This is a genomic window from Myroides indicus (genome assembly GCF_004364575.1).
Taxonomy (GTDB): Bacteria; Bacteroidota; Bacteroidia; order Flavobacteriales; family Flavobacteriaceae; genus Flavobacterium; species Flavobacterium indicum_A.
The window spans coordinates 1-57,671 of record NZ_SOAG01000018.1 but is presented as its reverse complement, the minus strand read 5'-3'; the positions used below and the strand labels follow the sequence as shown (position 1 = coordinate 57,671).

The window sequence follows — 57,671 nt, the reverse complement described above, 5'->3', positions numbered from 1 at the left end:
ATGTGAAGCGCTTCATATCCGGTCGATTTTGGGGAAGAAATCCAATCTCTTAATCTGCTTGGACTCGGGCGGAAGTGATCTGTAACGATAGAGTATATTTTCCAGGCTAAAAACTTTTCTTCATGCCGGGTTGACTTATAAATAATACGCAGTGCAAATTTGTCGTAAACTTCATCAAAAGTTACATTTTGCGCTTTCATTTTTCGGCGAATAGAATAAATAGATTTTGGTCTGCCTTTCATAGAATACTCTATGTGCTCTTCATCTAAAGATTTGGCAAGTATGTCAGAAATGGTTTTTATATAAGCTTCCTGTTCCTCCTTTGTTTCTTTCATCCGATTAAGGATATCTTGATAAACCTGAGGTTCGGTATATTTTAAACCTAAATCTTCAAGTTTGGTTTTAATGTTAAATAAACCTAACCGATGGGCTAACGGTGCATAAATATACAGCGTTTCAGAAGCTATTTTTGCCTGTTTATAGTCAACCATGCTATCCATGGTTTGCATATTGTGTAAGCGATCTGCAATTTTGATTAAAATAACGCGAACATCGTCATTAAGGGTGAGCAGCATTTTGCGGTAATTTTCTGCCTGCATAGAAATGTTAGGATCAGGCTCAAACATTGCCATTTTGGTTAATCCGTCTACAATTTGTGCTATTTTTGGATTAAACCATTCTTCTATCTGCTCTACGGTTATATCGGTGTCTTCAACTACATCATGCATTAGAGCAGCAGCAATAGAAGTGGCTCCCAATCCAATTTCAGAAGCTACAATTTTAGCTACTGCTATAGGGTGAAAAATGTACGCTTCTCCGGATTTTCGACGTTGATCTTTATGTGCATCGACAGCTACGTCAAAAGCTTTTCTAATCAGTTTTTTATCGCTGTCAGAAAGTGTTTGATAACTGATTTTAAGCAATTCTTTATATTCCTTGGCAATAGCTTTGTTTTCTAATTCAATCTCTTCTTGCGTCATATTAACTATAAGGTAAAAGTCATTCTTAAATTTATACTTTATTCTGTGAAAAAGCAAGGATTAAATTACTTGATAAATGTTAAAAATAAAAAAACAGGTTGATTAATTCAACCTGTTGATAATGTGTTTGATAAGCTTTCTTTGTTAGAATACGAAGAATACGCCTCCTGAGATCTGCAAATTGCTTCCCGGACCATCGCTTAAATTTTTCTGTCCTAAAACTTCAAAATTAAGTCCAAATCTATTAATAAGCATATCTTTTGTATATTGTCCTCTTCTAAAAAGCCCTGTATCAAGTAACCAAATATTGATTCCTACTCCTAAATTATACATTGCTTTAGAGTCTTTATTGAATTGTGTATATCCAAAACCGGTTTCGATATACGGATCAACAATTGGTATGTTAAACAAACCACCCAAACTGTAAAGAGCTACTAAATCAGTAGAAAAAACATTGAATTTTTCATTGACTACCTGATTGTTTACTACCTGACCGACTTTTATTTCGTTTAATAATCCTGAAAGTTTCAGACTCAGGTTGTGCCCTATATAATATTCAAAGGATAGCTTAGGAATAGTTACCATGTTTAATTCATTAAAAGTACCTGGCTCTTTTAATGAATAATCTGTGTCAAGCATGGTCATTTGAAGATTTACTTTTAATGGGTAATCTCCTCTAAATCTGTTTTCGTGGTTATATATTTTTGCGTTTTGTGCATATGCAAAGCTGGTTATAGTAAAAATTGCTGTAAGAAATAAAATCTTTTGTAGCATGTTTTGTTTTTTCATAGTCCAAAATTTGTTGGTTTTATTTTGTTAAATAAAAATTAATTTAATTCAAATATAAATCAAAAAAATAATCTTGCAAATATAATTTTTATTTTCTCTTGTGTTATTTCGAAAATTGCTTTGACATTTTATACAACTTAGAGAATACGTAAATGTTGTATTTATTTTAGTTTATAAAAAATTCCTTTGTCTTTTAGCCTCAAAAACTAAAATAGAAGCTGCAACAGATACATTCATGGAATCAATAGAACCGCTCATAGGAATGATAATGTTTTTTGTACTGGCATCTCTCCAGGCTTGCGTTAATCCTGTGTCTTCAGTACCTACTACAAAAGCGCAAGGTTTATTATAATCCAATGTGTGGTAGGATGTAGGGTCTTGTAAAGTAGCACAATATATATTGATGTTTTTGTTTTTTAGATAATCAATGGTTTCTTCTGTTGATGCTACGGCTATTTGGTTGGTAAACAAACAGCCTATACTTGACCGGATAACATTTGGATTATAAATATCACTCTTAGGATTTGCTATGATAACAGCGTCTATTTTAGCAGCATCTGCCGTGCGAAGAATAGCTCCTATATTTCCGGGTTTTTCAGTAGCTTCGGCAACTAAAATCAATGGGTTTTCAGAGAGATGTAATGAAGGCAAAGTGTGTGGTTTTATTTTGGCAATAGCAATCACGCCTTCGGTAGTTTCCCGATAAGCTAATTTATGATATACTTCTTTTGAAATCTCAATGAGTTCTATATTTCGGTTTTGGGCCAGGGATATCGGTATATTTGTTTGCTGAATAATATCAGGATAAAATAAAACGGTACTTATTGTATAATCTCCTCGAATTGCCAGTTCAATTTCTCGCAATCCTTCGATGACAAATAGACCGGATTGTTTTCTGTTTCTGGATTTTTCCTGTAATTGTACAATAGTTTTAACAAGTGGATTTTGGACACTTGTAATTTTTTTTGAGGTCATATTTAAAAGTTGCCTTTAGCTTTTATTTGTAAATATTTATTGATGGTGTTTATTGATAGATCTTTTGGCGTTGTCAATACTGATTGGATACCGTATTTGGTAAGCTCATTGACGATTAATCGTTTTTCAAAGCTAAACTTTTCTGCAATTACTTTATCGAAAATATCATCTGTGTTCTGAGCTTTTTTTTCAGCCATCTTTGTCAATTCGGTATTTTCAAAAAAGACAACTACCAAAAGGTGGAGTTTTGCCAAAGCGCGTAAATAAGGCAACTGCCTGTTAAGTCCATTGAGCGATTCAAAATTGGTATACAAAATTAACAGACTGCGATGGGTGACTTTGTGTTTTATTTGAGCATATAATTTGCTGTAATCACTTTCAGAAAAATCAGTTTTAATACGATACAGCTGTTCCATAATTTTGTGAAGCTGCGTTTTTTTGTTTTCGCAAGGCAATATGCTATCCACGTTTTTTGAAAAAGTAAGCAGCCCTGATCGGTCGTATTTTTTTAAAATGACATTGGACAGTGCCAAAGAAGAATTAATCGCATAATCCAGTAGGGACAGTCCGGCAAAAGGCATTTGCATAACCCGCCCTTTGTCAATTATACAATAAACAGACTGCGTATTTTCGTCTAAGTATTGATTGACCATAAGATCTTTCCGTTTTGCAGTTGCTTTCCAGTTGATGGTTCTTATGTCATCACCCAATGTGTATTCTTTAATCTGTTCAAATTCTGTAGTGTTTCCCAGTCGTCTGATTTTTTTTAAGCCAAAGGAGAATTTATTTTTGGAAAAAGCGATTAAATCATACTTTTTCATTTGAATAAATGAAGGATAACACGGTAAGGTAGCATTATCACAAAAGATATATCGTTTGGAAATCAACTGAAGGGGAGAGGATACAAAAATATTTAGTTTCCCAAAACTATATTCACCTCTTTCCAAAGGGGTCAGGTCGTAAACAAAATTAATTTTTTCTTTAGGTTTTAAAACCTTAAAAATACCAAAATCTCTTTTCTGAAATTGAAATGGTATTTCATCAATGATGTGACAGCAAGCAGTAAAAGTATACTGATTATCTATAGTTACAAAAATGTTGTTTTTATCGCTGTTGGATAGTTTTTCGGGTAAAATCCGGTTGGCGGTTAGTTTGGTTTTTCCTGTAAACAAAATAGTGGTATCAACTAAAACAAATGCCAAAAAAAAGATGAGAATTCCCCAAACAAAACTGTATAAAGCCGGAAAAATAAAAGAGAGTATAAATAGAAATACAATTATTCCCATTGAGATATAAAATCGCTTTTGCAGATAAAGTTGTTTGAAAAATTGTATCATAATTACAAAAATATATTATCTGGGAATATCAAGAGCTTCTATAATTTGATAAATGACATTCGGAGCTGTAATACCTTCCATTTCTCGTTCGGGAGATACAATTACACGATGTTGTAAAACCGGAACAGCAGCTTCTTTGATGTCTTCTGGAGTAACAAAATCTCGGTTATTAATAGCAGCAAAGCCTTTTGCTGCATTGAGTATGGCAATAGATGCCCGTGGTGATGCTCCTAAATATAACAGCGGATTTGTGCGGGTATCTGCTATGATTTTGGCTATGTATTCCATCAGATTTTCTTCTATAATGACTGATTTTATTAACTGTTGAAAGCTTATAATATCAGCAGGAGAAATAACAGGAACAATCTGTTCTGTTTTTTTGTTGTTGAGCAGTTCGTGCTCTTTTTTAATAATATTTATTTCTTCTTCTAAAGAAGGATATCCTATGTTGATTTTAAATAAAAAGCGATCAAGCTGAGCTTCGGGCAATCGGTAGGTTCCTTCCTGCTCAATAGGATTCTGAGTAGCAATTACCAAAAAGGGCTCTTGCATGAGATAAGTATTTCCATCCAGCGTTATTTGTTTTTCTTCCATGACTTCAAACAATGCAGACTGAGTTTTGGCTGGGGCCCGATTAATTTCGTCAATAAGAATCAGGTTGGAAAATATAGGTCCCTGTTTAAATTCAAAATCTGATTTTTGCATGTTAAATACCGATGTTCCTAAAATATCCGAAGGCATTAAATCGGGGGTAAACTGAATACGGCTAAAATTGGTTTCAATGGCTTGAGCCAATAATTTAGCTGTGAGTGTTTTTGCTACACCGGGCACGCCTTCTAGCAGGACGTGTCCGTTTGCTAATAGGGCAACAATTAGCTGATCTATGATCTTGTCTTGTCCAATAATTACCTTGTGTATTTCTGCCCGTATAGCTGTAACTTTTTCTTGTAACTTGCCAAAATCTATACGAGACTCAAAGTGAAGATTATCGGTTACTGATGTATTTTCCATAGTATTTTAGGGTGTTATTTTTTCTATTAATTTGTTTAAAGCGATTAAGTCACTTTCTGTAACGATGTGATTACTATTGCGTATTTTTTGTGTATATGCTATAAAATCTTCTATGTCCTGAATAGGCTGACCTGTTTTAAGATGGACTTTGTCGATAAAATGCTTATCCATAGTTGAGGTTTCTATTCCGTATAGCCTTCTTATTTTTTCAAGTGTATATATAATGCTTTTTTGCGCAATATCTTTATAGTTTTTGTTTTGAATATATAAGTTGGATACTGTTTTGGTAAAATCAACCGTTGTATTTTTTAAGGGTGTAATGATTGGAATAACGCGTTGTTTTCGTTTTGCTGTAAAAAGAGTAAACGTTAACAAGGTAATTATAAACATATACCATGCCCAGCGCAAAGCTTTGTTTTGAAGTACAAAACGTAAAATAGATTGTGATTCTACAGATTGCCCATCAAGTACATCTACCGGAAAATAGGTTTTTTGATTGGGTAGGTAAGATAAAATACCTTCTGCATAAAGGTGATTATTACTGTGTAAAAGGTTGTAGTTGGTAAAAGCTACAGGCTCAGTCCCCAAATAAAGATGTCCTTTTCCAAGGGGGATTTTTATGAGAATAGGAAGTTTTTCTTCATCCTCTGTTTTTTTAAAACTTAAAACTTCAATACTGTTCCGCATTGAATCCGGAATAATAAAATAGTTGTTATTATAACCTTTTAGTGAAAAATTTTGAGCGGAAAGCTTAGGGTTAGTCAATTCAACGGTTTGATTAGAATCATCAGAATCATACAAATATCCCTGTTGAATTCCCAATGTATCCAACAAAGCAAAGTAAAAGTACTGCTGAATAATAATTGCTGTATTTCCCTTTTTTAAAAAACGGGTCAATTCTGAACTGGAGCTATAATCAAAATAATAACTTCCGCGGATAGATAACAAATTAACATTGCCGGTGGTATCGTACATTTTATTGTTTAGCCACTCGTAAATATTTTCTGTAAAACGGATGATACTGTCGCTCTTCACTAAAGAGTCGATTTCCTGATTCAACAAATAGGTGCCAAACGGATTGGTGTCTGTCGTATTATAAGTTTGGCTACGCCAGTTAAACGGTGGAGTTCTGTTAGATTCTATGAAATAAATACATCCAACAATCAATAAGAGAAAGAATATATATTTTTTCATGATTGCTGATTGTTTACAGGTTTTAGAATAGATTCAAAAGATTGTTTTGCCGATATAAATTCGTTTTCCTCTATCTGGTGTTCACCATACCATATATTATTGTATATATATGACAGATAACGAAAGTTGGTTTTTATAGCTGTGTCTTTAATTTCATTCACATAATCAGAGTTGGTTTTTTCGGCATGCCAAACAATATGATTCTGCTGTTGCAGTTGTTGCAATAACCATAAATAGTAATACCGGATTGTAAGGCGATATTGCTTTTCAGCAATCGTTTGGTTTATGAGAGCAGGAAAATTTATATTTTCCAAATTTTGTTCAATATCGCTGATGTCAATTTTAACTTGTTTTCCTTTCTTTTTAGTAAGCCAGTACAAATCTTTCTCTAAATAAGCTCTTATAATGTAATATAGTAATCCGAGTATAGCAACAATACCTGATATACGATAGAAAATTTCAATGCGGTTGGCAGTGTGATAATCGATAGAAAATTGACGAAAAAAACGTTCGACTAATGAGTTAACCCACCTTTTAAACCTTTGCCAAAATCCATCGGGTTGAATGTTTTTGTCATAGTCAAACTTTTCAGAAGACAGGTATTGTTTTTTAAAATCTTTCTTGAATTTCTTGGGCTTAACTTCAGGATTATTGTCAAGTGTATAAGGTAGAACGTTTTGGTCTTCCTCAACAGGTTCGATTTCTACGAGCTCGGGTACCGTCTGGTTAAGTGAGTCTATAGTATTGCTTTGAGCATGGATAAAGCCGATGCACAAAAATAATCCCGAGAAATAAAAATACCTTTTAATCATTGTGCATGCCTATACTTTCAATATCAAAATGCGATTGATTGTTTTCTTTGTGTTCTCTGGCGCTATAGTAAATTAATCCTTGATTGATTAGAAGAACAACATTGATTATTACAGAAACAATAATAGAAATTACCATAATGGCAATGACAAATAGTTTAAAAGCCAAAGTTTGTTCCAGATCTGCTGTACTTGAGGTTGAAGTAAGTAATCCACCATAAAAAAACATTTGTGGAAACAGCGTAAATACTGAAGTAATAATCTGGATAATAAGCTGAAAAACAAAAGTATTGCCTATGATAACCCAAAAATTTTGTTTGATTATATTAAAAGAAACAGAATAAGCTGCGAAAAATCCGGTGTTATTGGTAGTGTATTCAAAAAAGGCAACAGATATCCACGAGGCTGTAGCAGGAAAAAGAATAATAAGCAAAGGAATGCCGACCAGTAAAAAGATGAGTACAGCCGAAATACTAAATGCTATTAAAATCAAGGGGGTAATTAAAAAGAGGGTTCCCAAACCAAATACAAAGAGCCTTCCAAAGCTTTTTTTGATAAGTAGTTTTAATGGAGGTAATGTTTGATAATCTTCTTTTTTTTCACTCATTCTCTTTAAATAAAATACGGGATAAGCATATGAGATAACGCTGATAATAATGAATAAAACAAATGTAATCAGACCTAAAAGAACTCCTAAAAGAACATTGCTGGTAATAAAATCGTCAATAGCATCATTATTACTACTTTGAATAGCATGAAAAAATATATCTGTCAAAAAATACACGCATACGACTAAACCTAAAAGCAGAGGGCCGCATAAGGATAAAAAGTTTTTGAAAAAAGGTTTTCTTTCCAGTTTTAAAAACGTGAAAGTATCACTTATATAATCGCTAAAAGTTCTTTTTTTAAATAAAGTAAACATGTTTTTTTATGATTTGTTCAGTTTAATGTATACTTTTTTAGGATAAATAAAAAAGTAGTAAACAATGATAAACAGCGTCCCGAATATAATAATGTAATTTAAAATATCGGGCATTATTTTAGTATATCGGGTAATAAAACCTTCAATGAATCCTGCAAAAATAGTAAAAGGAATAGTGGCTATGTATATTTTCAAACCATTTTTGAAACCTGTTTTAAAGGAATTTAGTCTTGAAAACGTTTTGGGAAATAAAATACTGCCTCCCAGTATAAAACCGGCAAAAGCTTCCACTACCATTCCGGTGATTTCCATTGCTCCGTGCAGCCATATTCCTCTAAAACTATCCATGAATACATTTTCCTGAATAAATAAATATTGAAAGGATCCAAGCATAATACCGTTGTAAAGCAAAAAAACAAGAGTACCTAATCCTGCAAAGATACCGTATAGAAAAAAGCGAAGTCCTACATATAAATTGTTAAAAGTAATTCCTATAAAACTCCCCCAGTTGCTTCCTGATTGGTAAATTGCCATAGGATCGTCTTGCTTAATATTTTCTAAGGTTTGATTTACATAAAAATCGCCTAATATCAAACGGATGAAATTTAAATCGTAATGAGAAGAAACAACACCAATACCAACAATCAGCAAAAAGAGCAAAACAGTAAATTTTAAATAACTTCTGTATTCATATACCGTTAGGGGAATATCAGTTTTAAAAAAATGAATAATTCTGTTTTGTTCAATGCGTTTGGTTTTGTAAATTTTTTGATATGTTTGTTCTGCCAAATTATTAAGATATTGTGTAACTTTACTTTTTGGATAAAAAGTTTGAGCGTAAGACAAATCATTCATAATTTGAAGATACATATCCGCTAAATAATCAGGTTGCTGAAAAGCATTCGAATAAATAGTTTTTTCGTATTCCAACCATTGATTTTTATTTTGTTTTATAAAAGCTATTTCTCTCATTGATGGAGTAAAAATATATTTTATGGCTAAATTAACAATAAATACAACACAAAACATTAAAATTGATTTTAAAAACACATCTTTAGGAGAGCGCATACTTGCCAGTTTGCTCGATTTTATTTTCAAGGCATTGTATGCAATTATTGTTTGGTATGTTGTAGTTGCACTACAGCTTCACACGGGATTTGAGGATAACTGGTCTCAGGTAGCTTTTATATTGATTTGTATGTCGCCAGTTATTTTTTATTCTTTTATTTTTGAATCTATCTTGCAAGGCTGTACTCCGGGTAAAAAAATTTTGGGCATAAAAGTGATTAAAATTGACGGATACCAGGCTTCTGTAGTAGATTATTTTACACGATGGATTATGAGAATTATCGATTTGGGAATAAGTGGTGCACTGATAGGAGTGATTGCAATGATTTTTTCTGAAAAAAATCAGCGTTTAGGGGATATGCTGGCAGGTACGGCAGTGATTTCCACCAAAGGGAAAGTAGCTTTATCTGCTACTATATTTCAGGAGGTGGAACAAGAGTACAAGCCTGTTTATCCACAGGTTTTAACATTAAGCGATAATGATGTCCGCATTATTAAAGAGGTTCTGCAAAACTTCAGACACAGCAGAGATTATGTTTTACTAAATAAATTATCAGACAAAATTCAGAAAGTTATGGGGGTGCAAAAGCAGGGCTCCTCGGAATTAGAATTTATAGAAGTTGTGTTAAAAGATTACAATTATTTGACAGATAGGATTTAAGGTATTATAATGTGTTGTAAGTCTCTGCTTTATAAAATATCAAATGTTATAGAAGATTTGATTGTTTTACAAAAACATAAGCATTAAATTTGCAGAAATAACAACGCTACTTATGAATTTGAATAACCGATATGCACAGCGAGGAGTTTCTGCAGAAAAAGAAGATGTGCACAATGCAATCAAAAATATAGATAAAGGATTGTATCCAAAAGCTTTTTGTAAAATTATTCCGGATTATTTAACAGGCGATGAAAAGTATTGTTTGATAATGCATGCCGATGGCGCAGGTACAAAATCATCATTAGCCTATATGTATTGGAAAGAAACAGGAGACTTATCGGTTTGGAAAGGAATTGCTCAGGATGCGTTGATTATGAATATTGACGATTTGTTATGCGTGGGAGCTACGGATAATATTATGTTGTCAAGTACGATCGGAAGAAATAAAAACTTGGTTCCGGGCGAAGTTATTTCGGCTATTATCAACGGAACAGAAGAACTGATAGATGAATTGAAGGAATTCGGCGTTACTATTCATTCCACAGGAGGAGAAACAGCTGATGTAGGTGATTTAGTACGAACTATTATTGTAGATTCTACGGTAACAGCACGCATGAAACGTAGCGATGTAATTGATAATGCCAATATTAAAGCCGGAGATGTAATTGTAGGGTTAGAATCATTTGGACAGGCAATCTATGAAAAAAACTATAACGGTGGGATGGGAAGCAATGGTTTAACATCTGCTCGTCACGATGTTTTTAATCATTCTTTAGCTGCGAAATATCCGGAAAGTTACGACTTATCTGTGCCTGAAGAATTGGTGTATTCAGGAAAAATGAATTTGACTGATGAGGTTGAAAATTCGCCTGTAGATGCCGGAAAACTGGTTCTATCGCCAACCAGAACTTATGCTCCGATTATAAAAGCTATCCTCAATAAATATAATTCAGATAATATCCATGGTATGGTGCATTGCAGCGGAGGAGCGCAAACTAAAATTTTACATTTTATAGATGATCTGCATGTCGTAAAAGACAATTTATTTCCTATTCCGCCTTTGTTCAAATTAATTCAGGAGCAATCTAAAACAGATTGGAAAGAAATGTATCAGGTTTTTAACTGCGGACATCGCATGGAATTATATGTTAGTCCGGAAATTGCGGACGACCTTGTTGCTATTTCAAAATCGTTTAACGTAAACGCACAAATAATAGGAAGAGTAGAAGCAGCAGACAAAAAACAATTGACGATAATTTCCGAATACGGAACATTTGTCTACTAACCGAATCAGAATATGGCAAGGCTGCTTTCTATAGACTTTGGGAAAAAACGAACAGGAATTGCTGTCACCGATGAATTTCAGATTATAGCTTCCGGTTTAACAACTGTTGAAACACATAACCTGATGCCTTTTTTAAAAGATTATTTTGCGAAGGAAAAAGTTGAAACGGTAATCGTAGGAGACCCCAAAAGGCTGAATAATGAGCCATCGGAAGTAGTGCCGTTAATTGAACAGTTTTTAGAGAAATTTCGCAAAGAATTTCCTGATATTATTGTTAAAAAAGTAGATGAGCGGTTTACTTCAAAAATAGCTTTTCAGAGTATGATAGACAGCGGTCTAAAAAAGAAACAGCGACAAAATAAAGCCTTAATTGATGAAATAGCAGCTACTATTATTCTGCAGGACTATTTGAATCAAAAGTAAAGCAGTTAGGTCATAAAATTTTAGATAATAAACCTATATTAACTCAAAGATAAATTAATTTTGCAATAAAATAAACACGATATAATGTCAAATATACAAAGATCAGAGACTGATGTTGTTTTAGTAGGAGCAGGAATTATGAGTGCAACGCTCGGTGTGTTACTAAAAGAGCTAAAACCGCATTTAAGAATTGAGATTGTTGAGCGTCTTGACAGTGTGGCTGCTGAAAGTTCTGAAGCAATGAACAATGCCGGAACAGGACACTCTGCGTTTTGTGAATTAAATTATACGCCTGAAAAAAGTGATGGTACAATTGATGCAAGTAAGGCAATTAATATTGTAGAACAATTTGAGGTCTCGAGGCAGTTTTGGTCTTATCTGGTAAATAAAAGTATATTAAAGAATCCCAATGACTTTATTAATAGCGTTCCTCATATGAGTTTTGTGTGGGGAAAAGAAAATGTTGATTTTTTAAAGAAACGCTACCAAGAACTGTTAAAGTATTCTTTGTTTCAGGGAATGGAATTTTCTGACGATGTGGAAAAAATAAAAGAATGGGCGCCGCTGTTAATGAATAACAGGAAAATTGACAATAAGTTTGCAGCTACCTATATGCCTTTAGGAACAGATGTGAATTTTGGAGATTTAACCCGACAGATGTTTGCTTATTTAAAATCAGAGAGCGAAATTAACATGACTTTAGAAACTGAAGTTTATGATTTAAAACAAATGAAAGACGGAAGATGGCAAATTTTTACCAAAGACCTGAAAACAGGAGGCAAACGCATCATAACTTCTAACTTTGTTTTTATTGGTGCTGGTGGTGCGTCTATCATTTTGTTAGAAAAATCCGGAATTCCGGAAGGGAAAACTTACGGAGGTTTTCCGGTTTCAGGACAATGGCTCGTTTGTGAAGACGAAAAATTGGCAGAGCAGCATTTTGCAAAAGTGTATGGGAAGGCATCAGTAGGAGCACCGCCGATGTCGGTTCCGCATTTAGATACACGTTATATTAACGGAAAAAAATCATTGCTCTTTGGGCCTTATGCAGGGTTTTCTACTAAATTTTTAAAAACAGGATCTTATTGGGATTTGTTTAGTTCTATTTCTTTCGGAAACATAGGAACAATGATAGGAGCAGGTTTAGATAATATTGATTTAACCAAATATTTAATATCCGAAGTCTTGGCCTCACAAGATAAAAAAATAGCCGCTTTAAAAGAATATTTTCCAGATGCTAAAAAAGAAGATTGGCGTTTAGAAATTGCTGGTCAGCGCGTTCAAATTATGAAGCGCAACAAAGCTGGCAAAGCTGAATTGGCTTTTGGAACTGAGGTAGTAAATGCAGCAGACGGAAGTCTGGCAGTTCTCTTAGGAGCTTCACCGGGAGCTTCAACTACCGTGAGCATTATGCTAAAGTTAATCAGACAGTGTTTCCCGAAGGAGTACAACAGTGAAGAATGGCAAACAAAGTTAAAAGAAATGATACCTTCATTTGGGTTAAAGTTAAACGAACATCCCGAATTGGTTTCAGAAATAAGAGATCATTGTTCTAAAATATTGAAGATATATCCGCACAATGCATAAAAAAAGCTTCCCTTGAAATTTAAATTTCAAGGGAAGCTTTTTTTATATGTATAAAAATATTACTCTTCGGGTTTATATTCGCCAAAGGCAATATTCGTTTTTTTAAACGTTAATTGTTCATATTGTTGTTTAGTAAAAACTACATTTTTAAGGTTAACTGTATGTACTAATTTGGGTTCAAGACCTTCTCCGGGATTGGTCCATCTGCTGGCTATTTCTACTTCTCCTTCGGTAGAAGTCCATAATTCTTCCAAATGATTGATATTTCCTTCAGAAGTTCCCGGAATATCTCCTTCGTTTTCACAAACATTAATAAGGTTAATGCCTGTTCTTTTGTATTGTCTGAATATTAGTTTTCGTTCTTCATTTAAAGGGATAATTTTTGGTGTATCCGTTGCATCATTGGGTAAATCTCCCTCCAAAACAGATAAAAGCATAGCTTCTTTATCAGCTAATGAAATAAGTGTATTATTGCATAAATTTACTTCTTTTAAAGTGGCGTCGCTGTTGATGAATTTAAAGGCTAATGAACGGCTTGCATAATTATTTGTGCCAAAAAGCATACGATCGTACTTTATGTTAGTCTCACCTTCCTGAAAGTTGATGTTTTCCAGTAAAAAAGTATACTGATAGGTAAGTGACACAGAATTATTGCCTAAAGGATCTTCGCTTTCGTTGTTTACCATTGCGATATCTCTTCTTATAGTTAAAGATGCTCCTGGCGATGCGGGAATTTGCTGTACGGCATTCGGAAAAGCGGGTGCAGGAACATTACAGATAGAAGTATTGCTTACTTTATCGTCGTATTTTCTGTATTCAAGCGAAGTATTGGTTCCGTCAATTTCAACATTAACGGCTTGTTTGCTTTCGTCCCGCATAAGGTTATCGGCATCAACAATCAAAATGAGCGCTTCGTCTTGTTTTAATTTGTAAAAAACTTTTTCTGCTCCAGTATTACTGCATCGGCTAACAGAAGTTACTCCGCTAAAATCGATGTCTTTATAAACCATTTCACCGTCATTGCAAGAACTCAGTAATATAGAAAACCCGATACAGGCAAAAGCTACAATCTTTTTCATAATCCGTAAGAATTGTTTTACGCACAAAAATAGTTTTTTCTTCTCACAAAAACATGTCCCACACTATTTAAATACATATTTAAGTATCTTTGAAAAGTTAAAGAAAGTTTAATATCGTACTAAAAGCATGAATCAAACAGCCGTAAAAAATAATTATCCCGCATTATATACTTTGGTAGTTGTGTATTTCTTTTGGGGATTTTTTGCCGCAGGAAACAGTATTTTTATTCCTTTTTGCAAAGCCTTTTTTCATTTAGATCAGTTTCAGTCGCAGCTGATTGATTTCTCATTTTATAGCGCATATTATTTTGGAGCTCTTATCCTTTTTATTTGGAGCAGCTTAAAAAGGAGAGATTTGGTTACAAAATGGGGTTTTAAAAATTCGATTGTTTACGGATTATTATTTTCGGCTTTAGGAGCAGGGGCTATGATTTTAGCAGTAAAAACAAGTGGCTATACAGCCCTCTTAATAGGGCTTTTTATTGTAGCGTTAGGATTCTCATTACAGCAGATTGCTGCAAATCCGCTGGCAATCGCATTGGGAAACCCCAAAACGGGAACCAGTCGGGTAAGTTTGGTTGGAGGAGTCAACTCTTTAGGTGCAACGATTGGTCCGCTACTGATGGCTTTTGCTTTGTTTGGAACCACACAATCACTCACAGATGATCAGATCCAGCATCTGAATTTAGATAAAATGATAGGCTTGTATGCGATAATCGGGGGTTTATTTATTATGGCTGCCAGTCTGTTTTTCTTTTCAAAAAAAATACCCTCCGGAAAAAATACGGAAATTATAGAACCTGCCCAAAAAGCAATTCGCCTGTTATTATCGATGACTATTCTTTTGATAGTAATTTTTATTCCGGTTTTTGGCACATACAACAGCGTAGAAAACCATAAAATAGAAATTCTGACTCAGCAGAAGCAAGAATTGTCGAAAAACAAAGTATCGGATTTGCAATTTGAGATGCAAAATTTGGAAAACCAGATAAACGAATTAAAAAAACCGCTCGAAAACAAGCGAATTCTGTTGCTGTCTGTAGCATTAATTATCATTGCAGGCAGTATAGGATATGCTTATATCAAAAGCAGAAAAAATAAAGCAGGTTGGGGAGCTATGCAATATCCTCAGTTACTTTTGGGTATGTTTGCTATTTTTGCTTATGTCGGCGTTGAAGTCGGAATCGGAAGTAATTTAGGAGAGTTGCTGAGATTGGAAGAGTTTGACTCGTTACAATCAGCAGAGATAGCTCCCTATATTTCGATGTACTGGGGCAGCTTAATGATAGGCAGATGGGCAGGTGCGGTCAGTGTTTTTAAAATGTCTCAAAAGCAGCGTATAACAGCATTAATTACAGTTCCGTTTTTGGCATATGGTTTTGTAATCGGAGCCAATATTTTGGCTGGCAATGATGTAAAACCTTTATACTATTATTCTATTTGTGTGGTTTTGCAAATTATAATGTCCTTCTGGAGCCAAGATAAATCGGCTAAAACGATGATTGTATTTAGTTTATTCGGTGTATTGGCAATGTTGTTTGGTTTATTTTCAACCGGAATAGTAGCCATTTATGCATTTTTAGCAGGCGGATTGGCGTGTAGCGTTTTATGGCCGGCTATTTTTAATATCGCTATTATGGGACTTGGCAAGTATACAGCACAAGGTTCTTCTTTTTTAATTATGATGATTTTAGGGGGTGGAATAATTCCACCGATTCAAGGGAAAATAGCAGACATTTTAGGTGTGCATCAATCGTATATTGTCGGCGTATTTTGTTTTGCCTATCTCTTGCTTTTTGGAATTATTGCTAAAAAAGTGCTGAAAGAGCAAAATATTGCCGTTGACCAATTGACATAAAAAAACAGATTGGGTTTTATAGTTATAAGTTGAGTTTTATTACATTTGCATTCGGTACTCAAAAGTATTTTAATTTTAGTGTTTTACGCTTAGTAGAATGCTGTTTTTTAGAAGAATAAATATAGAAAAATGAAACAAGTATATTTGGATAATGCCGCGACTACTTCAGTGCGTCCGGAGGTTATCGACGAGATGGTAAAAGTGTTAAAAGAACATTACGGAAATCCCTCATCTACTTATGCAATCGGAAGGCATGCCAAAGCTTTGATTGAAAATGCGAGAAAAGTAATTGCCAAACAATTTAATGCTGCTTCGTCAGAAATTATATTTACTTCTTGTGGGACAGAGGCAAATAACTGGATTCTGCGTTCTGCTGTTCGCGATTTGGGAGTAAAACGCATTATTACATCTAAATTAGAGCACCATGCCGTTTTGAACACTATAAAACAGCTAAAAGATGAGTTTGGTATTGAAGTGATATATCTTTCTATTTTGCCGTCGAGTGAAATTGACTACGAACAACTGGAAAATTTAGTAAAAGATGAGGAAAAAACTACTTTAGTAAGCTTAATGCATGTGAATAATGAAGTAGGAACGGAGTTGGATTTAAAAAGAGTTGCTAGTCTTTGCAAGGAGCATAATGTACTTTTTCATTGCGATACCGTTCAGTCGGTTGGAAAAACAAGAATAGATTTGTCGGAGCTTCCTATAGATTTTATTGTGGCGAGTGCCCATAAATTTCATGGCCCAAAAGGCATAGGATTTGCTTTTATAAGAAAAAAGAATGTATTGAAGCCAGTTATTTTTGGAGGGGAACAAGAAAAAGGCTTGAGAGCAGGAACCGAGGGCGTTCATCAGGTTGTTGGTATGGCAAAAGCTTTGGAAATGGCATATGAATTACTGGAAACAGAACAAAAATACATTGCGGGTATAAAAGATTATTGTAAAAAGAGGCTGGCAGAAGTTTATCCGGATATTCATTTTAACGGGAATGGGTGTGGTTTTTACAATATTTTAAATATATTATTGCCGGTGTCTGAAGAAAAAGCAGCAATGATGCTTTTTCAGCTAGATATGAAAGGCATAGCTGTATCAAGAGGCAGTGCTTGTCAATCCGGAAGTCAGAAACCATCTCATGTTCTTTCACAATTTTTAAGCGAAGAAGATCTGAAAAAGCCAAGCTTAAGGTTATCGTTTAGTCATGAAAATACGGAACAGGATATTGATGTATTAATAGAGGTGCTTCAAACACTATAGTTTTTAAAAGACTGTCTGAGAAGACAGTCTTTTTTGTTTTATGGGGGAGGAATTATTTGTAAAAGCAGTCAAATCTGACTACCTTTATAGCTATGACAAATCCGTTGCGCATATCTTCATTCGCTCCTATTGTAAACAATGACTCAAAAATATTAATCTTAGGAACGATGCCCAGTGTAAAGTCTTTGGAATATCAAGAGTATTACGGCAATAAACAAAACGTTTTTTGGCAGATTATGTTTGCAATTTTTGAAGAACAATTTTCTACAAATTACAAAGTGCGTAAAGCACTGCTTTATAAATATCAGATAGCTGTATGGGATGTATTGAGTTCTTGTGAAAGAGAAGGGAGTTTAGATAGTAGTATTAAATTGGAAACGCCTAATGATATAAGGGGCTTGCTGGTAGGTTTTCCAAATATAAAATGTATCGTTTTTTCAAGTCAGAAAGCAGAGCAATACTTCAAAAAATATCACGGAGATATTTCGGGAATTACTTATATGACGATGCCTTCGCCCAGTGGAGTCAATGCGAGAATGAGTGTAAAGGAAAAAATAGAAAATTGGACAAGAATAAAAGAGTTGTTATGAAAAAGTTACAAAAAGAACATTTAGATTTTTTAATACAATTAGGTCAAAATAATAACAAACCGTGGTTTACCGAAAATAAACCTTATTTTGACGGAATTTTTGCAGACGTAAAAAGCTTTTTTAAAGAAATATACGATGCAATGCAGCAATATGATAATTTAGAGTTATTTCACGTTCATCGCATATACAGAGATGTACGTTTTTCAAAAGACAAGACGCCTTATAAAACGTATTTTGGACTGCATTTAGGAAGAACCAAACCCTTACTCAGAGGCGGTTATTATATCAATATTGAATCGGGAAGCTGTTTTGTAGGCGGTGGCTTTTGGGAGCCTAATAAAGAAGATCTGCTCCGTATCCGGAAAGAAATAGCAATGGACGACAGCGAACTGAGAGCAATAATCCAAGATGAAAAGTTTATACAATATTTTGGTGCGTTAAATGGAGAAGAGTTAAAAACAGCTCCCAAAGGATTTGACAAAGAACATCCTGCAATTGATTTGCTTCGAAAAAAGCAATTTTTAGTGATGCGTTCCTTTACGGATGAAGAAGTGTTGAAACCTCTTTTTTTAGAAGAAGCAATAAAAACTTTTATCGCTATGCGTCCTTTTTTTGATTATATGTCCGACGTATTAACAACAGATGTAAACGGCGTAAGCTTGTATGAGTAATTAATAAGAAGTTCCTGATTATTAACAATCAGGAGCTTCTCGTTATATGTTTTGAAATAATTATTTTATTCTTCAACAATTTCGACCTCAAACATTTTATCCCAGTTTTTTCCGGTAACAAAAAATGTTTTTGTAGCAGGATTATAGGCTATTCCATTAAAAACATCACGATCTTCGTGGTAAGTGGTTTTGTGGAGCAGATCCGAAAAATCAATGGCGGCTTCTACAGCACCTGTTTTCGGATCGATAATAGCCATGGCGTTTTCACCATATACATTAGCATATATTTTTCCGTTTACCCATTCCAATTCATTTACATTGCCAATAGGACCGTTATTGGTGTAAACGTTGATATAATCGAGTTCTTTAAAATTTTTAGGATCAACCTTGTAAATTTTTTCGCTGCCGTCAGTCATATAAAGAGATTCCCCGTCGTTGCACAATCCCCAGCCCTGCATATTTTTAAAATATTTAAACGTTTTTTCTTTTTCCAGTGTTTCCGGATTATAAATATATCCTTCATTATTGAGATAGGTGAGCTGGTACAGTTTATCGTTGAGGATAGTACATCCTTCACCAAAAATTTCCATAGGTAGTTTGTGTATTTTCAGGATTTCTCCTGTTTTGTAATTGATTTGTCTAACGCTCGAAATACCTTTTTTACCTGTTCCTCTTCCGGTTGTTGTTGTGAAACCTCCCTCTCCATTACCTGTACTCTCATACAAAATTCCGTTATAAAACTCTAATCCTTGAGTATATGCCTCCTGATCGTGTGGGAAAGTATTGAGAAGTTTATATTTTAAAAATTTGGGAACCATGGGCGAAACTATTTCAATATTGCTGATTACTTCCTTGTTGTTGCCACTGGCGTAAGCTATTCCCTTAATTTGAACTTTGCCGTATTTTTCTTTGCTCAAATTGTATTCTAATATTTTATTGCTGGTTACTGTGCCTATTTTTTTATCGTTTAAATAGTAAGATACAGAATCTATTGTGGTATTTTGGGCAAGCTCCAGGTTTAATTTTAAAGACTCATTGCCTTTATAAAGTTGCTTAAGCTGACTTGTGTTTATAGAAAGTACATTTTTTTCTAAGTTTTTTTGATTGTCACAACTTGTAAAAGCTATTCCTAATGATAAGGCAATTAGTAAGTTATATTTTTTCATTTTAAAGTAAATTTTGATTACAATATACAAATCTAATCGAAATAGATAAAATACTTGTAAAAATATAAAATGGTTGTATATTTGCACTGGCAAGTCCTACACGACCAGCTCCTGCAGAATCCTCCAGGGTGGGAACGCAGCAAAGGTATGTGGTTGTAGCGGTGCGATGTAGGTAGCTTGCCATTTTTTCTGAGTTAAAAAGATTGTACATCTCCTTACCGCTAAGGGGATTTTTTTTGTTTTTATAATACAAATTACTTTTCTAAATGGTGTGCTTTTTGCTACTTTTGAATAAAATTGTACACATTGAAAAGAATAATTTTTAAAACACTTAAAGTATTAGGCTGGATGCTTTTATCTGTCATCGTTTTGTTGATTTGTATTATTGTAGCTATTCAGATTCCGTATATACAAAATAAAATCAAAGATGTGGCACTGTCGTATGTTCGAGAAAAAATTGATACGCCCGTTAGTTTAGACCGCATAGAAATAGCTTTTCCAAAAAAAATTGTTGTAAAAGGATTATACGTGGAATCACAAGAAAGGGATACGTTGCTTTATACACAATATCTCGGAGTTAATATAAGTTTGCTGAAGCTTTTAAATAATACTGTTTCGGTAGATGAGATTGAGCTGGACGGACTCAAAGCTACTGTAAAACGCGATTCATTGCAGCGATTTAATTTTGATTTTATTACAGAAGCTTTTGCATCCGAAGAAGAACAGGAAAAGGAAAGCAGTCCTATGATTATTCAGGTAGGGCAAATCAGTTTAAAAAATATCGATTTAAATTTAGCTGACGAATATCAGGGCAATTTTGTACAATTAAAACTCAATCGGTTTATCACGCGCTTTAAAGACTTTGATTTGGAACAGATGAAGTTTTCTATCCCAAAAATAAATTTAGAAGGAGTGGATTTAGACTATCTCAAAAAGCCTTCTTTCGTTATTGAAGATGTTGAAAAAAAACAGGATGGTGTAGAAGAAGAACAGGTAAAACCCCAGATCAGTCTTGGAAATATTGAATTTAAAAGTATAAATCTTTATTATCAGGATGAAGTGGAGAAGTTGATTGCAGCTCTGAATTTAGGGAGCTTTACAACAGATTTTGACCGTATTGATTTACAAAATCAGGAAATTGAAATCGACGAAATTAAGTTGGATAAATTTCAAACGATTGTTCGCTTGTTAAAAAATCAAGAAGTTAAAAATCAAGAGGAAGCAGAAACAGTTGAAATCGAACCTGTAATAAACGAACCAAAAAAAACGTGGAAATTGGCTGTTAAGAATTTGGATTTAGCCAAAATTGATTTGCAGTATGACAATGATAACGAAATACCTGTAATAAAAGGGATAGACCCTAATCATGTTGCTTTGAGTAATTTAGAGTTTAAACTAAAAGATTTTCAATTTTCAGAATCTGGTATTACAGGAAACCTTAAAAAACTGTCTTTTGCAGAAAAAAGCGGATTGGAAATAAAAGAATTTAAAACTTATTTTTTATACGGACAGCAAACTTCATTTGTAAAAGATTTTTATTTAGAAACAGCAAACACTAAATTAAAATCCAACATCGTCTTAAACTATGCAGATGCTGGAAAAATAACTAAAAATCTCAAAGATTTATCACTGGATGTTTCAGTATCGGATTCTTATATAGGACTAAAAGATGTTGATATTTTATTACCAGACCAGTTGGGGCAGGCGGGATTAAAATCGATGGAAAGTGAACAATTGAATTTAGAAATTCAGGCAAAAGGATTGCTAAGTGATTTAAACATCGATAAATTTTTTGTAAAAGGATTGCAGTCTACTTTTGTCAATGTCAGCGGAAAAATTAAAGGATTGCCTGAAGTAGAAAAAGCCTATTACAATATGCAGGTCAAAGATTTTCAGACCACAGCAAAGGATATTTTAACCATTGTACCCGCAAATACAGTTCCCAATACTCTAGAAATCCCTGCGCTTTTGTCGTTACAAGGATATTTTAAAGGCACTACAAAAGCCTTTGAAACGGATTTGAATCTAAAAACAAGTTTAGGAAATACTAAATTAAATGCAGATTTGGATTTGCGGAATAAAGGGCATGAAAAATACAAATTGGATGCTGAAATTAAAAATCTGAATGTAGGTAGGCTTATTAAAAATGATTCTATCGGTAAGATTTCTTTGTCTGCACATGTTTCCGGAAATAGTTTTGAGCCGGAAAAAGCAACTGCCTCTGCTAATTTAGCAATCGAACAGGCAGAATTTAACGGATATTTTTACCATGATCTCAATATTGACGGCGTAATAGAAAAGGGTGTTTATCAGGTAAAAACCCAAAATAAAGATTCGAACCTTGAGTTTGATATTCAGGCAAACGGCATCTGGACAACTCAAAATCTGAGTTTGAAGATGCTGGCAGATTTGTCAAATATAGATTTATACAACCTTCATCTGACAGACCAACACCTGCGTATGGCAGGAAAAATAGAGGCAGATATGAATAATATCCTCCCTGATAGTTTGGCGGGAAAAACGTTTGTAAATGACTTTTTTATAGATTTTGGAGATAAACAATACACTTTAAAGCCAATTGTTTTTGAAGCAGAGGCTTCTCAAAATTTTAGAAAAATGACAATTGATTCGCAGGTCGTTAGTTTTGAAATGGAAGGAGATTATCAGCTTACAAAATTAGGAGAATCACTAACGCATACGATTAAAAACTATTTTGACTTTGGTGCAGAACAAAGTGAAAAAGACATAACAAAGGAGGAGGAGCAAACGGAAGGCATAAACCGCGATCAATTTTTTTCATATCAATTAAATATTAATGACGAAGAAATTCTTCACGAGGTATTGCCTGATCTCAAAGAAATTCAGCCTGTAAATCTTTCTGGGAGCTATAAACTATCAACAAATTGGATTAGCCTTGAAGGAAAAGTTCCTTTATTAAAATATGGAGAAAATGAGATTAATAATATAAAACTAAGTCTCAAACCCAATCAAAATGCGTTATATTATGACGTAGGAATAGATAAAATAGCCAATGCATCCATAGCGTTAGACAGAGCAAATTTAAACGGAGACATCAAAGGAAACACAATTACGTATGATTTAAATTTGAAAGATAAGCAAGAAGCTCTGTGGTATGTTGTAGCAGGAAAGATACGCGCAGTAAATAATAGTTTTGAAATCAGTTTAAATCAAAATGGGTTTATGCTGGATTACAATCTGTGGAATATAAATCCTGAAAATGCTATTGTACTGACAGAGGGAGGTTTTTATGCCAAAAACTTTGATCTGACTTATAAAAATAGTTTTTTAAAAATAAACTCTGAACAAGAGTTGGCAAACAGTCCGCTTAAAATTGAATTTCAGAATTTCGATATTGAATTGCTCACTCAAATTGTTCAGAAAGATAAAGTTTTAGCAGGAGGTTTTATAGATGGAGATATTTTTTTAAAGGATTTGACAACCGACTTCCGATTTGTATCTGATTTAGATATCAGTAAGCTTCATGTTATGGAAATTCCGCTGGGCAATTTACATGTCGGAGTTAAAAATAAAACGCAAAGTCAGTTTTTAGCAGATGTCATTCTTGAAGGAGGCGAAAATAAGATGGAGTTAAAAGGATTTGTTGATGCAGATGAACAAAAAATGTACCTTAAACTTGATTTGGAAAAACTGCAGATGAAAGCTCTTGAAAGTTTTACTAAAGGCAATATTTCCGATGCTCAGGGGTATTTTTCAGGAACAATAAATATTGGCGGAAAGTTTACAGAACCCAAAATTTTAGGAAGTTTTGATTTTAATGATATTGGAGTTCATGTTAATCCGGTCAATGCGGACTTTAAAAATATAAATGAAAAAATATCATTTACAGAAAGAGGAATAGAACTGGATAAATTCAGCATTACAGATAGTGATGGGAATTTATTGGTTATTGACGGACAGGTACTTACAAAAACATATCGTGATTATGCTTTCAATCTAAGCATCAAAGCTTTAGATTTTAAAGCTATAAATTCTACAGAAAAAGATAATGATATGTATTATGGCACACTTATATTTGACACTAATTTAAATATAAAAGGAGATCTCAATAAGCCTGTTGTTACCGGAGGAATAGGAATAGGAGAAAAAACGAACTTTACTATTGTTCTGCCTCAGGAAGATCCTTCTATAGCAGATCGGGAAGGAATTGTGGAATTTATTGACGAAGAAAGCCTGCGTGAAGCAGAAAGGAGAAAGTACGAAGACGATTTCAATAAGTCAGCACTGCAAGGATTAGATGTTTCTTTGGCTATAAACGTAGATAAAGAGGCAACTTTTAATATGATTATGGATAAATCCAGCGGAGATAAAATAACGATTAAAGGTGATGCAGATTTAGTTGGAGGTATTGATCCGTCAGGAAAAGTTACGCTAACGGGACGATATGAGTTTACAGATGGTTCCTATGATTTATCTTTTAATTTTATAAAGCGAAAATTTGTGGTGCAACCAGGTAGCTCTATCATCTGGACAGGAGAACCAACTTCTGCCAATCTGGATCTGACGGCGGTTTACGAAATAAAAACTGCTCCAATTGACTTGTTGGAAGGGCAATTGGGCGATTTATCTCAGGCACAGCAAAACATGTACAAGCAAAAAATACCTTTTCAGGCTTTGCTGAAAATGAAAGGAGAACTGCTTAAGCCGGAAATCTCATTTGATGTTTTGCTAAAAGATGGTATCAGCAATGTGTCAGGAGATGTAATTTCCAATACTAAAACCAAATTAGAGCAATTAAGAACAAACGAATCAGAATTAAACAAACAAGTTTTTGCTTTGCTTTTGCTGAATCGGTTTATTGGGGAAAATCCGTTTGAAAGCAGTGCAGGCGGAATGAGTGCCGGAGCAATGGCAAGACAAAGTGTAAGCCGATTGTTATCTGATCAGTTAAATAATTTGGCAAGCAATCTGATTTCGGGTGTAGAACTTAATTTTAATTTAGAATCCTCTGAAGATTTTTCAACCGGAACAAGAGAAAATCGTACAGATTTGAATGTGGCGGTATCTAAAAGACTGTTTTCAGACAGACTAAAAGTAACCGTAGGTAGTAGTTTTGAAGTAGAAGGAGCACAGCGCGAAAATGAACAGGTAGCTAATATTGCGGGAGACATAGAATTAGAATATGCCTTGTCAAAAGACGGTAGATATGTAATGCGGGTTTATCGCAAAAATCAATACGAAGTTGCTTTGCAAGGACAGATAATCGAAACAGGAGTGGGATTTGTCATTACAATGAGCTATGAAAAATTTAAGGAATTATTTGAGCGTTCGAAAGACAGGAAGCAACTGAAAAAACAATTAAAAGATGAAAGTAACCAGGACAAATAAACTTTTAAATATTGCCACCGTTGGATGGATTTTTTTGTTGTTTTCATGCAGCAGTACTCGCCATTTAGAGAAAGATGAAATTCTTTACACCAGAGGAGAAGTAACTATAGAGAGCGAACAACTGAGCAAAAAAACAAAGTCATCCTTGGAAGAAGAGCTTCAACCGCTTTTACGTCCTATCCCCAACAGTAAATTTTTGGGTATGCGTCCTAAATTGTTTTTTTACAATCTGGCAGGAGATAAAGAAAAGGATAGCGGTATCCGAAGATGGATGCGCAATAAACTCGGACAGCCTCCTGTACTTTTTAGTCAGGTAGATATGGAGTACAACAGTTCTATACTGGCAAACCGAATGGAAAATAATGGTTATTTTCAGGTCAAAGTTTCTTCCGATTCCATAGATGACGGAAAACAAAAAAGAGGCGTAAAATATGCAGTAACTCCGGGAAAACAATATTTGATTAATCAAGTTACTTTTTTAAACGATTCTACGCCTGTACAGCAGTTAATAGCACGCGGTGGCAGATGGACAAGATTAAAACAGGGTACACCATATAGTTTGGACGCAATTAAAAATGAACGGGTTCGCTACGATAATTATTTAAAAAATCAAGGTTATTATTTTTTTAGTGATAATGATTTATTAATACAGGTAGATAGTACTGTAGGTAATCATCAGGTAGATTTATTTGTAAAAGTAAAAGAAAAGACGCCGGAACTGGCTTTAAGCCCATATACCATTGATAAAATTTATATTTATTCTGATTATCAATTGTCAGATACTGATTTAGAGGGACAAAAAGATTCTGCTTATTCTTACAAAGATTTCTCAGTCATAGATTTAAAAAAGAAATTCAAACCATCTATTTACGATAGAACCATTTATTTGGAACATGGCGAGCTTTATAACAGAAATGATCATAATTTATCGCTAAACAGGTTAGTGAGTTTAGGCGTTTTTAAATTTGTGAAAAATCAATTTGTTATTTCCGATTCCGTGAATCATAAATTAGATGCATATTATTATCTTACACCAGATAAACCTAAGGCAATCCGGCTGGAACTTTTAGGCAAAACCAATTCTGCCAGTTATAACGGAGCAGAGTTAAATATTAACTGGCTTCATAAAAATGCCTTTAAAGGTGCGGAATTGTTTTCGGCATCACTTTATGGAGGTGCTGATTTCCAAATGTCATCCCGTAATAAAGGATATAACGTATTTAAAATAGGAACAGAAATGAGTTTGACGTGGCCTAAAGTAATAACACCTTGGGAATTCCAATCTTCCAGTGCCTATGTACCAAAAACCAAAGCAACCGTAGGTATGGAATATCTGGAGCGTACCAAGCTCTACTCGCTAACCTCATTTAAGGCATCTTGGGGCTATTTATGGAAAGAGAACGCTAGGAAAGAACATCAACTCAATTTGTTTGAAGTTAATTATGTAAGCCCTGATAATGTTACTGATTTATACAGAGAATATGCAGAGGGAAATCCGTCGTTAGAACGAGTTTTAGATAAACAATTAATATTTGGACCAACCTATATTTATACTTTTACCAATACCATGCAGCAATATAAAAAACATACCTTTTATTATCGTGGAATGCTTGATTTTTCAGGAAATATTACTGGTTTGCTGATGGGAGCTAATTTGGATAAAGGAAAGGAAAAAAATGTTTTAGGAGTTCCTTTCAGTCAATATATTAAAACAGAACACGATTTTCGTTATTATTTAAAGCTCAATAGAACATCTCAATTAGTTACTCGTTTTCACGGAGGGGTTGGATTTGCCTATGGCAATTCTAGAAACTTACCCTATACAAAGCAATTTTATATTGGCGGAAGCAATAGTATAAGAGCTTTTAGGGCTAGAACATTAGGACCGGGAGTGTTTGACCCTAATAGTTATAATTCAAAATTTATTCCGGATCAGTCTGCAGATATGTTATTGGAAATGAATCTGGAATACCGGAAAAAGCTGTTTAGTATTGTTCACGGAGCGTTGTTTGTCGATGCAGGAAATATTTGGAACCTGAACGAGGTAGGAGACCGTCCTGGTGGTAAAATCAGTGCGAATTTCTATAAAGAAATAGCGATTGGAGCAGGTGCCGGTTTAAGATTTGACATAACCTTTCTTGTCTTGCGTTTAGATTTTGCTTTTCCGTTACGCGTACCATATAATGATAGTGGCGAACGCTGGGTGGTGAAAGATATAAAATTCGGGGACAGAGAATGGCGAAAAGATAATCTTATGTTTAATTTCGCTATTGGGTATCCTTTCTAATAAATGGGGATATTTTGCACATATTGAGATTGTGGAATTTGTAGAGACAATTAAAAAAATATTTTTTCTTTTTTTAATGAATAAATTATAATGTTGATTATTAAGTGTTTGTGTTTTGTGATGTAAGGTTTGTGTTTTTTGGCATGGTTTTTCCTATATACTAAGCGTAAGGTGTTATAAAAATTAGGTTAAGCACTTTGACCTAAGCTTGAAAAAGAAAATTAAGTGTTTGTAAAAAAGTTTTTGTTATCGTCAAGATAACAGGTTAGATCGTTAGTAAGGTGAAGAAGAGAAATCTTCCGGCAATTAGGGGGCTCAAAGCTCCCTTTTGCTGTTTATATAACTGATTAATTTTTATGCGGATTGGTTTCTAAGTAATAAAATACTAAATTTGCTTAGCATAAAAATAAGATTGTATGAGTTACAAGGTACTGGTTATAGATGACGATGTTCCATTTTGCGAAATGTTGAAAACTTTTTTAACAAAAAAAGGATATAATGTTACCAATGTTTTTAAAGCATCAGAAGCCCAGCAATCTATTAATAAGGAGTGTTTTGATATTGTTTTAACAGATGTTCGCTTACCCGATAGTGATGGTATAGAACTTTTGAAATACATTAAAAAACAATGCCCCTCGGCTCAGGTTATATTGATGACCGGCTATACAGAAATAAAAACAGCTGTAAATGCGATGAAGTTAGGAGCATTTGATTATGTGGCAAAACCAATTAATCCGGATGAAATTCTAATGACCATCAAGCAGGCATTGGAAAAAAAATCATCTGTTGTTATTGAACCTTCTACAGAAAAAAGAGGCTCTAAAAAGGCATCATTAAATGATAACAACGGATATGTAAAAGGAAACAGCAAAGCATCTAAACAGCTTAACGAATATATAGATTTGGTGGCGCCTACTAATATGTCCGTACTGATTATTGGAGACAGTGGAACAGGAAAAGAAAATATAGCCCATTCTATTCATTTAAAAAGTAAAAGGAAAGACAGACCCTATATTGCCGTTGACTGCGGAGCTATTCCCAAAGATTTGGCATCAAGTGAGTTTTTTGGTCATGTTAAAGGTTCTTTTACCGGAGCAGTAACAGATAAAGTAGGTCATTTTGAGGCAGCTAACGGAGGAACTATATTTTTGGATGAAGTAGGAAACTTATCTTATGAAGTTCAAGTTCAGCTGCTAAGAGCTCTGCAAGAACGCAAGGTAAAGCCGGTGGGAAGCAGCAACGAAATAGAGGTGAATATAAGAGTTATTGCCGCTACCAACGAAGATTTGCCAAAAGCTGTAAGAGAAGGTGAATTTAGGGAAGATTTATATCACAGATTAAATGAATTCGGTATAGTTGCCCCAAGACTGGCGGATAGGGGAGAAGATATTTTGATGTTTGCAAAGTATTTTTTGAAAGTTTCTAATGAAGAACTTGAAAAAGAAATAGAGTTTTTTTCGGATGAGGTTGAACGTATCTTTTTGATGTATGACTGGCCGGGGAATTTGCGTGAAATGAAAAATATAATTAAACGTTCTGTATTGCTGGCAAAAGGTAATGTTATTCAAAAGGATGTTTTGCCTTCAGAAATGTTTGCTCCAAAAGCAGATAAAGCTACAACTACATCGGTTTCTATAAAAGATGAAGAAGATCTCAAATTATTTTCGTCTCGGAATGAGGAGCAAGCTATTCGGACTGCATTGGAAAAAGTAAAATTTAATAAAACAAAAGCTGCTCAAGTATTAGGTATAGACAGAAAAACATTATATAATAAGATGAAGCTTTACAATATAGAATTATAATCACAAATAAAGTGAGCTAAACTAAAAAAAAATTCACTCTACTTTTTATTTGCAATAAATTGAACTTTAATTATGGATATACAATCACTGATTCACCACAATTTGGACGAATTGATGTATTTAGCAGATAAAAAACAAATTTTAAATACAAAACTAGTGGTAGAAATAGGTGCATACGTAGGAGCAGCTGTTTTAAGGGGTAGGTATGCCGGTAAAAAGGAAGTATCACAGGAAGAAATAAATGGAGTTTTTGGCATTATAGGTGATTTTTGCAAGATGAGTTTTGGAAGAAGTTATACTAAGGTTCACTTTAAAAAAATGTGCAATTTAGCTTTGGAATTGCTGCAAAAGCCAACATTTGACAGTGATGTGGAAGAATTTATCAATAGTATAAGAAATTAAGGTTTTTTTGGAATGTTTATGTTCAAAAACTATATTTCTTCAGCTTCTGTATTTTTCTCTTGCTGTATCTCTTTTTCGATACATGGAATATGGTCAATAAAAAAATATGCAGGAAGTGTTTCTTTATCGGTGGTATCAGAATCAGATTCTTTTTGAGTTATTTGTTCTTGTTCTGTTGTGTTGGTAAATCTGATTTGCACAGTAGTTACAGGAGATTCTTGTAAATAGGATAAATCTTCTTTTTGAATGATAAAGTTTGCAGCTAAAATATAAATATTACTTTGAGTTTCGCTATCAGCTGTATGTTTGCTGCATTTTTCCTCTCCTATATAGTAGGTGTTTATGATCCTTCCATTTTGAAGTTTTAAGGCTATTATACTTTTGTGATTAATACAGTTAATAGGTAGAATATTTTGACTTTTTTGAAAAAACTGAAAATGTAAAAAAGGATTTTCATCTTTGCTGATAAGGGAGAAAAATACAGAAGATGAAATACTGTTTGAGTCTTTTTTATAAATTAGCTGATCTTTGGTTTTGACAAAACAAATAGAGTCGTTTTTGATTTCATAATCAATATTACATTTTTTTTCCTGTGCTGATAAATTCATTGTAAAAATACCTCCAAACAATAATAAGGATAAAAAAATCTTCATAGCTATTTTGTTTTGCTACAAATTAATATAATTTTTTCATTTAACAAATTTGTAGTAAAGAAAAAATATTGCTCGCCGCCTTCTTTTATTTTCCATCTTTTTCTAATTTCATCTACTTTTATCGGAAAATTGCGTACTGTAATGTTACCCTTCTGCCCTTGAAGGTGTGTTTTTGTATTTGATTTATTAAATGGAATAACCTTTTCAATTTTAAATGAACGTCCTGGAAAAGAAATCAAATTATCCGAAGTGTAAAGTTGTGTATGCTGATGTAGTTTGTTTAATTGAAACCGATGGGCAACCGAATCAAATTTCCCCGTCTTCATGATGGCATTATTGGGTTCGTATAGATATTTTTGAGGTATACTGTACTGATTATTAACTTGTTCTGACTGTTGAACTGAAAAAATATCTTTTGAATCCGAACCGATATTCACCGCAACCAATTCTATTTCTCCAACATAATCTTTTTGTAAAATCCAAATAAGTTCCTTAACATCATTTTGAAGTGCAACAATGTGAATTTGCTTTACAAACCTTAATTCACTAATACCGGATTTTATATCTAAAAGAGGAGAGGTTTTAATCATGATTTGATTAGAATATTGAAAGTAAATATCCAGGTTTTCAACAACATTAGGAGTGCAATCACTTAAAAAAAATACTTTTTCTTTTGCTTGATTTCGCCTTGCAGGATCGAGGTATAAACAGTCAAAACACTGTATTTTTCTTTTTAAAAAAGACATACTTTCCTCATTGATATAAGTTACATTGGAAATGAGAAGCTGTTGTAGGTTGTGTTGTGCAATTTGACTGAGGTCAGTCTGAATTTCACAGTGAAAGACATAATCCATGCGTTGTGCAAAATAGAAAGTGTCTACACCTAATCCTCCGGTCATATCTACTAAAGATTTTCCGTTGATCAAATTGGCTTTATAATGTGCGCATTCTTCGGATGAAGTTTGCTCGATGGAAAGTTTAGGCGGATATAAAATGTTTTTGGTATTGTACCAAGTGGGTAGTTTGTCCTTTGCTTTTTGTTTTGCTTGGATTTGGGCAATTAATTCAGCCATTGAAACATCCTCAAAGGGGCTTTTTTTAAAAGAAAGGTCTTGGATGTTGCTATTAATAGATTGATTTATAAAATCCTGTACTTTAGGCTGTAAAATTTTTGTTTTCAATTATAAGTTTTTTGTGAGTATTTGAATGAATCGAACATTAGGCAAAAACTCTTTTCCTATTACTTTTAAGCAAGTATAAATGGGGATAGCAGCAATCATTCCAAAAATCCCTGTAAACATTCCGCTTGCGAGAATAACTATAAAAATTTCCAACGGATGCGACTTTACGCTGTTGGAAAAAATAAGCGGTTGATTGATACTGTTATCTATAATTTGAATAATTAAAAAGCCAACCATTACCGAAAAGGCTTTAGGAAGCACTACATCCGTAAAACTTTCGCTGATATAGCTAAGCATGGTCAGCAAGACACCTAAAGCATTAGCAATTAAGGGACCTATGTACGGAATAATGTTAAGTAAAGCACATATAAAGGCAATCATAACGGCTCCGTTGACTCTAAAAATCAGCAGTACAATTAACGTTAAGACAAAAACAATACTCAATTGTAAAATTAAACCTACAAAGTACCTCGAAAGCAGCTTATTAATTTTGTTGATGGAGTTCATAACTTTATTCTCGTGCTTTGGAGAAAATATTTTTTTGAATTGATATTCAAGCAGAATTTTATCCTTAAGAAAGAAAAAGGTAATAAATAAAATCGAAAATAAGCCCATCCCAAAATCGCTTAGCATACTTAAGATGGAATTTAAAAGATTGGGAATAAAATCGAGATTCATCTGTGATTTTAAATTGGAATCTTCTATGATCTTATCGAGGCTGAAACCTTTTGAGTCTAAAAAATGATCTAATTGCATTATTAATCCGTTAAAGTCTTCTTGCAAATGTGAAGTATTTAAAACGGACAAATTTTGGGCTTGTGTAGTGAACAACGGGATAAACATAAAGATAAAACCGATACAAAAAGACACAAATATTAACATTGTTAAACAAACGGCTAGTATCTTTTTTAGTCGAAGCTTATGCTGGAAAAACTTGACCAAAGGATCTCCTACTAAAGCTAAAACAAAAGCAAAAGCCGTGTAAATAAATATAGCTTTAATTTGAAATAGTAGGTAGGCAATTACGTACAAGCCTGCCAAAATCAGTGCAGCTCTTACAATTCCGTTGGATATTATTTTAGCATTCATAGTCAAAAAGTTATTCGTTGATAAAAACAAAACTATGTGTAGCCACAATAGCTGCTGTTTCTGTACGTAATCTGGTGCTTCCTAATGAAACGGGAGAAAAGCCTTTTTCCAGTGCCAGTTGAATTTCTGCATTAGAAAAATCGCCTTCCGGACCAATTAAAAGTAAATAATTTTTATGAGGAGTGATGCAGTTTTTCAATAATTTTTTTTCAGCTTCTTCACAGTGGGCAATATATTTGTCTTCTTTGTGGTTTTGACTCAAAAAATCTTTTAACAGAACAGGCGGATTTAATTTGGGTAAATAAAGCTGCAACGACTGTTTCATGGCAGATAAAATCACTTTTTCAAATCGCTCAGATTTTATGATTTTGCGTTCGGAGTGATCGCAGATTATAGGTGTGATTTCTCCAATGCCTATTTCAGTTGCTTTTTCTAAGAACCATTCGTATCGCTCGTTCATCTTTGTAGGAGCTACTGCAAGATGTATGTGAAAATTCAAAGGAGATTCATCTTTAAAGGCTGTAATTTCAGTTGTACAGCTTTTGTCTGAATCCAATATGATTTTAGTTGTAAATAAAGTGCCTTTTCCATTAGTAACAAATAGGGTATCTCCTGTTTTTTTGCGAAGAACCCGAATAATATGCTTGCTTTCGTCTTTATCAAAAACAAATGAGTTTTGATTTTTTTGTATTGCTGGCGAATAGAATAATTGCATAACAAATAAGTTAAAGTTCAATTCTTGCTTTTGAAACTACAGAAGAGTCAGAGAAAAAAGACTCCATAAATTTGTAGTAACCTACGATTCCTATCATCGCTGCGTTGTCTGTTGTATATTCAAATTTTGGAATAAAGGTCTTCCATCCGTATTTTTTTTCAGTTTCTTTTAGAGCTTTTCGGATTCCGGAATTGGCAGAAACTCCGCCACCAATTGCTATTTGTTTAATTCCAGTCTGCAAAACAGCAACCTGCAATTTATCCATTAAAATCCGAATAATAGTATATTGTATAGAAGCACAAATATCTGCTTTGTTTTCTTCTATAAAATTAGGATTTTCTTGTGTTTTCTTTTGTATAAAATACAAGATCTGCGTTTTTAATCCACTGAAACTAAAGTCCAAACCTTCTACTTTTGGTTTGGTAAAAGTATAAGCTTTTGGGTTGCCTTTTTGTGCGTATTTGTCAATAAAAGGACCGCCAGGATAAGAAAAACCTAATATTTTGGCAGTTTTATCAAAAGCTTCGCCTACAGCATCATCTGTTGTTTCGCCCAATATCTTAAACTCAAAAAAGCTATTAACCTGAACAATTTGTGTGTGACCTCCCGAAATAGTTAGTGCTAAAAAAGGAAAATCCGGTTTATCATATTCTGCTTCGTCTATAAAGTGTGCTAAGATGTGCGCTTGCATATGATTAACAGCAATTAACGGTATATTTAAAGCTAATGCCAGAGATTTAGCAAAAGACCCTCCTACCAATAAAGATCCCATTAAGCCGGGACCCTGCGTAAAAGCAATTGCACTTAGCATGTCTTTTGTTATATTGGCTTTTTTTAAAGCAATATCAACCACAGGTACAATGTTTTGCTGATGTGCTCTGGATGCCAATTCAGGAACTACTCCGCCATATTCTTCATGGATTTCCTGTCGAGCAACTATATTGGACAAAACTTTAGTATTTTCCAGGATTGCAGCGGAAGTATCATCACAAGAACTTTCTATCGCTAAAATGTATTTGGAGTCTGGAGACATTTTTATAGATTTAAAATTATTGTATACCGCAAATTACAATTGGGAGCTATTTAAAAATGATTAATTTTGTAAATTATAAATCCTCACTATAATTAGTGTATTTTTGAGCAAATTTAAAACATAAAACGGTATCAGAAAATTTAAAAAAATAGTTTTTCGCCTTATTTTGGTGATTTTTACTTTGCTGATTATTTCGGTTAGTGCTTTATTTTTACCTTTTGTTCAAACCTTTATAGCTAAGCAAGCTATGAATAGTGTTAATGAAAAGTTTGGAACACAGTTACGTGTAAAAGCTATTGCACTGGATGCCTTCGGAAATATTATTTTGTATGAAGTTGCCGCCAGGGACAATCACGACAACGATTTTATTTACATGAGTAAATTTCAGACCAGCCTTTTGAATCTGAAAGAATTACTGCAGGGAAAGCTTTATTTCTCAAAAACCCAAATTAAAGATTTATATATAAACATTCACAAGTACAAAGGAGAAACAAGTACGAACTTAGATGCCTTGATAGATGCTTTTGATAATGGAAAAGAAGGAGACGGAAAATTCCGTTTAAAATCTAATACAATAATGTTAGATAACGGACATTTAATAATTTCTGACGATAACAACGAACATCCTATTGTTGTAGATTTTAAAAATATCAACGCTTCTATTAAGAACTTCTTTATCAAAGGTCCCGAAATTTATGCTACTATTTTGAATTCTGATTTTGACGATCATTGGGGAATGGAAGTCAAAAAACTAACGGGAGATTTTTCACATACCCAAACTAGTATGGGAATTCAAAATCTTGAGCTTGCAACACAGCGTTCTGCAATTAAGGGAAACTTGTACTTTACTTTTGAAGTAGGAGATATGAAATATTTTACCGATAAAGTAAATTGGGATTTTGATATTGAAAAAGCCATCTTAAATACAACAGATCTCAATCATTTCGCCAACGAATTTGCCAGTGAAAGAAAAGTTTACATCAAGGGAAAAGTAGAGGGAGTGATGAACGACCTTTCTATGAAAAACGTACATCTAGTTGATGGCGGCTATACCTATGTACTGGGGCAATTTAAGTTTAAAAATGTTTTTGATCAGGAAAAGCCATTTTGGATGAGAGCCAATTTAACGCGTTTACAAACTACTCGGAACAGCTTAGTTAGTCTTATGCCCGAAATGCTGTCTGAAAAACTGCCTGTTGAATTGGGAAATTTGGGAGTGGTAGATGTTCATGGAGAAATTGAAATGACGAAGCGAACTCTAAATACAGATGTTCAGGTGATTAGTTCAGTAGGAATGGCTGTGGCTGAAATAGATATAGACAATTTAAACGATGCTGATAAAGCCCGGTATAAGGGAAATATAGTTTTAGATAAATTTAATCTGGGGGAGTTTATTAAAGATAATAAATTTGGTCTTGCCTCTGTGGATATAGATGTTGACGGGGAGGGGTTTAATCAAAAATCTTTGAACACAAGTGTAAAAGGAGAGATATTTTCTTTGGCTTTTGGACAATACAATTATCAGAATATCTCTGTTGACGGTTTGATGAAAATGCCCTATTACAGAGGGTTAATCCATGCTGAGGATCCTAATTTGCAACTTGATTTTAACGGCGTTATTGACTTGAGTTCAAAAGTGAAAAACTATGATTTTAGAGCGGATGTTGCTCATGCAGATTTGCACGCGTTAAAATTAGTGAATGATTCTATTGCAGAGTTTTGCGGAAGTTTTGAGTTTGCTGCTTCGGGAAATACAATAGACGATTTAGCGGGCGAGTTTAAAATGTATTCTTCAACCTACGACAACAGTAAAGATCACTATGATTTTGAAGAATTTTCGCTAGTTTCCAGTTTTAAAGGAGAGGAGCGCACTATTACGGTAAATTCAAAAGAAGCCATTCAAGGATATATTACAGGAGAGTTTTCGTTTAAAGAGGCTAAAGCTTTATTTACAAATGCTTTGGGAAGTTTATATACTAATTATTCACCTTATGAAGTAAAGCCCGGGCAATATCTGGACTTTGATATAACGGTTCATAATCGGTTGATAGAGATATTTTTACCTTATTTAACGGTAAGTGAACAGACGAGAGTTTCCGGAATAATTAACAATGACGAAAAAGAGTTTAAGTTAGATTTTAATTCGCCGGGAATTGAACTCAGCGGAGTTTCGTTTTTTAATGTATTGCTAAATGTTAATAATGCTAATCCGCTATACAATGCATATGTAACCATTGATAGCGTAAAAACGAAAGGATACTCTATTCAGGATTTTAATCTTCTGAATTTAACCCATAACGATACATTATTCATCCGATCTGAATTTACTGGGGGAAATAAAAAATTGGATAAATTTAATTTAAATCTCTACCATACTATAAATGATGAAAACCTTTCTGTGGTAGGATTTAAGAAATCAGAGCTTTTTTTTAAAGGTTATGAGTGGAATATAAATGAGCATGAAGAAGATGACAACAAGATTGTTTTTAATAAAAAATTGACTGATTTTGTTATTGATTCTTTATCCATTTCACATAATCATCAGGAAGTAAGTTTGAGTGGGATAGTTCGAGATTCTACATATAAGCATTTTGACTTATCTTTTTTGAATGTAGATTTATCTAAAATTACGCCTGATATAAATAATTTAAAATTTGCCGGAAATATTGATGGAGAAATACACTTTTCACAAGAAAAAGATGTCTTTCATCCTAATGCCAATCTTGTTATTGACTCATTAAAGGTTAATGATGCATTGTTGGGAGATCTCAATTTTAAAGTAGAAGGGGATGAACGTCTTGAAAAATTCCAAGTTCGGTCTCAAATAGTAAAAGATGACGAAGAAAAATTCTATTTGAACGGAGATGTTAAAGTAATAGATAAAAAGAGCTATTTAAATCTGGAATCCGGATTTAATAAATTTAGTATGAAATCCATCGGTCCATTACTGAGTTCTATTGTTTCGGATGTCAGAGGAAATGCTACCGGAAAAATAAGCATCTTAGGAAAACCTCAAAGCCCTGATATCAATGGTCGTTTATATCTGAATGAAGCTGGAATGAAATCAAAATTTACAGGGGTAGATTATAATTTTGAAGAACAAACTCCATTGGATATAACAGAAAAACAATTTATATTCAGGGAAGTAAAATTAATTGACACTAAATATAAAACAGAGGGGATTGTCAATGGAGAAGTAGCTCATAAAGTATTTAACGATTGGGTTTTGGATCTAAATATGACAAGTTCTAATTTACTGGCACTGGATACAGAATATACGGAAGGAAGTATTTATTACGGGCGGGCATTTATTAACGGTCAGGCAAAAATAGTAGGTCCCGTGCAGTTGTTGTCTATAGATATTAATGCAACTTCGAACAAAGGAACATCTATAAAGATACCTTTAAAGGAAGCACAAGGTACAGGAGATAAGAACTTTATTCACTTTTTGTCACCCAAAGAAAAGGAGTTGCGTTTAAAAGGAGAAGATACGGATATTTATCGTTACGAAAATAGTGGAATTGAATTAGATTTTGAGTTTGTGCTTACGCCTGATGCTGAAATAGAAATTATTTTGGACAGAGAATCCGGACACGCAATGAGAGGTAAGGGAGCAGGTTTTATAACTATGGAAATTAATACGCTGGGGAAATTTAATATGTGGGGCGATTTTCAGGCTTATGAAGGAGAATACAATTTTAAATACGGAGGATTGATTGATAAAAAGTTTGTGGTAAAAAAATACGGAACTATACGTTGGGACGGAGATCCGATGAATGCTATTTTAGATCTTCAGGCAATATATCACACCGATGCCAATCCAAGTGTAATTGTTGATAACTCTATTGTAAGCAGAAAAGTACCGACAGATGTGGCTATTGTTTTAAACGGTAGTTTGAGCAATCCAGAAGTTGATTTTGAAATCAGCTTTCCAACCGTTAGTTCAGTGGTAAAATCAGAAATAGATTATAAACTCAGTGATCGTGATACGCGTGAACGTCAGGCAATGGCTTTATTGGCAACCGGAACCTTCTTTTCATCAAATAATTCATCGTCTACGTTGACAGGGAGTTTATTTGAAAGAGCGAGCAGTATTTTTGATGATTTGTTTTCTGATGAAGATGAAAAGTTCAAAGTTGGTTTAAATTATGCACAAGGAGAACGAAATCCATATGCTCAAACAGAAGGGCGTTTAGGCGTGACCTTTTCAACTAAAGTAAACGATCGGATTTCGGTAAACGGAAAATTAGGAGTACCGGTTGGGGGAGTAGAACAATCTGTGATTGTTGGAGATGTTGAGGTATTATTGAGGATAAATGAGGAGGGAACTTTAAATGCTCGCTTTTTTAACAGAGAAAATGACATTAACTATATTGGAGAAGGTATTGGTTATACGCAAGGAGTAGGAGTTACTTATGAGGTTGATTTTGATACTTTTAAGGAGCTTATATCCCGGGTGCTCAACAGAGCTCTTAAACGGGAAAAAGAAAAAAATACCAAATCAGAAAATAACAGGGCAGACGAATTACCGGATTCAGATTTTAATCGAGACTTTATAAAGTTTTATGAAACCAGACGAAAAAATAATTCCTCCCAACAGTCAGAATAATTTACAAAATAATAACTTTTAAAAAAGATTTGTTTCATTGTTAAAGAAATGAATATTTTATAACTTTACTCAAAATGACGTAAATGAAGAGTAGAATTATAAAAAAAATAGGTGTGCTCACATCTGGCGGTGATGCTCCGGGTATGAATGCTGCCATAAGAGCAATTGTTCGAACGTGTACTTATCACCATGTTGAATGTATTGGCATTTTTAGGGGGTTTCAAGGATTGGTAGAGGGGGATTTTGAACCTTTTGGTCCGAGAGATGTTAATTATATAATTAACAAAGGAGGGACTATTTTAAAAACAGCCAGATCTGAAACTTTCAAAACTGCTGAAGGCAGGAAAAAAGCTTATGAAAATCTAAAAAAAGAAGCTGTAGATGCTTTGATCGTTATTGGTGGAGACGGAAGTTTTACAGGAGCAATGATATTGAGCAAAGAATTTGATATTCCTGTTATGGGAATTCCCGGCACGATAGACAACGATATTCGGGGTACAAGTCACACTATTGGTTTTGATACCGCTTTAAATACGGTGATAGATGCAGTTGACAAAATAAGGGATACAGCAAGCTCACACAAGCGTTTGTTTTTTGTAGAAGTAATGGGGCGCGATGCGGGACACATCGCTTTGAATGCCGGAATTGGAGCAGGAGCGGAGGAAATATTGATTCCTGAAGAAAATTTAGGAATGGACAGATTGCTGGAATCTCTAAAAAAGAGTAAAAAATCCGGAAAATCGTCGAGTATTGTTTTAGTGGCAGAAGGAGAAAAACTTGGAAAAAATGTTTTCGAATTAGGAGAATATGTAGAACAGAATCTTCCTGAATATGAAGTAAGAGTATCTGTATTAGGACATATGCAGAGAGGAGGAGCTCCTTCTTGTTTTGACCGTGTTCTGGCAAGCCGTTTAAGTGTAAAAGCTGTCGAAACATTACTGGAAGGGAAAAAAAATTATATGGTAGGGCTGATTAACGATAAGGTTGAGCTGACTCCGCTGGAACAAGCTGTCAAAGGACACTCTCCTATAGATATGGAATTGCTGAGAGTTTCAGATATTATATCAATTTAATAAATTAAGACGTAACAAAATATGAAAACAAGAATAGGAATCAATGGCTTTGGAAGAATAGGAAGATTAATGCTGCGAGAAGCCGTTAAAAGAAACAATGTCGAAATAGTAGGTGTCAATGACCTAATGGAAGTAGATCAGTTGGCATACTTATTAAAGTACGATTCTGTTCACGGTCGTTTTAGGGGTGAGGTTGAAGTACAAAACGGGAATTTAATTGTCAATGGTAAAACGATTCGCGTTACAGCTGAAAAAGATCCGGTTTTATTGAAGTGGGATGAAGTTCAGGCAGATATTATTGCAGATTGTACCGGAATTTTTAAGGATTTATCTGGTGCACAAAAACACATAGATGCAGGAGCCAAAAAAGTGCTTATTTCATCTCCTTCTCCTGATGCTCCAATGTTTGTTTTGGGAGTAAATGACAAACAGTTACAGGTAACTGATACTATTGTGTCAAATGCTTCCTGTACAACAAATTGTTTAGCGCCTTTAGCCAAAGTACTGGACGATGAATTTGGTATTGTGGAAGGATTGATGACCACTATACACGCTGTTACTGCTTCTCAGCTAACCGTAGACGGAGCTTCTAAAAAAGATTACAGAGGAGGAAGATCCGCAATGAATAATATTATTCCGGCATCTACAGGAGCTGCCAAAGCAGTAGGAAAAGTAATTCCAAGTTTGAAGGGAAAACTTACGGGAATGTCCATGCGCGTACCTACAGCAGATGTATCTGCGGTTGATTTAACAGTTAAGTTGAGCAAACAAACGTCATATGAAGAAGTAATGAAAGTACTGAAGAAAGCTAGTGAAAACGAATTAAAAGGGATCATGGCATACACAGAAGATGATGTAGTTTCACAAGATTTTATTTCGGATCCACATACTTGTATTATCGATGCTAAAGCGGGGATGGGATTGAACAGTACTTTTTTTAAAATTGTAGCTTGGTATGATAATGAGTACGGATATTCGTGTAAAATGGTGGATCTGGGAATACTAATGAACAGCCTAAAATAATGAAGATAATCGTAGATAGCGGTTCTACTAAAGCAGATTGGATTTTTTTTAATGAAGACAATACCGTTCTAACATCGGTAACGAGTTTGGGATTAAATCCGGAAGTCATTACACCTGAAGAAATTTTTGTAAGGGTAAATACAGTTCTGGATATTTTAAAATATCGGCATAAAGTAAAACAACTTTATTTTTATGGTTCCGGATGCGGGTCAGACAGAACAAAAAATATCATCCTCAAATTTTTGAAAAACTACTTTGTTAATTGTAGTGATATTCACGTACACGAAGATACTTATGCAGCAATATATGCCACGATTAAAAAAGGCAGTCGAGGCATTGTGTGCATCAATGGGACAGGTTCCAATGTTTCTTATTTTGATGGAGAAAGAATCTATCAGCGAATAGAATCTTTGGGGTATATGGCTATGGATGATTGCAGCGGAAGTGCATTTGGTCGCTTAATGGTTAAAGAGTACTTCTTAAAAATAATGCCTGCTAATTTGGCTGAATTGTTCAAAAAAAAGTACGATGTCGATGCTGACGTTATTAAATATAACTTTTACAAAAAGGAAAACCCAAATGCTTATTTGGCTTCTTTTTTACCCTTTTTAATTGAACACAGAAAGCATTCGTATTTTGAAAAGATGATAGAAAAGCAAATACAGTATTTTGTTGATTATTATATAAAGAGTAATCCTGAATACAAGGATACAGAAGTGCATTTTGTAGGGTCTGTAGCCTATTTTTTACAGGAAAATTTTATAAAGATATTAAGTGATAATAATATAAGAGTGGGGAAAATTATTCAAAAACCTTTAGATGGTTTAATTGAATATCACAAATAAAATAGATTATGGAAATAGCAATTATTGCGCATGATGCTAAAAAGAGAGAAATGCTCGATTTTATAAAAAAAAACAGAGCTATATTATCTTCTGAAAAAATACATTTGATTGCAACCGGAACAACTGGGAGTATGGCTCAGGAGGAGGGGTTTAATGTACAGCGAATGCTATCGGGACCATTGGGCGGGGACGCTCAGATAGCGGCAAGAGTAGCTGAGGAAAAAACCCAAATGGTACTTTTTTTTAAGGATCCTCTAGGAAAACATCCTCATGAGCCTGATATCAATATGCTTTTAAGAGTTTGTGATGTACATAATGTGCCTTTAGCAACAAACGAAGCCTCCGCTCAGTTATTGCTAAATAATTTAAAGTAGTTCTCTATTTTAAAATCATATATTAAAAAAATCAATGTGATTTTTATTAGAGAAAAGAAATATAGAAGTTAAAAAATGAAAATCAGTTCTAAATAATTTCTTCATATTTTATGTCTTTTGACTCTTAAAAAAATATAGTTATTTCCAAAAAAATATGCTTTGACTGTAATTATATTCTAATATGTTGCTGAATAAATACAAGAATAATACAAATTGGGGAAAGAGTTATTTTTAATTTTTTTATTTTTTCAGATATTTTAAAAGTTAAAATCATTGTTTAGCGTTTTTATCTGTAATATCTTTTGTAAATATGCGTTCTTATTGAAACAAAACCATAAACTTATTTATGAAAGCATATTCATTGAACGAAATTAATGAGGTATTAAACGGTATAATTGTCGGAAGTACTCTAAAAAAAATTAAAGCTGCAGAACAGCTTGAAAAAGCTGAAGAATGGCAAATATCTTTTATTGGCAATAAAAAATATGAGCGTCTATGGGAGAACTCAAAAGCTTGTGTAGCTATTGTCAATCAAAATATTTCTATTTTACCGGGGAAAGACAGAGCTTTTATCAAAGTAGATAATGTAGATTTGGCAATGTCTCAGCTTTTAACATTTTTTGCTCCCAAAATGCCTGTGTTTGATTTAGCCATACATCCTATGGCAAGTGTAGATGATACTGCAACAATAGGAAAAGGAACCAAAATAGGAGCAGGTTGTTACATTGGCAAAAATGTAATTATAGGCGAAAATGTACTGCTGTATTCAAATGTGACAATACTTGATGATGCGGTAATAGGCAATAATTCTGTATTGTGGTCAGGTGCTGTCGTGAGAGAGCGTTGTCAGATTGGCGAGGATTGTATTTTACATCCCAATGCAGTAATAGGGGCCGATGGCTTTGGATTTTGCCCTTCTCCTGAAAAGGGTTTAGTAAAGATTCCGCAAATTGGTAATGTGATTATAGGAAATCAGGTTGAAATAGGTGCCAACTCTTGTGTTGACAGAGGGAAATTTAGTGCTACAATTATAGGGGATGGCTGTAAAATTGATAACCTCGTACAAATTGGTCATAATTGTGTTTTGGGTAAATATTGTATTATGGCAGGAAATAGCGGATTGGCAGGGTCAGTTACTTTGGGTAATTTTGTTGTAATTGGTGGAAGTGCATCTATAAAAGATCATGTTACAATAGGTGATGGTGCAGTAGTAGGAGCAGGGTCGGGCGTTACAGGAGATGTTGAAGCCGGTAAAACGGTATTGGGATACCCGGCAGCAGAAGCAAAAAGTACATTAAGACAATGGGCTGCTTTAAAACAATTGGTTAAAAACTATAATACCAAACTGCAATAGCAGTTAATAATCTTCTCTTTTTACAGAGATTTAGATTTCTGTAAAAAGAGTTTAAAAGTAAGTTTTATCTTATATTTTTTCTTTTATTAGATATGGGTGTATATTATAAAAGGATATAAATGCAATAAACAAAAAGTGTGTATATAGTGGGGTGAAAATTTTGGTAATCTTATTTCAATTGTTAAATTTATTAATTTGAATGCTACGGTGGTGAGTTAGAAAATCTATATAATGTTAATAAAAGAATGTATTTACGAAAAATTAGTACTGCATAGTTTTTTTATAAAAGTATCCAAATCAATGTCTTTTGTAAGTCCTAACTTTTGTTTTAGACGGTATTTTGTTACGCTAACGGTTTTGGGGTCAACGTTGGAGATAATTGCTATTTGCGAATTATCCATATTCATATAAATGTAAGCAGCATATTTTATATCAAGATTAGTTAATTTAGTTGTTGCAATATCATTCAGTTTTTTAAAGAAATTAGGATGAACTTCTTTTATAATATCTTGAATATTATTCAGATCTTTATCAATAAGCTGTTCGTTTTTAAAGTATATATTTAAGTTTAAATCTTTATTGTTTTTTATATTTTCTTTTAGCTCATCTAAGAATTTATTCTTTTGATCTAATCGAATTGATTGAGCTAATAATTGTTCCTTATAGTGTTCTTGTTTCAAGTCTGAAATTTCTTTTTCCATTTGTAAACGTGCTTTTTCAGACTTAAGAAGTTGCGTTCGTTGTTGATTTAGTTTTCGCCTGTTATAAATTGTATAGGCTAAAAGTAGGCAACTGATGCTTGTAAGAGAAATGATTAAGATATAAACTTTTCTTTTTTGTTCGTGTTTTTTTGTAATGCTAATTTCTCATCATTATAAATAAGATATGTAGCGCTATATATGTTTTGGTCACTTAGCCTACTGTTTAATTTATTATGAATGTTTTTTTCTAAATAAAATAAAGCGCTATCTGTTTTATGCTGTTTTGCATAAGCCATACCAAGCAACTCTTCGGTAGTGTAAAAAGTAGTTTTACTAGCACTAGGATTGTTTTTTAATTCATTGACTGCTTTTCTATAATCTTCTTTTTTAATGTAATATAAACCTTTCACCCCTCTTAAACCTTCATTAACAGCCGATCGAAACTTTTTTTCTGGAATTAAATAGGTGTTGTTTTGTGCTATTTCTATGTATTTTCGTGCAGAATCCATTTTATTGGTCAACAAAAAAATTTCAGCCATATTAATACCGCTTGCTAATCTATTTACAATATCTGATGAAGTATAAGATTTGTAATAGTTGGTTAATGCCAAGTCGTATTTTTTAAGTTCAAGATAAATATTTCCAATATTAATGTAAGCTCTGTCGATAAGCATTATGGCTGTTTTTTGATCTTTAATTTGATTCGCATATTCTATTACTAATTTGAATTTTTTTTCAGCTTCGTCATATGAATGAGCATTTACTAAAATAAAGCCTTTTATCATATTAATTCGAGCTAATATTTCAGGGTTGTTTTGGGCGTGTTTTTCTGCAAGGATTAGATACTTTATTCCTTCGTTTGAATTGGATAATTCATAATAGCAATTCGCAACTCCTATATAGGCATTTGATAAACCTTGATCATAATTTATTTGTTGCGCTTTTTGAGCAACATTTTTATACCCCTCAAGGGCTTCATTTACTTTTCTATCACTAAATAAATTACGTGCCTCATTTTGCATACGATCTATTTGTGTAGGTGATAATGTATCGGAATTATTTTTCTTGCCACAACTAACCAGTAAAGAAAGGAGAATAACAAATAAGGCAATATGTTTTGTTTTTTTCTTCAAAGTGTTTTTAATTAAATTATGGATATATATTTCTTACAAAAGTATCGAAATTAATGTCTTTTGTAAGTCCTGATTTTTATTTTAGACAGTATTTTTTACGCTAACTGTTTTGGGGTCAATGTTGGAGATACTTGCTATTTGCGAATTATCCATATTCATATAAATGTAAGCAGCGTATTTTATATCGAGATTAGTTAATTTAGTCACTGCAATATCATTCAGTTTTTTAAAGAAATTAGTATGAAATTCTTTTATAATATTTTGAATGGTATTTAGATCTTTATCCATAAGCTGTTCGTTTTTAAAGTGTGTAATTAAGTTGAAATCTTTATTGTTTTTGATGTGTATATCCACAAAAACTTTGTCTAATTCATTATGGGTTTATTCTGCAATTTTTTTTGATTTTTCGATAGCTTTTTACTGGTCGTATTCGCATATTCATAATATTTAGAAATGTATATAACCTATAATTTGACTTGATTTTTCATCTGATGATTGCAGAAAAATTAGTTTCAATATAATTTTTAGCATCATCTAATTTGTAACTAAAAAAAGCGCATAAACTTCTTGTTGTTGTTTATCCTGATTGCTTTGACAAAACATAAAAATTGGAGTTACAAATAAAATGAAGAATAATAAATGTTTTAACATATTGATTAAGGCTTGCTATTAAAAAACTTTTCATGATTTATAAAGATAGAGTTATTTCTTTTTAGAAAAAAAATGAAAGAACCGAATAAAACGGAAGAAATATATGTTTAGTAAACTGATTTATAGGTGTTTATTTTTCTTGTATATATTTTGTATAGACGTTTTTTCTTTATGTAATTGTTTTGTAAATGCATGAAAAGAACTATTTAAAATTTATTAACAGACTTTTGCTTTGTACAAATATTACAAAAACGAGTATCTAAAAACCCCATTTAAATAGACATTATTAAAGTTGTTTTTGAAGAGATACAAACTACTAATAGAGGTTTTTAACAACAAAAAAATATTTAATAAAGCAGACGCATGAGATACATTAACAAATCTCAGAAATATTCTTAATACAAATTATAAAGTGTATGAAAATAAAAGTTCCTTGAAAAATACAAACTGTTTTTTAAAGCTGAAAAATTACCACCAATATAATTAGGTATGTATGTAAAAATAAAAATTGAAAAAAGATTAAACTATGAAAAAAATTATTTTAGTAGGTTTAAGCATTTTGTCGCTTAATGCATTTGCTCAAATAGGTGTGAATACACCTAATCCACAAGGAGTTTTTCATTTAGATGGTAAATCGTCTCCAGTAACCACCAATCCAAATACAGGAACGCCTACAGCAACACAACTTGAAGATGATGTTGTGATTAAGAGTACTGGAGCAGTGGGTATTGGTACCACTCCAAATGATTATGCAATGTTGGATGTAGCTGCATCGGATAAAGGTATCCTTATTCCAAGAGTTAGTCTTACAAGTAGCACTATGGATATACAAGGAGGTGATGGATCTAGTCAACCTACTGGTTTAATGGTTTACAACAATGGTACAACACTACCTAAAGGTTATTACTTTTGGAATGGTTCTACATGGATGTCAATCGACAGTACCAATTCTATCGCTCCACAAGTTAATTCAATTACATGTAGCTCAGCTGTTTTATCTCCCTCTGCTTGGAAAGCAGGAGTACCTTATGAAGGAAACTTAAAAATTAGTTATTCTGGTGGTAACGGAGGTGCCTATTCAGAAGGTAATCCTATTACTATTAATGGGTTAACATTTGTACTAAGACCTGGTAAATTAGAATATGGTGCAGGTGAATTAGTGTTCTCGGTAACAGGTACACCAGTTAATACATCAGATATGATATTGCCTATTAATTCTACTATCGTGCCTTTTCTTACAGCAGCTCAGCAATGTGATGCAAGAATTATGAATCAAACAACGGCAGATATTAAAGTACTAGCTTCCATGGGTTCTGCTGTTTATGATGATATTTCTGATAGTTATGTTTTTCCATTGTCAACACCAGATGGTAGATATCGTGTAAGAGTACGTATTGCAACACCTGATCCTACTAAACGAGGAAGATCAGATGTACAACTTTTTAATAATACAGGTTCTGCTCAAACATTAATTTGGAATTATTCAACTGATTATGGTGGACTTATAGTTCTTACATCAAGTGATTTGGCTGTTCCAGCAAATGTTTGGGGTGGAACTAATTCAAGTGGTGCTAATAGTTGGAAGGATTCAGGAACAGGTAATAACACTGATGGATTTTGGGGTGATCCAGATATTAATAACGCAGTAGGTAGTGGACCTGAGTATAGAAGATATACTTGGACTGATTATAATAGTAATGTTATGTATACTGCTTATGTGATGTTGGCATCTAAGAGTGGTGGATCGGTATATCCAACAAATGATACTAAAATATATATAAAAATAGAACAAGTAACCGCGCTTTAGTAAAAAATAGAAGAATTGATGCTATAGATAGATTGCTTGGCTCTCTTTATCTAGTGTTATAGTTATTAATATAAAATAGAAAATTTAAAATTGAATTAAAAATAGATTTATTAATTACTCCGATAGAGAAATCTTAAGGTATCTAAAAACAGAAAAATGAGAAAAATTACATTAATTGCTGCCTTATTAGGTTCAGCATATTTCGCACAGGCTCAGGTGGGTATTAATACCGATGCACCAAAAACATCTGCCTATTTAGATGTAGAAGCTACCGATAAAGGTATTTTAATACCACGTGTTGCCTTAAGATCAACAGATGTTTTTGCACCAATTACAGGCGATAAAGAGCAAAGTTTATTAATTTTTAATACAGAAACTGCTGGTACAGGAGCCACTGCCGTAAAACCAGGATTTTATTACTGGAGAATACCTGCTACAGGACCGTCTTTTTGGGAACGCGTTGCTTCGGGTACGGATTTAAAAGACTTAATTGGTTCAGCTAGTGCGGATATGACAAAAATTTTAGAGCTGTTAAAAGAAGCTTACCCTTCGAATAATTTAGTAGATCCTGCAAACGATGGACCTACTCATGGAGGAGGAATGGTTTATGAACCGGGTGATGGTACACCGACAAATCCTGCAAAAATTACGTATGTGTATTATGACAATACGACAAATACCTATGTAAAACAGGATATTACGAATGATTTTTCGCAAATAATTGCCGCTGCTGAAAGCAAAACTTTATTGGTGAAAAATGCTAAATATCAATATTACGTTTCTGAAACGTATTTGGTAGCAAACAATGGTACGGTACCAGATCAAACAGTAGTAGATACTTGGACAGATACTACATTTCCTGCAGGTGTATATTATATCGATGTTATTGGTGGTGTTGTAAATAACTTCAGCGAATTAGTTTCCAATAACCAAGTTACAGTTGGTGGAAACACATATAATTCAATTCAAGAGTACATTGAAAATATTTCTCAGGATGCAATGCAAGATGGTGTTACTAGAATTATTATTGACCAAACAACAGGTGAAGCTACTTTTCAAACTTGGGATAGTACATCTAATCAATGGATCAATGTTAATAATAGTTCATTCAGTGAAATTGTAAGAGACAACGAAACCGTAACTACTTTAACAAAAGAAGGAACAGTTGGTGCTGTAGGTGATGAAATTAAATATACTTATGTAAGCGAAGATAACACAGCTACCGTAATTACATTAACAGCCGACGTTTTAAATTCTATCACGAATAATGAAAATGTAAAAAACGAAATCAGCAAAATTATAAACGCTGGAGGTAATGTTTATTATGGAGATCATGATGGTGATGTAAACACTCCGGATGTTTTTTATACCATTGATGCAAGCGGTAATAAAGTAGCAATTAATATTTCATCGACTGTTGTAAATACGATCATTAATGCTTCGCAAGAGCAAATCAATCAAATCAAAAATGTCTTAGGTGATGTAATCACTAACAGTTCAAACACTTCTGTTTTCACTGGCGATACCTATGTGGACAACGGGGTAACTTATTATGTGTACAAAGGGGAGTTTGAAACTACTGTTACTGCGAATACTGCAAGAACTACTGGCATCACTTTAGACCAAGATGCTCATAAAATCTTATTTATCAATTTAGATTATGGCACAGGCATGGTAGCTCCTGTAACAGATGTGGTAGTTACCGGAACAAGTGTAACTTTAAAAATTGGTGTTGGAAAAAACTATAATGTAATCGCTACTACAGATACAGCTGCAACAGTAATAGTAGAATTTGCTTCAACTGTTAAGCCAGCAGGTATATAAATAAAATTTTCTGTGATACAAAGAGGTAATCTTTGTATCATAGAAATAAGTAAAACACTTCAATAATACAATCATGAAAAAAATAATATTTATTGCAGCTTTATTAGGGACTGTGTATTTCGCACAGGCACAAATAGCTGTTGGAACGCCGCAACCAAAAACATCTGCCTATTTAGATGTAGAAGCTACCGATAAAGGTATTTTAATACCACGTGTTGCCTTAAGATCAACAGATGCTTTTGCACCAATTACGGGTGATCAAGAGCAAAGTTTATTAGTATTCAATACCGAAAAATCTGCCGCGGGAGCAACTGCAGTAACTCCTGGTTTTTACTATTGGAGAACTCCAGATATGGGTGCAGCCTATTGGGAACGGGTAGCTTCGGCAACCGATTTAAAAGAATTAATAGGTACAGTTGATACCGATATAGTTTCTGTTTTAGAATTGTTAAAAACGGCTTACCCATCAAATAATTTAGATGGAACATCAACAGGTGGCGACGCTTTAGGCGGAGGAATGGTTTATGAACCAGGTGATGCAACAACTCCTGCAAAAATTACGTATGTGTATTATGACAGTACGACAAATAAATATGTAAAGAAAGACATTACTTCAGATTTTGAACAAATAATCGCCGATGCCGAAAGCAAAACTTTGTTAGTTAAAAATGCAAAGTATCAATATTACGTTTCTGAAACGTATTTGGTAGCAGACAATGGTATGGTACCAGATCAAACAGTAGTAGATACTTGGACAGATACTACATTTCCTGCAGGTGTATATTATATTGATGTTATTGGTGGTGTTGTAAATAACTTTAGCGAATTAGTTACCAATAATCAAGTTACAGTTGGTGGAAACACATATAATTCAATTCAAGAGTATATTGAAAATATTTCTCAGGATGCAATGCAAGATGGTGTTACTAGAATTATTATTGACCAAACAACAGGTGAAGCTACTTTTCAAACTTGGGATAGTACATCCAATCAATGGATCAATGTTAATAATAGTTCATTCAGTGAAATTGTAAGAGACAACGAAACCGTAACTACTTTAACAAAAGAAGGAACAACTGGTGCTGTAGGTAATGAAATTAAATATACTTATGTAAGCGAAGATAACACAACTACCGTAATTACATTAACAGCCGATGTGTTGAGTTCTATAACAAACAACGAAAATATCAAAAACGAAATTTCGAAGATAATCAACACTGGTGGTAATGTATATTTTGGAGATCATGATAGTGATGTAAACACTCCGGATGTTTTTTATACCATTGATGCAAGCGGTAATAAAGTAGCAATTAATATTTCATCGACTGTTGTAAATACGATCATTAATGCTTCGCAAGAGCAAATCAATCAAATCAAAAATGTGTTAGGTGATGTAATCACTAACACTTCAAACACTTCTGTTTTCACTGGCGATACCTATGTGGACAACGGGGTAACTTATTATGTGTACAAAGGGGAGTTTGAAACTACTGTTATTGCGAATACTGCAAGAACTACTGGCATCACTTTAGACCAAGATGCTCATAAAATCTTATTTATCAATTTAGATTATGGCACAGGCATGGTAGCTCCTGTAAACGATGTTACAGTTGCTGGAACAAGTTTAGGTTTTAACATTGGCATAGGGCATACTTATCATGTGATCGATATCACAAAAGACGTAGACGCGAAGGCAATTGTAGAATTTGCATCCAGTACTAAACCTTCTGGGATACAATAATTTATCATCTACCAAAGAAATTAATTTTTGGTAGATGATTTTTCAATAAATCTGCAATTAAACAGATTTAACAGCTGTCATTATGAACAATAAAATTAATATAATGAAAAGATCCATATATAATGACTATTCTTTTTTAACAACACTATTATTGCTTTTGGGCGTGCAAATAATGTATGCCCAAAACGATATTAAACAACTTGTTAATCAAGGAAAAATGTATGTCTCATCTGGCACACTGATTTCCACCAATTTTGATTTTGAAAACAAAAAAGACGGTATTGTTTTTAACAACGGATTTTTTCATTTTTTCAAGAATTATCAAAACAACGGCTTGTTTACATACACCAATACAAAAAAAACAGGTACCACTTTGTTTACGGGACAAAGTCCGCAATTAATTGCAGGAGTAAATCCATCAAAACATTACAATGTAGTTTTTAACAATGCTTCAACACAATATCCTTTTGAGTTAAACAGCGATATGATCATTAACGGAACGGGAGATTTTACACATGGAATCGTAAAGATTAATAAAGATTCCGGAGGACAGATGTTTTTTGGTAACGGTGCAATTTCGGCAAATACAAACGATGCAAGTTATGCAGAAGGGATTGTTGAAAAAGAGGGAAACAACGCGTTTACCTATCCTATCGGTAAATCGGGTTATTATCGTTTAGCTGGTATTTCTGCGCCTTCGAATGTTGCAGATCAGTATATGGGAGAATACTTCTTAGCTCCGACAAATACCGATGCACATCCTCATAAAAATAAAACGGGTATTATTGAGTTGATTGACGAGAGAGAATACTGGACGATCGCACCGTCAAAAAGCACTAAAGAGTCTGTCATCGTAACTTTATCATGGGATAACCATACGACTCCGCAAGACCTAATAGCCGAACCTCAGAATTTGCACATTGTACGCTGGGATGCAGCCCAAGGTTTATGGGTAGATGAAGGAGGAATAGTAGACGAATCAAACAATACGGTAACCACACCATTGAATGTAGTTGGCTTCGGTATTTTTACTCTGGGAACGATCAAAGAGAAATTCCTGAATCCAGGAGATGTGGTGATATACAACGGTGTAACACCTAATAACGACGGAATGAACGATTACTTAATCATCGATAACATCCAATACTTCCCAAACAACCACGTAAGTATTTACAACCGTTGGGGACGCAAGGTATACGAAACAAAAAGCTATAACAGCAAAGGAAATGTCTTTAATGGTTATGCAGAAGGTGTAAATGTTTTTGGTAAAGGAGAACCGCTTCCATCGGGAACTTATTATTATGTAGTGGAATACTTATACGATCGCGACGGACAAAACCAGTGGATCAAAAAAGTGGGCTACCTTCATTTGGAAAACAATAATTAAAACTGAGAAGCAATGAAAAGAGAAAAAATCATATTGGCTTTGTTGGCTTTAACAAGCTTCTCAGCCATGTCACAACAAGATCCGCAGTACACGCAGTACATGTACAATACCACTAACATCAATCCTGCATATGCAGGCAGCAGAGAATCACTGAGCATCTTCGGAATACACCGCACACAATGGTTAGGATTGGACGGAGCGCCTCAAACAAACACTTTTTCGATTAACACTCCCATCAGCGATAGCCAAGTAGGTTTGGGCGTTAATTTTATTAATGACAAATTAGGTGTGATGGATGAAAATACAATAAGTATCGATTTCTCATATACTTTAGATTTAGGTAGACACTATAACAAAAACAAACTGAGTTTTGGATTAAAAGGATCTGCCAATATATTAAATGTAGCGTATTCGAAGTTGTTAACTTATAACCCGAACGATCCGCGTTTTGCACAGGATATTAGTGGGGAATTCACACCGAATATCGGAGCAGGTGTCTACTGGCATAACGATCGCACGTATTTTGGATTTTCGATTCCGAATTTTTTGGAAACAACGCGTTACGATGACAATGTTCAAACTACAATGCGTCAAAGTATGCACTATTATTTTATTGGAGGACATGTGTTTGATTTGAATCCTACGTTGAAATTCAAACCGGCTTTTTTATTAAAAGCCGTCAAAGGATCACCTTTACATGCGGATATTACCGCAAACTTCTTGATTCACGATAAATTTACCTTAGGAGTATCCTATCGTTGGGATGCAGCTTGGAGTGCCTTGGCAGGATTTCAGATCACCGACGGCTTGTTTATCGGTTATAGTTACGACAGCGACATCAAAGCGCTTAAGAACTACAACAACGGCTCGCACGAGATCTTTTTACGATTTGAATTGTTTAACAAGTACCGTCGCGTGAATTCGCCACGTTTCTTTTAAAATGAGCTCAAGATGAAAAAAGTAATTATGAAAATAATATTGTTCATTATTTTGATGATAGGAACAATGACAGCGCAGGCGCAGGCAGGCTTGAAAAAGGCAAACGAGCAGTACGAACAATGGGCTTATGTAGACGCTTTGAATATCTATGAAAAGATTTTTAAACGCGGTTTTACAAGTCAGGAGCTTTTAGAGCATTTAGGTAACGCTTATTATTTCAATGCAAACTACGCTAGCGCATACAAACACTATGAACGTCTGTTTACGCAGTATGAAAATGAGGACCTTGAGTCGGAATATTACTACCGCTATGCTCAAACTTTACAACATATGGGAATGGAAGCGGAAGCTAAAGCCTATTATGACGCATTTACCCAAAAAGTAGGAAGCGAAAGCCAGATTGCAAAAGTTCGTTTAAACGAAGTGGCGCTTAAAAAGCAGATTCGGGAGAACTCCGGACGTTACGATAAGGTCATCAACCTACCGATCAATACGCCTTTTGCCGATTACGGAAGTTTTGTACACGACAACAAATTGTACTTTACCAGTGCACGTGATACAGGAAGCTTGTCTAAAAAAGTGCATACCTGGACAGGAGCAGCTTTTACGAGCTTATACGAATATCCATTGCAGGCAGATGAAAAAGGCAAACAAAAAGTGAAGCGTTTAAAAGGCGATGTAAAAAGTATTTTAAACGAATCGACCACGGTAATTACTAAAGACGGAAATACCATGTACTTTACGCGAAACAATATGAAGTCGGGTAAACGCGGATACGATCAAGACCAAAATACTTTGCTTAAAATCTACCGTGCCACGCTTGAAAACGGGCAGTGGAGTAATGTAGAAGAGCTATCGATTAACGCAGATGGTTTCAGTACGGCGCATCCGAGCTTAAGCAAAGACGAGCGGACGCTGTATTTTGCGAGTGATCGCCCAGGCGGATACGGAAAATCGGATTTATGGAAAGTAAGTCTTAACGGCAGTACCTTGGGAGTTCCTCAGAACTTAGGACCTGATATCAATACTGAAGCCCGAGAAACATTTCCTCATATCAATGGAAACGATGAGTTGTATTTTTCAAGCGACGGTCGTGTCGGATTAGGAGGATTGGATGTATATGGTGTAAAAGTAAGACCTGACGGAAGTTTTGGAGAAGTTCATAATGTAGGTGAACCAATCAACTCAAACTCGGACGATTTTGCTTACTATATCGATTACAATACTAAAGAAGGCTTCTTTTCGAGCAATAGAACCGGAGGAAATGGTAACGATGATCTTTATGGATTTTTGGAAACTAAAGCACTTCCTTTAGAATGTATTCAAAGTTTACGTGTAATGGTTGCCGACAGTAAAACCCGCAACCTTATTGCAGATGCTACCGTAACTTTATACGACAATCTGTATAACGAAAAAGGAACAAGTAGTCAATCAACAAACGAAGGTTACATATTTAATACCGATTATGAATGCGGTGCTACGTATCGTTTAAAAGTAGAAAAGGAAAACTACATCATAAAAGAAGAGACGTTTACTCTTGGAACCAAAACAGGTATAACGGAAGAGATTATTTTTCTAGAAAGTACGAAAATAGAAGTGAAGAAAAACGATGATTTGTTTAAAGTATTGAAACTAAATCCGATTTACTTCGATTATGATAAAGACAATATCCGTGAAGATGCCGCTTTAGAGTTAGCAAAAGTTGTAGAAGTATTGAGAGAGTATCCGAGAATAAAAATTGATGTACGCTCACATACAGACAGCCGTGGTTCGGATGCTTACAACTTAAAGCTATCACAGAGTAGAGCGAAATCAACTGCAGAATGGATGATGATGCAAGGTATAGATTCTTTGAGAATCACATACAAAGGTTACGGCGAAACACAATTGGTTAATAAATGTAAAAACGGTATAAAATGTTCGGATGCTGAACACGAAGAAAACCGTAGATCAGAGTTTATCGTGTTAGAGTTGTAAATATATAACCAAAGCAAATTTACTTAAAAGAAGAAGATGAGATTTTCTTCCTGTTTTAAGAAAATATTTTTTTGTTGTTAATATTCTTTAAGCATGAAATTTAATTATAAACATATCCATATTGGAGAACTTCTTCGAAATAAAGTAGAGGAAAAAGAAATCGAAAGAGATAGAATTTTAAAATTTTTGAAGATTAAAGATCCTCAATTACGAATGATATATGAATCAAAAAATATAGATACCGATTTACTTTTACGATTCAGTAAACTTTTAGAGTATGATTTTTTTAGAATTTTTTCTCACCATATATTGCTATATGCACCTCCATCATCCATTAACTACGTAAAGCAAGACAAGCCTCAGAAATCAACTCCAAAATTTCGTAAAAATCTTTATACAACTGAAATAATTGAGTTTATTATGGAGTTAGTAGAAAAGGGTGAAATGAAGAATAGTGAAATTATAAATAAATATAATATTCCCAAAACCACGTTATACAAATGGATTAAAAAACATAAAAAATGACAAAGATACCAAATTACAAAAGGATTTATATGGATCTAATCGATAGAAAATATCCAGAAAAACAAGCAATATGTGATTCTATTTTAGCACAAGAAAAATTGAGTTTTATGGATGTAATTAGATTAAACGAAATCATGTTTGAGAAAAATAAAAAAGAAAAATTGTTAAGGGATCATAAATATCGATCTTATGATGAAAAAACGATAATTAAAATTCTAAAATACCAAAAAGAGAATCAGCTAAATAACTCGCAGGTTGCCAATCATTTTAAAATGAGCAGAAATACAATAGCAAATTGGAAAAAGATTTTTTGAGATAAAGAAATTAAAAGAATCCAAATTTTCGACCCATCCTTTGCTGTGGGATATAAAATAAAGCAGCATTAGCCAATGAAGACACCCAACTTAGGTGTCTTCTTTTTTTATTAGAGAAAAGAAATCTGTATCTCCGTTTAGAACTAAAACAAGAGCTTCTCAATATTTTTGATGCAATTATGGATGAAACATACTCAATTTTGTCAAATACAAATAAGAAAGAAGCAATTAAAATTTTATTAGATGATTATTTCTTTGATTATTGGAAAATAACTTAGAAAAATGATCAATTGGGAGAAATGTCTACAGGTAAGGTAAGTTTTGTCATTCTGATGCTGATAGTTGGACTAAGTAAATTTAAATCTCCTATCTTGATAGATTAACCAGAGGATAATCTAGATAATAGATCAATCACAAAAGATTTAGTCAATTATTTGAAAAATAAAAAATTAGAAAGACAAATAATAGTGGTCACTCATAACGCAAATATTGCAGTGAATGCTGATGCTGAAAATGTTATTGTAGCTAATCAAAAAGGTTAAAATGATATAGAGTCTACTAGTCAATATCATTTTGATTATATAAATGGCGCAATTGAAAACACTAAATTAGTTAGTAAAAAAGAAACAGATTTATTGAAATCTATGGGGATTAGAGAACATAACGCAAACATTGTTGAGGTAGGTAAAGCAGCATTTATTTTACGTAAAAAAAATACAGATTTAATGAAAAACAACCTAAAATACTTTTACATGAGCAAATTCGTAATAAAATATAAAAATTAACTTATGCTAATATCTCTAAAAGAACTGCTTATTTAGTTCATACAGGTAATAAAACTGAATATCGACGATATTTTCTAAAAAATGTATCTTTAAAATATTTTATACTCAATAATAAGTACATATACGCCTATATTGTGCTTTAATATAGTGTTTTAAAGATTTACCATATAAAAAAATGTATATCTTAAAGCTAATGTAGACTTTATAGTTTTACAACTATAAATAACAAAGGCACTTATAAGGTGCCTTTGTCTGCACTCTCTTGAGTTGAATTAGTCAATACTTAATCTGACAGTTATAATAAAATTGAATAACTTTAAAACAAGATTAAGTATTATGACTACACAACAAAAAATCATCAAAAACAAGTTGGGCGTGTTAGAATTAGCACAACATTTAGGAAATGTATCTAAGGCTT

Annotated in this window: 45 protein-coding genes, 1 other RNA gene and 1 pseudogene (1 of these 47 running past the window's edge); 28 read left to right on the top strand and 19 right to left on the bottom strand. The window is 33.7% G+C overall.

The features are described 5' to 3' along the window. The 9 genes from C8P70_RS08660 to C8P70_RS08620 all read right to left on the bottom strand — a co-directional run. Positions 1 to 980, bottom strand: partial view of a RelA/SpoT family protein gene (locus C8P70_RS08660; protein ID WP_133712943.1) — the beginning only. It extends 1,237 nt beyond the left edge of the window; only the first 980 of its 2,217 coding nucleotides appear in the window; the start codon lies at positions 978 to 980; its stop codon lies beyond the left edge, outside the window. 144 nt (positions 981 to 1,124) lie between these two features. Beyond that, positions 1,125 to 1,769: a hypothetical protein gene (locus C8P70_RS08655; protein ID WP_133712942.1), complete on the bottom strand. Its 645-nt coding sequence runs from the start codon at positions 1,767 to 1,769 to the stop codon at positions 1,125 to 1,127. A gap of 171 nt (positions 1,770 to 1,940) precedes the next feature. Continuing rightward, positions 1,941 to 2,744: a TrmH family RNA methyltransferase gene (locus C8P70_RS08650; protein ID WP_133712941.1), complete on the bottom strand. Its 804-nt coding sequence runs from the start codon at positions 2,742 to 2,744 to the stop codon at positions 1,941 to 1,943. Between the two features lie 2 nt (positions 2,745 to 2,746). Continuing rightward, entirely contained in the window at positions 2,747 to 4,081 is a 1,335-nt protein-coding gene (locus tag C8P70_RS08645; protein ID WP_133712940.1) for a DUF58 domain-containing protein, read from the bottom strand. Positions 4,082 to 4,096: 15 nt separating this feature from the next. Then, the gene (locus C8P70_RS08640) at positions 4,097 to 5,092 is read right to left on the bottom strand and encodes an AAA family ATPase (RefSeq protein WP_133712939.1); all 996 of its coding nucleotides are present in this window, start codon (positions 5,090 to 5,092) and stop codon (positions 4,097 to 4,099) included. Positions 5,093 to 5,098: 6 nt separating this feature from the next. Then, positions 5,099 to 6,286 carry a DUF4350 domain-containing protein gene (locus tag C8P70_RS08635; protein ID WP_133712938.1) on the bottom strand — a complete coding sequence of 396 codons (1,188 nt, stop codon included), beginning with the start codon at positions 6,284 to 6,286 and terminating at the stop codon, positions 5,099 to 5,101. After that, complete coding sequence (locus C8P70_RS08630) at positions 6,283 to 7,098, bottom strand: DUF4129 domain-containing protein (RefSeq protein ID WP_133712937.1); 816 nt, start codon at positions 7,096 to 7,098, stop codon at positions 6,283 to 6,285. Before C8P70_RS08630 ends, C8P70_RS08635 begins: the two co-directional genes overlap by 4 nt. Beyond that, positions 7,091 to 8,017 (bottom strand): hypothetical protein, encoded by a 927-nt coding sequence (locus tag C8P70_RS08625; RefSeq protein WP_133712936.1) that lies wholly within the window; start codon positions 8,015 to 8,017, stop codon positions 7,091 to 7,093. The genes C8P70_RS08630 and C8P70_RS08625 overlap by 8 nt, the downstream gene beginning before the upstream one ends. A gap of 6 nt (positions 8,018 to 8,023) precedes the next feature. After that, positions 8,024 to 8,989, bottom strand: coding sequence for a stage II sporulation protein M (locus C8P70_RS08620; RefSeq protein ID WP_133712935.1), 966 nt, complete (start codon positions 8,987 to 8,989; stop codon positions 8,024 to 8,026). A 22-nt stretch (positions 8,990 to 9,011) separates the two neighbouring features. Here C8P70_RS08620 and C8P70_RS08615 point away from each other — a divergent pair, with 22 nt between their 5' ends. The 4 genes from C8P70_RS08615 (at position 9,012) to mqo (ending at position 13,041) form a co-directional block, all read left to right on the top strand. Further along, a complete protein-coding gene (locus tag C8P70_RS08615) occupies positions 9,012 to 9,746 on the top strand; it encodes an RDD family protein (RefSeq protein WP_133712934.1) in 735 nt (244 codons plus the stop codon). Between the two features lie 112 nt (positions 9,747 to 9,858). Then, entirely contained in the window at positions 9,859 to 11,031 is a 1,173-nt protein-coding gene (locus C8P70_RS08610; protein ID WP_133712933.1) for an AIR synthase related protein, read from the top strand. Positions 11,032 to 11,043: 12 nt separating this feature from the next. Beyond that, positions 11,044 to 11,454, top strand: coding sequence for a Holliday junction resolvase RuvX (gene ruvX, locus C8P70_RS08605; protein ID WP_133712932.1), 411 nt, complete (start codon positions 11,044 to 11,046; stop codon positions 11,452 to 11,454). Positions 11,455 to 11,538: 84 nt separating this feature from the next. After that, positions 11,539 to 13,041, top strand: coding sequence for a malate dehydrogenase (quinone) (mqo, locus tag C8P70_RS08600; RefSeq protein WP_133712931.1), 1,503 nt, complete (start codon positions 11,539 to 11,541; stop codon positions 13,039 to 13,041). 59 nt (positions 13,042 to 13,100) lie between these two features. Here mqo and C8P70_RS08595 read toward each other — a convergent pair whose 3' ends face one another. Continuing rightward, entirely contained in the window at positions 13,101 to 14,120 is a 1,020-nt protein-coding gene (locus C8P70_RS08595; RefSeq protein WP_133712930.1) for a hypothetical protein, read from the bottom strand. Between the two features lie 127 nt (positions 14,121 to 14,247). Between C8P70_RS08595 and C8P70_RS08590 the strand changes: the two genes are divergently transcribed. The 4 genes from C8P70_RS08590 (at position 14,248) to C8P70_RS08575 (ending at position 18,496) form a co-directional block, all read left to right on the top strand. After that, positions 14,248 to 15,978 (top strand): MFS transporter, encoded by a 1,731-nt coding sequence (locus C8P70_RS08590; protein ID WP_133712929.1) that lies wholly within the window; start codon positions 14,248 to 14,250, stop codon positions 15,976 to 15,978. Between the two features lie 129 nt (positions 15,979 to 16,107). Further along, positions 16,108 to 17,235 carry a cysteine desulfurase family protein gene (locus C8P70_RS08585; RefSeq protein ID WP_133712928.1) on the top strand — a complete coding sequence of 376 codons (1,128 nt, stop codon included), beginning with the start codon at positions 16,108 to 16,110 and terminating at the stop codon, positions 17,233 to 17,235. A 92-nt stretch (positions 17,236 to 17,327) separates the two neighbouring features. Then, a complete protein-coding gene (locus C8P70_RS08580; protein WP_133712927.1) occupies positions 17,328 to 17,825 on the top strand; it encodes a DNA-deoxyinosine glycosylase in 498 nt (165 codons plus the stop codon). After that, positions 17,822 to 18,496 (top strand): DUF2461 domain-containing protein, encoded by a 675-nt coding sequence (locus tag C8P70_RS08575; protein WP_133712926.1) that lies wholly within the window; start codon positions 17,822 to 17,824, stop codon positions 18,494 to 18,496. The genes C8P70_RS08580 and C8P70_RS08575 overlap by 4 nt, the downstream gene beginning before the upstream one ends. Positions 18,497 to 18,561: 65 nt before the next feature. On the opposite strand, the gene C8P70_RS08570 is transcribed toward C8P70_RS08575, so the two are convergent. Continuing rightward, on the bottom strand, positions 18,562 to 19,662 hold the full coding sequence (locus C8P70_RS08570) for a glutaminyl-peptide cyclotransferase (protein WP_133712925.1): 1,101 nt from the start codon (positions 19,660 to 19,662) through the stop codon (positions 18,562 to 18,564). Positions 19,663 to 19,749: 87 nt separating this feature from the next. Between C8P70_RS08570 and ffs the strand changes: the two genes are divergently transcribed. The 5 genes from ffs to C8P70_RS08545 all read left to right on the top strand — a co-directional run bounded on the left by ffs (position 19,750) and on the right by C8P70_RS08545 (position 29,520). Further along, positions 19,750 to 19,848, top strand: an RNA gene (gene ffs, locus C8P70_RS08565) — signal recognition particle sRNA small type. 120 nt (positions 19,849 to 19,968) lie between these two features. Continuing rightward, positions 19,969 to 25,029 (top strand): translocation/assembly module TamB domain-containing protein, encoded by a 5,061-nt coding sequence (locus tag C8P70_RS08560; protein WP_133712924.1) that lies wholly within the window; start codon positions 19,969 to 19,971, stop codon positions 25,027 to 25,029. Further along, entirely contained in the window at positions 25,007 to 27,316 is a 2,310-nt protein-coding gene (gene tamL, locus C8P70_RS08555; RefSeq protein WP_133712923.1) for a translocation and assembly module lipoprotein TamL, read from the top strand. Before C8P70_RS08560 ends, tamL begins: the two co-directional genes overlap by 23 nt. A 416-nt stretch (positions 27,317 to 27,732) precedes the next feature. Beyond that, a complete protein-coding gene (locus C8P70_RS08550; RefSeq protein WP_133712922.1) occupies positions 27,733 to 29,118 on the top strand; it encodes a sigma-54-dependent transcriptional regulator in 1,386 nt (461 codons plus the stop codon). Between the two features lie 72 nt (positions 29,119 to 29,190). Beyond that, positions 29,191 to 29,520 (top strand): hypothetical protein, encoded by a 330-nt coding sequence (locus C8P70_RS08545; RefSeq protein WP_133712921.1) that lies wholly within the window; start codon positions 29,191 to 29,193, stop codon positions 29,518 to 29,520. A 29-nt stretch (positions 29,521 to 29,549) separates the two neighbouring features. On the opposite strand, the gene C8P70_RS08540 is transcribed toward C8P70_RS08545, so the two are convergent. Genes C8P70_RS08540 through tsaD form a run of 5 tightly spaced genes read right to left on the bottom strand, consistent with a single transcriptional unit; the run spans position 29,550 to position 34,191 of the window. Beyond that, a complete protein-coding gene (locus tag C8P70_RS08540) occupies positions 29,550 to 30,173 on the bottom strand; it encodes a hypothetical protein (protein WP_133712920.1) in 624 nt (207 codons plus the stop codon). A gap of 2 nt (positions 30,174 to 30,175) precedes the next feature. Further along, a complete protein-coding gene (locus C8P70_RS08535) occupies positions 30,176 to 31,354 on the bottom strand; it encodes a THUMP-like domain-containing protein (RefSeq protein ID WP_133712919.1) in 1,179 nt (392 codons plus the stop codon). Beyond that, positions 31,355 to 32,443, bottom strand: a complete 1,089-nt coding sequence (locus tag C8P70_RS08530; RefSeq protein ID WP_133712918.1) for an AI-2E family transporter — start codon at positions 32,441 to 32,443, stop codon at positions 31,355 to 31,357. 10 nt (positions 32,444 to 32,453) lie between these two features. Continuing rightward, on the bottom strand, positions 32,454 to 33,158 hold the full coding sequence (locus C8P70_RS08525) for a 16S rRNA (uracil(1498)-N(3))-methyltransferase (RefSeq protein ID WP_133712917.1): 705 nt from the start codon (positions 33,156 to 33,158) through the stop codon (positions 32,454 to 32,456). Positions 33,159 to 33,168: 10 nt separating this feature from the next. Then, positions 33,169 to 34,191, bottom strand: coding sequence for a tRNA (adenosine(37)-N6)-threonylcarbamoyltransferase complex transferase subunit TsaD (gene tsaD, locus C8P70_RS08520; protein ID WP_133712916.1), 1,023 nt, complete (start codon positions 34,189 to 34,191; stop codon positions 33,169 to 33,171). Between the two features lie 247 nt (positions 34,192 to 34,438). On the opposite strand from tsaD, the gene C8P70_RS08515 reads away from it, so the two are divergent. From C8P70_RS08515 to lpxD, 6 genes are all read left to right on the top strand, one after another. Next, on the top strand, positions 34,439 to 38,800 hold the full coding sequence (locus C8P70_RS08515; RefSeq protein ID WP_243832691.1) for a translocation/assembly module TamB domain-containing protein: 4,362 nt from the start codon (positions 34,439 to 34,441) through the stop codon (positions 38,798 to 38,800). Between the two features lie 83 nt (positions 38,801 to 38,883). Further along, the gene (pfkA, locus tag C8P70_RS08510; RefSeq protein WP_133712915.1) at positions 38,884 to 39,873 is read left to right on the top strand and encodes a 6-phosphofructokinase; all 990 of its coding nucleotides are present in this window, start codon (positions 38,884 to 38,886) and stop codon (positions 39,871 to 39,873) included. Positions 39,874 to 39,894: 21 nt separating this feature from the next. Then, positions 39,895 to 40,896, top strand: a complete 1,002-nt coding sequence (gene gap / locus C8P70_RS08505; RefSeq protein ID WP_133712914.1) for a type I glyceraldehyde-3-phosphate dehydrogenase — start codon at positions 39,895 to 39,897, stop codon at positions 40,894 to 40,896. Continuing rightward, positions 40,896 to 41,741, top strand: coding sequence for a BadF/BadG/BcrA/BcrD ATPase family protein (locus C8P70_RS08500; RefSeq protein WP_133712913.1), 846 nt, complete (start codon positions 40,896 to 40,898; stop codon positions 41,739 to 41,741). The genes gap and C8P70_RS08500 overlap by 1 nt, the downstream gene beginning before the upstream one ends. Positions 41,742 to 41,749: 8 nt before the next feature. Then, positions 41,750 to 42,115: a methylglyoxal synthase gene (locus tag C8P70_RS08495; RefSeq protein WP_133712912.1), complete on the top strand. Its 366-nt coding sequence runs from the start codon at positions 41,750 to 41,752 to the stop codon at positions 42,113 to 42,115. A gap of 346 nt (positions 42,116 to 42,461) precedes the next feature. Further along, the gene (gene lpxD, locus C8P70_RS08490) at positions 42,462 to 43,469 is read left to right on the top strand and encodes a UDP-3-O-(3-hydroxymyristoyl)glucosamine N-acyltransferase (protein WP_133712911.1); all 1,008 of its coding nucleotides are present in this window, start codon (positions 42,462 to 42,464) and stop codon (positions 43,467 to 43,469) included. Between the two features lie 251 nt (positions 43,470 to 43,720). Here the strand turns inward: lpxD and C8P70_RS08485 are convergent, their stop codons facing one another. From C8P70_RS08485 to C8P70_RS08475, 3 genes are all read right to left on the bottom strand, one after another. Continuing rightward, a complete protein-coding gene (locus C8P70_RS08485; protein WP_133712910.1) occupies positions 43,721 to 44,170 on the bottom strand; it encodes a helix-turn-helix transcriptional regulator in 450 nt (149 codons plus the stop codon). A gap of 113 nt (positions 44,171 to 44,283) precedes the next feature. Further along, positions 44,284 to 45,303 (bottom strand): tetratricopeptide repeat protein, encoded by a 1,020-nt coding sequence (locus C8P70_RS08480; RefSeq protein ID WP_133712909.1) that lies wholly within the window; start codon positions 45,301 to 45,303, stop codon positions 44,284 to 44,286. 81 nt (positions 45,304 to 45,384) lie between these two features. Beyond that, a complete protein-coding gene (locus tag C8P70_RS08475; protein ID WP_133712908.1) occupies positions 45,385 to 45,591 on the bottom strand; it encodes a hypothetical protein in 207 nt (68 codons plus the stop codon). Positions 45,592 to 46,480: 889 nt separating this feature from the next. On the opposite strand from C8P70_RS08475, the gene C8P70_RS08470 reads away from it, so the two are divergent. The 9 genes and pseudogenes from C8P70_RS08470 to C8P70_RS14250 form a co-directional block, all read left to right on the top strand. Beyond that, positions 46,481 to 47,761 carry a hypothetical protein gene (locus C8P70_RS08470; protein ID WP_133712907.1) on the top strand — a complete coding sequence of 427 codons (1,281 nt, stop codon included), beginning with the start codon at positions 46,481 to 46,483 and terminating at the stop codon, positions 47,759 to 47,761. A gap of 156 nt (positions 47,762 to 47,917) precedes the next feature. Next, complete coding sequence (locus tag C8P70_RS08465; RefSeq protein ID WP_133712906.1) at positions 47,918 to 49,585, top strand: hypothetical protein; 1,668 nt, start codon at positions 47,918 to 47,920, stop codon at positions 49,583 to 49,585. Between the two features lie 73 nt (positions 49,586 to 49,658). Beyond that, a complete protein-coding gene (locus C8P70_RS08460; RefSeq protein WP_133712905.1) occupies positions 49,659 to 51,326 on the top strand; it encodes a hypothetical protein in 1,668 nt (555 codons plus the stop codon). 103 nt (positions 51,327 to 51,429) lie between these two features. Continuing rightward, complete coding sequence (locus C8P70_RS08455) at positions 51,430 to 52,713, top strand: gliding motility-associated C-terminal domain-containing protein (RefSeq protein ID WP_166666202.1); 1,284 nt, start codon at positions 51,430 to 51,432, stop codon at positions 52,711 to 52,713. Positions 52,714 to 52,725: 12 nt separating this feature from the next. Beyond that, a complete protein-coding gene (locus C8P70_RS08450) occupies positions 52,726 to 53,652 on the top strand; it encodes a PorP/SprF family type IX secretion system membrane protein (RefSeq protein ID WP_133712903.1) in 927 nt (308 codons plus the stop codon). 12 nt (positions 53,653 to 53,664) lie between these two features. Beyond that, positions 53,665 to 55,629, top strand: coding sequence for an OmpA family protein (locus C8P70_RS08445; RefSeq protein ID WP_133712902.1), 1,965 nt, complete (start codon positions 53,665 to 53,667; stop codon positions 55,627 to 55,629). Between the two features lie 93 nt (positions 55,630 to 55,722). Continuing rightward, complete coding sequence (locus tag C8P70_RS08440; RefSeq protein ID WP_133712901.1) at positions 55,723 to 56,154, top strand: transposase; 432 nt, start codon at positions 55,723 to 55,725, stop codon at positions 56,152 to 56,154. Next, a complete protein-coding gene (locus C8P70_RS08435) occupies positions 56,151 to 56,468 on the top strand; it encodes a helix-turn-helix domain-containing protein (RefSeq protein ID WP_133712900.1) in 318 nt (105 codons plus the stop codon). The genes C8P70_RS08440 and C8P70_RS08435 overlap by 4 nt, the downstream gene beginning before the upstream one ends. 167 nt (positions 56,469 to 56,635) lie before the next feature. After that, a pseudogene (locus C8P70_RS14250) lies at positions 56,636 to 57,253 on the top strand (TrlF family AAA-like ATPase); the annotation flags it as partial. Between the last annotated feature and the right edge of the window lie 418 nt (positions 57,254 to 57,671).

Coding starts and splice junctions, on each gene's coding strand:
- C8P70_RS08655 (WP_133712942.1), bottom strand. CDS start 1,769: ATGAAAAAACAAAACATGCTACAAAAGATTTTATTTCTTACAGCAATT.
- C8P70_RS08650 (WP_133712941.1), bottom strand. CDS start 2,744: ATGACCTCAAAAAAAATTACAAGTGTCCAAAATCCACTTGTTAAAACT.
- C8P70_RS08645 (WP_133712940.1), bottom strand. CDS start 4,081: ATGATACAATTTTTCAAACAACTTTATCTGCAAAAGCGATTTTATATC.
- C8P70_RS08640 (WP_133712939.1), bottom strand. CDS start 5,092: ATGGAAAATACATCAGTAACCGATAATCTTCACTTTGAGTCTCGTATA.
- C8P70_RS08635 (WP_133712938.1), bottom strand. CDS start 6,286: ATGAAAAAATATATATTCTTTCTCTTATTGATTGTTGGATGTATTTAT.
- C8P70_RS08630 (WP_133712937.1), bottom strand. CDS start 7,098: ATGATTAAAAGGTATTTTTATTTCTCGGGATTATTTTTGTGCATCGGC.
- C8P70_RS08625 (WP_133712936.1), bottom strand. CDS start 8,017: ATGTTTACTTTATTTAAAAAAAGAACTTTTAGCGATTATATAAGTGAT.
- C8P70_RS08620 (WP_133712935.1), bottom strand. CDS start 8,989: ATGAGAGAAATAGCTTTTATAAAACAAAATAAAAATCAATGGTTGGAA.
- C8P70_RS08615 (WP_133712934.1), top strand. CDS start 9,012: ATGGCTAAATTAACAATAAATACAACACAAAACATTAAAATTGATTTT.
- C8P70_RS08610 (WP_133712933.1), top strand. CDS start 9,859: ATGAATTTGAATAACCGATATGCACAGCGAGGAGTTTCTGCAGAAAAA.
- ruvX (WP_133712932.1), top strand. CDS start 11,044: ATGGCAAGGCTGCTTTCTATAGACTTTGGGAAAAAACGAACAGGAATT.
- mqo (WP_133712931.1), top strand. CDS start 11,539: ATGTCAAATATACAAAGATCAGAGACTGATGTTGTTTTAGTAGGAGCA.
- C8P70_RS08595 (WP_133712930.1), bottom strand. CDS start 14,120: ATGAAAAAGATTGTAGCTTTTGCCTGTATCGGGTTTTCTATATTACTG.
- C8P70_RS08590 (WP_133712929.1), top strand. CDS start 14,248: ATGAATCAAACAGCCGTAAAAAATAATTATCCCGCATTATATACTTTG.
- C8P70_RS08585 (WP_133712928.1), top strand. CDS start 16,108: ATGAAACAAGTATATTTGGATAATGCCGCGACTACTTCAGTGCGTCCG.
- C8P70_RS08580 (WP_133712927.1), top strand. CDS start 17,328: ATGACAAATCCGTTGCGCATATCTTCATTCGCTCCTATTGTAAACAAT.
- C8P70_RS08575 (WP_133712926.1), top strand. CDS start 17,822: ATGAAAAAGTTACAAAAAGAACATTTAGATTTTTTAATACAATTAGGT.
- C8P70_RS08570 (WP_133712925.1), bottom strand. CDS start 19,662: ATGAAAAAATATAACTTACTAATTGCCTTATCATTAGGAATAGCTTTT.
- tamL (WP_133712923.1), top strand. CDS start 25,007: ATGAAAGTAACCAGGACAAATAAACTTTTAAATATTGCCACCGTTGGA.
- C8P70_RS08550 (WP_133712922.1), top strand. CDS start 27,733: ATGAGTTACAAGGTACTGGTTATAGATGACGATGTTCCATTTTGCGAA.
- C8P70_RS08545 (WP_133712921.1), top strand. CDS start 29,191: ATGGATATACAATCACTGATTCACCACAATTTGGACGAATTGATGTAT.
- C8P70_RS08540 (WP_133712920.1), bottom strand. CDS start 30,173: ATGAAGATTTTTTTATCCTTATTATTGTTTGGAGGTATTTTTACAATG.
- C8P70_RS08530 (WP_133712918.1), bottom strand. CDS start 32,443: ATGAATGCTAAAATAATATCCAACGGAATTGTAAGAGCTGCACTGATT.
- C8P70_RS08525 (WP_133712917.1), bottom strand. CDS start 33,158: ATGCAATTATTCTATTCGCCAGCAATACAAAAAAATCAAAACTCATTT.
- tsaD (WP_133712916.1), bottom strand. CDS start 34,191: ATGTCTCCAGACTCCAAATACATTTTAGCGATAGAAAGTTCTTGTGAT.
- C8P70_RS08515 (WP_243832691.1), top strand. CDS start 34,439: ATGAATAGTGTTAATGAAAAGTTTGGAACACAGTTACGTGTAAAAGCT.
- pfkA (WP_133712915.1), top strand. CDS start 38,884: ATGAAGAGTAGAATTATAAAAAAAATAGGTGTGCTCACATCTGGCGGT.
- gap (WP_133712914.1), top strand. CDS start 39,895: ATGAAAACAAGAATAGGAATCAATGGCTTTGGAAGAATAGGAAGATTA.
- C8P70_RS08500 (WP_133712913.1), top strand. CDS start 40,896: ATGAAGATAATCGTAGATAGCGGTTCTACTAAAGCAGATTGGATTTTT.
- C8P70_RS08495 (WP_133712912.1), top strand. CDS start 41,750: ATGGAAATAGCAATTATTGCGCATGATGCTAAAAAGAGAGAAATGCTC.
- lpxD (WP_133712911.1), top strand. CDS start 42,462: ATGAAAGCATATTCATTGAACGAAATTAATGAGGTATTAAACGGTATA.
- C8P70_RS08485 (WP_133712910.1), bottom strand. CDS start 44,170: ATGGAAAAAGAAATTTCAGACTTGAAACAAGAACACTATAAGGAACAA.
- C8P70_RS08475 (WP_133712908.1), bottom strand. CDS start 45,591: ATGGATAAAGATCTAAATACCATTCAAAATATTATAAAAGAATTTCAT.
- C8P70_RS08470 (WP_133712907.1), top strand. CDS start 46,481: ATGAAAAAAATTATTTTAGTAGGTTTAAGCATTTTGTCGCTTAATGCA.
- C8P70_RS08465 (WP_133712906.1), top strand. CDS start 47,918: ATGAGAAAAATTACATTAATTGCTGCCTTATTAGGTTCAGCATATTTC.
- C8P70_RS08460 (WP_133712905.1), top strand. CDS start 49,659: ATGAAAAAAATAATATTTATTGCAGCTTTATTAGGGACTGTGTATTTC.
- C8P70_RS08455 (WP_166666202.1), top strand. CDS start 51,430: ATGAAAAGATCCATATATAATGACTATTCTTTTTTAACAACACTATTA.
- C8P70_RS08450 (WP_133712903.1), top strand. CDS start 52,726: ATGAAAAGAGAAAAAATCATATTGGCTTTGTTGGCTTTAACAAGCTTC.
- C8P70_RS08445 (WP_133712902.1), top strand. CDS start 53,665: ATGAAAAAAGTAATTATGAAAATAATATTGTTCATTATTTTGATGATA.
- C8P70_RS08440 (WP_133712901.1), top strand. CDS start 55,723: ATGAAATTTAATTATAAACATATCCATATTGGAGAACTTCTTCGAAAT.
- C8P70_RS08435 (WP_133712900.1), top strand. CDS start 56,151: ATGACAAAGATACCAAATTACAAAAGGATTTATATGGATCTAATCGAT.